At 59.3% G+C, this 57,191-nt stretch carries 52 protein-coding genes and 2 tRNA genes (1 of these 54 cut by a window edge); 25 read left to right on the top strand and 29 right to left on the bottom strand.

Annotation, left to right across the window (positions count from 1 at the left end; genetic code table 11):
- Positions 1–32: 32 nt before the first annotated feature.
- The 8 genes from coaE to V8G57_RS14745 all read right to left on the bottom strand — a co-directional run bounded on the left by coaE (position 33) and on the right by V8G57_RS14745 (position 9,640).
- A complete protein-coding gene (coaE, locus tag V8G57_RS14780; RefSeq protein ID WP_342830023.1) occupies positions 33–686 on the bottom strand; it encodes a dephospho-CoA kinase in 654 nt (217 codons plus the stop codon).
- A gap of 6 nt (positions 687–692) precedes the next feature.
- A complete protein-coding gene (locus V8G57_RS14775; RefSeq protein ID WP_342830022.1) occupies positions 693–1,559 on the bottom strand; it encodes a prepilin peptidase in 867 nt (288 codons plus the stop codon).
- Entirely contained in the window at positions 1,559–2,791 is a 1,233-nt protein-coding gene (locus tag V8G57_RS14770; RefSeq protein WP_342830021.1) for a type II secretion system F family protein, read from the bottom strand. The genes V8G57_RS14775 and V8G57_RS14770 overlap by 1 nt, the downstream gene beginning before the upstream one ends.
- 15 nt (positions 2,792–2,806) lie before the next feature.
- Positions 2,807–4,531, bottom strand: coding sequence for a type IV-A pilus assembly ATPase PilB (pilB, locus tag V8G57_RS14765; protein ID WP_342830020.1), 1,725 nt, complete (start codon positions 4,529–4,531; stop codon positions 2,807–2,809).
- Between the two features lie 123 nt (positions 4,532–4,654).
- Positions 4,655–5,944, bottom strand: coding sequence for an HlyC/CorC family transporter (locus tag V8G57_RS14760; protein ID WP_342830019.1), 1,290 nt, complete (start codon positions 5,942–5,944; stop codon positions 4,655–4,657).
- Between the two features lie 43 nt (positions 5,945–5,987).
- A tRNA-Pro gene (locus tag V8G57_RS14755) sits at positions 5,988–6,064 on the bottom strand.
- Positions 6,065–6,144: 80 nt separating this feature from the next.
- Positions 6,145–7,095 carry an octaprenyl diphosphate synthase gene (gene ispB, locus V8G57_RS14750; protein ID WP_092397181.1) on the bottom strand — a complete coding sequence of 317 codons (951 nt, stop codon included), beginning with the start codon at positions 7,093–7,095 and terminating at the stop codon, positions 6,145–6,147.
- Between the two features lie 202 nt (positions 7,096–7,297).
- Positions 7,298–9,640, bottom strand: a complete 2,343-nt coding sequence (locus tag V8G57_RS14745) for a Tex family protein (protein ID WP_342830018.1) — start codon at positions 9,638–9,640, stop codon at positions 7,298–7,300.
- 376 nt (positions 9,641–10,016) lie between these two features.
- On the opposite strand from V8G57_RS14745, the gene aqpZ reads away from it, so the two are divergent.
- Positions 10,017–10,712 (top strand): aquaporin Z, encoded by a 696-nt coding sequence (aqpZ, locus tag V8G57_RS14740; RefSeq protein ID WP_092397026.1) that lies wholly within the window; start codon positions 10,017–10,019, stop codon positions 10,710–10,712.
- A gap of 68 nt (positions 10,713–10,780) precedes the next feature.
- Here aqpZ and prmC read toward each other — a convergent pair whose 3' ends face one another.
- From prmC to V8G57_RS14685, 11 genes are all read right to left on the bottom strand, one after another.
- Positions 10,781–11,659: a peptide chain release factor N(5)-glutamine methyltransferase gene (gene prmC / locus V8G57_RS14735; protein ID WP_342830017.1), complete on the bottom strand. Its 879-nt coding sequence runs from the start codon at positions 11,657–11,659 to the stop codon at positions 10,781–10,783.
- A 13-nt stretch (positions 11,660–11,672) separates the two neighbouring features.
- Positions 11,673–12,161: a disulfide bond formation protein B gene (locus V8G57_RS14730; protein WP_342830016.1), complete on the bottom strand. Its 489-nt coding sequence runs from the start codon at positions 12,159–12,161 to the stop codon at positions 11,673–11,675.
- A 106-nt stretch (positions 12,162–12,267) separates the two neighbouring features.
- A complete protein-coding gene (gene prfA, locus V8G57_RS14725; protein ID WP_092397021.1) occupies positions 12,268–13,350 on the bottom strand; it encodes a peptide chain release factor 1 in 1,083 nt (360 codons plus the stop codon).
- A 97-nt stretch (positions 13,351–13,447) separates the two neighbouring features.
- On the bottom strand, positions 13,448–14,737 hold the full coding sequence (hemA, locus tag V8G57_RS14720; RefSeq protein ID WP_092397019.1) for a glutamyl-tRNA reductase: 1,290 nt from the start codon (positions 14,735–14,737) through the stop codon (positions 13,448–13,450).
- A gap of 111 nt (positions 14,738–14,848) precedes the next feature.
- A complete protein-coding gene (locus V8G57_RS14715) occupies positions 14,849–17,248 on the bottom strand; it encodes a CHASE2 domain-containing protein (RefSeq protein ID WP_342830015.1) in 2,400 nt (799 codons plus the stop codon).
- Positions 17,249–17,284: 36 nt separating this feature from the next.
- Complete coding sequence (locus V8G57_RS14710) at positions 17,285–18,955, bottom strand: FecR domain-containing protein (RefSeq protein ID WP_342830014.1); 1,671 nt, start codon at positions 18,953–18,955, stop codon at positions 17,285–17,287.
- A 30-nt stretch (positions 18,956–18,985) separates the two neighbouring features.
- Positions 18,986–19,675 (bottom strand): response regulator transcription factor, encoded by a 690-nt coding sequence (locus V8G57_RS14705; protein WP_014007885.1) that lies wholly within the window; start codon positions 19,673–19,675, stop codon positions 18,986–18,988.
- A gap of 380 nt (positions 19,676–20,055) precedes the next feature.
- Positions 20,056–20,307: a cell division topological specificity factor MinE gene (gene minE / locus V8G57_RS14700; protein ID WP_092397013.1), complete on the bottom strand. Its 252-nt coding sequence runs from the start codon at positions 20,305–20,307 to the stop codon at positions 20,056–20,058.
- A gap of 1 nt (position 20,308) precedes the next feature.
- The gene (gene minD, locus V8G57_RS14695) at positions 20,309–21,124 is read right to left on the bottom strand and encodes a septum site-determining protein MinD (protein WP_014007883.1); all 816 of its coding nucleotides are present in this window, start codon (positions 21,122–21,124) and stop codon (positions 20,309–20,311) included.
- A 122-nt stretch (positions 21,125–21,246) separates the two neighbouring features.
- Entirely contained in the window at positions 21,247–21,990 is a 744-nt protein-coding gene (minC, locus tag V8G57_RS14690; RefSeq protein WP_342830012.1) for a septum site-determining protein MinC, read from the bottom strand.
- Positions 21,991–22,274: 284 nt separating this feature from the next.
- Positions 22,275–22,350: transfer RNA gene (locus tag V8G57_RS14685), tRNA-Phe, on the bottom strand.
- Positions 22,351–22,522: 172 nt separating this feature from the next.
- Here V8G57_RS14685 and V8G57_RS14680 point away from each other — a divergent pair.
- The 5 genes from V8G57_RS14680 (at position 22,523) to V8G57_RS14660 (ending at position 27,603) form a co-directional block, all read left to right on the top strand.
- Positions 22,523–23,770 carry an FAD-dependent monooxygenase gene (locus V8G57_RS14680; RefSeq protein WP_342830011.1) on the top strand — a complete coding sequence of 416 codons (1,248 nt, stop codon included), beginning with the start codon at positions 22,523–22,525 and terminating at the stop codon, positions 23,768–23,770.
- A gap of 11 nt (positions 23,771–23,781) precedes the next feature.
- On the top strand, positions 23,782–24,504 hold the full coding sequence (locus V8G57_RS14675) for a DsbC family protein (RefSeq protein ID WP_342830010.1): 723 nt from the start codon (positions 23,782–23,784) through the stop codon (positions 24,502–24,504).
- Positions 24,505–24,551: 47 nt separating this feature from the next.
- Positions 24,552–25,151: a nucleotidyltransferase family protein gene (locus tag V8G57_RS14670; RefSeq protein ID WP_342830009.1), complete on the top strand. Its 600-nt coding sequence runs from the start codon at positions 24,552–24,554 to the stop codon at positions 25,149–25,151.
- A gap of 121 nt (positions 25,152–25,272) precedes the next feature.
- Positions 25,273–25,731 carry a DUF3429 domain-containing protein gene (locus tag V8G57_RS14665; protein WP_092397003.1) on the top strand — a complete coding sequence of 153 codons (459 nt, stop codon included), beginning with the start codon at positions 25,273–25,275 and terminating at the stop codon, positions 25,729–25,731.
- 3 nt (positions 25,732–25,734) lie between these two features.
- Positions 25,735–27,603, top strand: a complete 1,869-nt coding sequence (locus V8G57_RS14660; protein WP_254785048.1) for a M61 family metallopeptidase — start codon at positions 25,735–25,737, stop codon at positions 27,601–27,603.
- A 53-nt stretch (positions 27,604–27,656) separates the two neighbouring features.
- On the opposite strand, the gene V8G57_RS14655 is transcribed toward V8G57_RS14660, so the two are convergent.
- On the bottom strand, positions 27,657–28,271 hold the full coding sequence (locus tag V8G57_RS14655; protein WP_092397001.1) for a UbiX family flavin prenyltransferase: 615 nt from the start codon (positions 28,269–28,271) through the stop codon (positions 27,657–27,659).
- Between the two features lie 8 nt (positions 28,272–28,279).
- The gene (grxD, locus tag V8G57_RS14650) at positions 28,280–28,591 is read right to left on the bottom strand and encodes a Grx4 family monothiol glutaredoxin (protein ID WP_092396999.1); all 312 of its coding nucleotides are present in this window, start codon (positions 28,589–28,591) and stop codon (positions 28,280–28,282) included.
- A 299-nt stretch (positions 28,592–28,890) separates the two neighbouring features.
- On the opposite strand from grxD, the gene rplU reads away from it, so the two are divergent.
- The 4 genes from rplU (at position 28,891) to proB (ending at position 32,106) form a co-directional block, all read left to right on the top strand.
- Complete coding sequence (gene rplU, locus V8G57_RS14645) at positions 28,891–29,202, top strand: 50S ribosomal protein L21 (RefSeq protein ID WP_038493216.1); 312 nt, start codon at positions 28,891–28,893, stop codon at positions 29,200–29,202.
- Between the two features lie 38 nt (positions 29,203–29,240).
- A complete protein-coding gene (gene rpmA, locus V8G57_RS14640) occupies positions 29,241–29,498 on the top strand; it encodes a 50S ribosomal protein L27 (RefSeq protein ID WP_014007873.1) in 258 nt (85 codons plus the stop codon).
- A gap of 270 nt (positions 29,499–29,768) precedes the next feature.
- Entirely contained in the window at positions 29,769–30,878 is a 1,110-nt protein-coding gene (gene obgE, locus V8G57_RS14635) for a GTPase ObgE (protein ID WP_092396997.1), read from the top strand.
- Between the two features lie 109 nt (positions 30,879–30,987).
- Complete coding sequence (proB, locus tag V8G57_RS14630; protein WP_342830006.1) at positions 30,988–32,106, top strand: glutamate 5-kinase; 1,119 nt, start codon at positions 30,988–30,990, stop codon at positions 32,104–32,106.
- Between the two features lie 80 nt (positions 32,107–32,186).
- Here the strand turns inward: proB and V8G57_RS14625 are convergent, their stop codons facing one another.
- Together V8G57_RS14625 and V8G57_RS14620 are read right to left on the bottom strand one after the other, a co-directional pair.
- Positions 32,187–32,786, bottom strand: coding sequence for a CNP1-like family protein (locus V8G57_RS14625; RefSeq protein WP_342830005.1), 600 nt, complete (start codon positions 32,784–32,786; stop codon positions 32,187–32,189).
- An 8-nt stretch (positions 32,787–32,794) separates the two neighbouring features.
- A complete protein-coding gene (locus tag V8G57_RS14620) occupies positions 32,795–33,370 on the bottom strand; it encodes an RNA pyrophosphohydrolase (protein ID WP_061541701.1) in 576 nt (191 codons plus the stop codon).
- A gap of 285 nt (positions 33,371–33,655) precedes the next feature.
- On the opposite strand from V8G57_RS14620, the gene V8G57_RS14615 reads away from it, so the two are divergent.
- The 5 genes from V8G57_RS14615 (at position 33,656) to V8G57_RS14595 (ending at position 40,061) form a co-directional block, all read left to right on the top strand.
- Positions 33,656–35,398, top strand: a complete 1,743-nt coding sequence (locus V8G57_RS14615) for a proline--tRNA ligase (RefSeq protein ID WP_342830004.1) — start codon at positions 33,656–33,658, stop codon at positions 35,396–35,398.
- A 139-nt stretch (positions 35,399–35,537) separates the two neighbouring features.
- Complete coding sequence (locus V8G57_RS14610) at positions 35,538–36,122, top strand: lytic transglycosylase domain-containing protein (protein ID WP_254785047.1); 585 nt, start codon at positions 35,538–35,540, stop codon at positions 36,120–36,122.
- 218 nt (positions 36,123–36,340) lie between these two features.
- Positions 36,341–37,786 carry an alkaline phosphatase gene (locus V8G57_RS14605; RefSeq protein ID WP_342830003.1) on the top strand — a complete coding sequence of 482 codons (1,446 nt, stop codon included), beginning with the start codon at positions 36,341–36,343 and terminating at the stop codon, positions 37,784–37,786.
- A gap of 162 nt (positions 37,787–37,948) precedes the next feature.
- Positions 37,949–39,280, top strand: coding sequence for an alkaline phosphatase (locus tag V8G57_RS14600; protein WP_425458282.1), 1,332 nt, complete (start codon positions 37,949–37,951; stop codon positions 39,278–39,280).
- A gap of 88 nt (positions 39,281–39,368) precedes the next feature.
- Positions 39,369–40,061 (top strand): hypothetical protein, encoded by a 693-nt coding sequence (locus V8G57_RS14595; protein WP_342830002.1) that lies wholly within the window; start codon positions 39,369–39,371, stop codon positions 40,059–40,061.
- 99 nt (positions 40,062–40,160) lie between these two features.
- Here the strand turns inward: V8G57_RS14595 and V8G57_RS14590 are convergent, their stop codons facing one another.
- Both V8G57_RS14590 and ffh read right to left on the bottom strand, forming a co-directional pair.
- A complete protein-coding gene (locus tag V8G57_RS14590) occupies positions 40,161–40,529 on the bottom strand; it encodes an SWIB/MDM2 domain-containing protein (protein WP_092396983.1) in 369 nt (122 codons plus the stop codon).
- A 313-nt stretch (positions 40,530–40,842) separates the two neighbouring features.
- A complete protein-coding gene (gene ffh, locus V8G57_RS14585; protein WP_092396981.1) occupies positions 40,843–42,210 on the bottom strand; it encodes a signal recognition particle protein in 1,368 nt (455 codons plus the stop codon).
- A gap of 273 nt (positions 42,211–42,483) precedes the next feature.
- Here ffh and V8G57_RS14580 point away from each other — a divergent pair, with 273 nt between their 5' ends.
- From V8G57_RS14580 to V8G57_RS14535, 10 genes are all read left to right on the top strand, one after another.
- Positions 42,484–43,293, top strand: a complete 810-nt coding sequence (locus V8G57_RS14580) for a cytochrome C assembly family protein (RefSeq protein ID WP_092396979.1) — start codon at positions 42,484–42,486, stop codon at positions 43,291–43,293.
- Positions 43,290–43,553, top strand: coding sequence for a PP0621 family protein (locus V8G57_RS14575; protein WP_092396977.1), 264 nt, complete (start codon positions 43,290–43,292; stop codon positions 43,551–43,553). The genes V8G57_RS14580 and V8G57_RS14575 overlap by 4 nt, the downstream gene beginning before the upstream one ends.
- 99 nt (positions 43,554–43,652) lie before the next feature.
- Positions 43,653–45,386, top strand: coding sequence for a sensor histidine kinase (locus V8G57_RS14570; RefSeq protein WP_342830001.1), 1,734 nt, complete (start codon positions 43,653–43,655; stop codon positions 45,384–45,386).
- Positions 45,387–45,410: 24 nt separating this feature from the next.
- A complete protein-coding gene (locus V8G57_RS14565; protein ID WP_342829999.1) occupies positions 45,411–46,886 on the top strand; it encodes a sigma-54-dependent transcriptional regulator in 1,476 nt (491 codons plus the stop codon).
- A gap of 11 nt (positions 46,887–46,897) precedes the next feature.
- Entirely contained in the window at positions 46,898–47,539 is a 642-nt protein-coding gene (gene ampD, locus V8G57_RS14560; RefSeq protein WP_092396971.1) for a 1,6-anhydro-N-acetylmuramyl-L-alanine amidase AmpD, read from the top strand.
- 497 nt (positions 47,540–48,036) lie between these two features.
- On the top strand, positions 48,037–50,919 hold the full coding sequence (locus tag V8G57_RS14555; protein ID WP_371326580.1) for a ribonucleoside-diphosphate reductase subunit alpha: 2,883 nt from the start codon (positions 48,037–48,039) through the stop codon (positions 50,917–50,919).
- A 234-nt stretch (positions 50,920–51,153) separates the two neighbouring features.
- Positions 51,154–52,329 (top strand): ribonucleotide-diphosphate reductase subunit beta, encoded by a 1,176-nt coding sequence (locus tag V8G57_RS14550; protein ID WP_144739370.1) that lies wholly within the window; start codon positions 51,154–51,156, stop codon positions 52,327–52,329.
- Positions 52,330–52,817: 488 nt separating this feature from the next.
- Positions 52,818–53,387, top strand: coding sequence for a histone H1-like DNA-binding protein (locus tag V8G57_RS14545; protein ID WP_342829998.1), 570 nt, complete (start codon positions 52,818–52,820; stop codon positions 53,385–53,387).
- A 348-nt stretch (positions 53,388–53,735) separates the two neighbouring features.
- Positions 53,736–54,278 (top strand): YggT family protein, encoded by a 543-nt coding sequence (locus tag V8G57_RS14540; RefSeq protein WP_092397173.1) that lies wholly within the window; start codon positions 53,736–53,738, stop codon positions 54,276–54,278.
- Positions 54,275–54,595, top strand: coding sequence for a DUF167 domain-containing protein (locus tag V8G57_RS14535; RefSeq protein WP_092396965.1), 321 nt, complete (start codon positions 54,275–54,277; stop codon positions 54,593–54,595). Before V8G57_RS14540 ends, V8G57_RS14535 begins: the two co-directional genes overlap by 4 nt.
- A gap of 73 nt (positions 54,596–54,668) precedes the next feature.
- On the opposite strand, the gene bfr is transcribed toward V8G57_RS14535, so the two are convergent.
- From bfr to V8G57_RS14515, 4 genes are all read right to left on the bottom strand, one after another.
- Positions 54,669–55,139, bottom strand: coding sequence for a bacterioferritin (gene bfr / locus V8G57_RS14530; protein WP_014007847.1), 471 nt, complete (start codon positions 55,137–55,139; stop codon positions 54,669–54,671).
- Between the two features lie 295 nt (positions 55,140–55,434).
- Positions 55,435–55,851 carry an ExbD/TolR family protein gene (locus tag V8G57_RS14525; RefSeq protein ID WP_092396963.1) on the bottom strand — a complete coding sequence of 139 codons (417 nt, stop codon included), beginning with the start codon at positions 55,849–55,851 and terminating at the stop codon, positions 55,435–55,437.
- Positions 55,851–56,591, bottom strand: a complete 741-nt coding sequence (locus V8G57_RS14520) for a MotA/TolQ/ExbB proton channel family protein (protein ID WP_092396961.1) — start codon at positions 56,589–56,591, stop codon at positions 55,851–55,853. The genes V8G57_RS14525 and V8G57_RS14520 overlap by 1 nt, the downstream gene beginning before the upstream one ends.
- 67 nt (positions 56,592–56,658) lie before the next feature.
- On the bottom strand, positions 56,659–57,191 hold the 3' portion of the coding sequence (locus V8G57_RS14515; protein ID WP_342829997.1) for an energy transducer TonB. It continues 148 nt past the right edge of the window; only the last 533 of its 681 coding nucleotides appear in the window; its start codon lies off the right edge, out of view; its stop codon occupies positions 56,659–56,661.

The following is a 57,191-nucleotide window of genomic DNA, read 5'->3' as shown; positions in this document are numbered from 1 at the left end:
TTTCCTGCTGATATATATAAAGCTTTATACCATTATAGCGATCGGCTCAATGCCTGATATGACGCGTGTAGGCACGTCACTTGCGGCAATAGCGCCGCAGGCCCGCTGTCATTGACGATCACATCGTCGGCGGCCTGCAGGCGTTGCTGCCTGGAGGCCTGGGTCGCCATGATGGCCTGCACTTGCGACAGGGTCATCGCGTTGCGCCGCATCACGCGTTCCAGCTGGACCTGTTCGTCGCAATCCACGACCAGTATGCGCTGCACCCGTTCTCTCCAGTTGCCTGATTCAACCAGCAGCGGCACTACGAAAATCAGGTACGACCCTTCGGCGTTTTCCGCCGCGCGGGCGGTTTCGGCCCGGATCAAAGGATGCAGGATCGCTTCCAGGCGCCGTTTCGCCAACGGGTCCGAGAAAACATGGGCGCGCATCTTGGCTCTGTCCATGGCGCCGCCGGCATCGATGAAGGCGCTGCCGAATTCGGCGGTAATCGGTGCAATGGCAGCGCCGTCCGCCGCAGTCAGCCGGTGGGCGATGACATCGGTGTCGATGACCGCGGCGCCGCGCGCGGCAAACATGTCGGCGACGGTGCTTTTGCCGCTGCCGATCCCGCCGGTCAGGCCGACGCTGAATCTGGGTTTGGCTTGCGACGGCTGGTCGTGGTTAGCCGCATCGTGCTGGTTCATACGACGTTAGGTAGCAAAACCGAAATAAGTTTCCAGAATTGTCTGTCCATAGAGCAGGGCCAGCAGGCCGGCCGCGGCCAGGTAGGGGCCGAAGGGGATAGGTTTGTCGCGTCCGCGGCGGGCAAAAACGATCAATATGATCCCGACCACGGCGCCCACCAGCGATGAAAACAAGATAATGATAGGCAGCATCTTCCAGCCCAGCCAGGCGCCGAGCGCCGCCAGCAGCTTGAAATCGCCGTAGCCCATGCCTTCCTTGCCGGTCAGCAGCTTGAACGCCCAGTAGATCGCCCACAGGCTCAGGTAACCGGCTGCGGCGCCGACGACGGCGTCGTGCAAGGGCACGAACAGGCCGGACAGGTTCAGCAGCAGGCCGATCCAGAGCAGGGGCAAGGTCAGGTCGTCCGGCAGCAGCTGGGTATCGGCGTCGATAAACGTCATCGCTATCAGCAGATAGACAAAGACCAGGGTCGACAGGCCGACCCAGCCGCTGCCGAAGTGCCAGATGAGCAGGGCCGACAGCGCTCCGGTCAATGCTTCGACCATGGGATAGCGTATCGAGATGGGGGTTTTGCAGGCTGCGCATTTGCCGCGCAAGGCCAGGTAACTCAGTATCGGCACATTCTCCAGCGCGCCGATCTGGTGTTTGCATTGCGTGCAGGCCGAGCGCGGCACCACCAGGTTGTAGCGCTCGGTATGCGGCAGCGGCTTGCCGCTTTCATGGGCGACATAATTGTCCGATTCACGCTGCATCATGATCGGCAGCCTGTGGATCACTACATTCAGGAAACTGCCTATCAACAAACCAAAAACGGCTGCCAGGACGGTAGGGAGCAGGCTCCCCGCCGCCAGGAAAAAAATCCCGTCTTGCATCAGACCACCGAACCCAGTTTGAAAATTGGCAGGTACATGGCGATTACCAGGCCGCCGATCAGCACGCCCAGGATCACCATGATCAGTGGTTCCATCAGGCTGGACAAGGAAGCCACCGCATCGTCCACTTCAGCTTCATAGAAATCGGCGACTTTCCCCAGCATGTTGTCCAGCGAACCCGATTCTTCACCGATCGAGACCATCTGTGTGACCATGTTCGGGAATACATTGGCGTTTTCCATTGCCGCGGTCAAGCTGGTGCCGGTGCTGACTTCGCCCTGGATCTTCTTCGTTGCGTCAAGGTAGACTGCATTGCCGGATGCGCCGCCTACTGAGTCAAGCGACTCGACCAACGGCACGCCGGCGGCAAACATTGTGGCTAAAGTACGAGTCCAGCGCGCGATCGTGGCTTTGCGTATGACCTGGCCAAAAATCGGTGTTTTCAATAACAATTGATCCATGAAGCGCTGCACCTTGAGCGAGCGCCTCCAAGATTGAAAGAACAGATATAAACCGCCAAACAGGACGCCGAAGATGATGTACCAGTTAGAAACCACAAAATCCGATATCGCCATTACCACCAGCGTCGGGCCCGGCAAGTCAGCGCCGAAACTTGCAAAAACCTGTTTGAACGCCGGAACCACCCAAATCATGATTACCATGGTGACGATAAACGCCACTGCCAAAATCGACACCGGATAGAACATGGCGGATTTGATCTTGCTCTTGATGGCTAGGGTCTTTTCCTTATAGATCGCCAGCCGCTCCAGCAGGTCTTCAAGAATGCCCGCCTGTTCGCCAGCGCCGACCAGGTTGCAGAACAACGGGTCGAAATACAGCGGGAATTTGCGGAATGCCTGGCTCAGGCTGGTGCCGGTTTCCACATCGCCGCGGATGTCGTTGACCAGTTTCGATACCGACGGATTGGCATGGCCCTTGGCCACGATGTCGAACGACTGCAGCAAGGGCACGCCGGCCTTCATCATGGTGGCCAGCTGACGGGTAAACAGAGCAATGTCTTTGTCGGAAATCTTCTTCCCGCTGCGGAAGGTCTTCTTTTTGACCTTGGTGACCAGGATTCCCTGGCGCCGCATGGTGACGTTGACCACCGTCTCGCTGCCGGCGCGCAGTTCGCCGCGCACCATCTTGCCCTTTTTATCCCTGCCCTCCCAGAGATACACCCACTCCTTGACCTGACGTGCGCTTGCGGCGCTGCGTGCTGCAGTTGCCATGAACTATTCCCCTAATTAGATATTGGTGCAGCCAAGCACTTCTTCGAGGCTGGTCAACCCTTGTTTAACCTTCATCAATCCTGATAAGCGCAAGGTCTTGACGCCTTCGCGCTTTGCCTGCGCTTCGATTTCCAGCGCCGTGCCGTGCGCCAGGATAATCCGTTCTATTTCTTCGGTAATCGGCATGATCTGGTAGATGCCGACCCGTCCCTTGTAACCGGTGCCGTTGCAGCGTTCACAACCGACCGCCTTGTACGGCATCCAGGTGCCGTCGAGATCGTCTTCGGTGAAACCCGCTTCAAGCAAGGCTTCTTCCTGGACCGTAATCGGCTGCTTGCAGTTGCACAGGCGGCGCGCCAGCCGTTGCGCAGTGATCAGGATCACCGACGAAGCGATATTGAAGGCCGGCACACCCATGTTCATCAGGCGCGTCAGCGTCGACGGCGCATCGTTGGTATGCAGCGTGGAAAACACCATGTGCCCGGTTTGCGCAGCCTTGATCGAGATATCGGCGGTTTCCAGGTCGCGGATTTCACCGACCATGATGATGTCAGGATCCTGCCGCAAGAATGCCTTCAGCGCCACCGGGAAAGTCAGTCCGGCACGGTCGTTGATGTTGACCTGGTTCACCCCGGGCAAATTGATTTCGGCGGGATCTTCAGCGGTGGAAATGTTGATGCCAGGCTGGTTCAGGATGTTCAGGCAGGTATACAGCGATACGGTTTTGCCGGAACCGGTCGGCCCGGTCACCAGCACCATGCCGTAGGGACGCTGGATCGCCTCCATCAGGATTTCTTTCTGGTCCGGGTCGTAGCCCAGCGCATCAATCCCCATCTGGGCCTGGCTCGGGTCCAGGATACGCATCACGATCTTTTCGCCGAACAAGGTCGGCAAGGTGCTGACCCGGAAATCGATCGCGCGGGTCTTCGACACCACCAGCCGCATGCGGCCATCTTGCGGCACCCGTTTTTCCGAGATATCCAGCTTGGAGATGACCTTGATGCGGGACGCCAGTTTTTCCTTGATCGACAGCGGCGGCTGCGCCATGTCGCGCAATACGCCGTCGACACGGAAACGGATACGGTAGAACTTTTCAAACGGTTCGAAATGCAAGTCGGACGCGCCCTGGTTGATGGCGTCAGTCAGTATTTTCTGCAAAAACCGGACTACCGGCGCATCGTCGATATCGGTGGCCGCCGCATCGGCGACAGCTACTGCATCTTCTTCGACGAAATTGATTTCCTGTTCGTCGCCGACCATCTCGCTCAGGCTCTGCTCTGCCGATTTGACCAGTTTCTGGATCTGCTTGATCAGGATCGGATGCTCGACGATGATAGGTTCCACCGTCAGCTCGGTCTGGAACTTGATCTGGTCGAGCGCCTGGATATTGGTCGGGTCGGACAGGGCAACATAGATCTTGTTGCCACGCTTGGCTAGGGCCAGCACCGCATGGCTTTCCATCAGCTTGGCGTCGATGGCCTTTTCCGGCAGCATGCCGAGATTGAGCACGCTCAGGTCCAGCTGCGGGTAACCAAAGGTCTCGGCGCAAAACAGGGCGAGCGAACGCGCATCCAGATGACCGCTTTCCAGCAAGGCTGAGATAAACGGTGTTTGGCTGTCGCTGGCTTTCTTGTGCAGGGCCTCGAGCTGTGGCACGGAAAGACGTCCGGCTTGCAGCAATGCGCGGGCAAGTCCGGAGATCGGACTGGTGGAATTTGCGTTGGGAAATACTGCTGCCATAGGGGGGTCAATACCAAAAGATGTGCCGAACCATTCGAACCGACCAATGATGCCCTACGGGAAACTCACTTGTAAAGGATTTGTGAAGAAATGTGTCGTAAAAGTTGCCTTCGGGCAGTTCTTTCAGTGTTCTTGTAGTTTATTCGGCCGCATCAATTTGGCAACCTTGATCGCCTGGTTTTGCACCTGCACGATTTCTATGATGCATCCGGCAATTTTCAGGCTGACATTGTTGTCAGGGATGTCCTGCAGCCATTCCAGCAGCAGGCCGTTCAAGGTCTTCGGACCGTCGAGCGGGAAATTCAAGCCGAGGCGCTTGTTGATGTCGCGCAGGGTTGTCGCACCCTCCAGCAGGCACTGGCCTTGCGGGTTCCAGGAAAAGCTGTCGGCGCGGGCCGCGCCCGGCTTGGACGTAGTGAACTCACCAATCATTTCTTCTATGATGTCTTCCAGGGTAACCAGGCCCTGCACTTCGCCGTATTCGTCGACGATGATGCCGAGCCGTTCATGGTTTTCCTGGAAATATTGGAGCTGTGTGAAAACGTCGGTGTCTTCCGGCACAAAATAAGGCGTAGTGAGCAGCTGGCGGAAATGCTCCACCGTCAGTTCCGCCTCCTGGTTCAGCAAGGCCATCGCCTTGCGCACATGCAAAATGCCGACGATCTGGTTGATTTCACCTTCGTACACCGGCAGCTTGTTGTGATAGCAAGTGGTCAGCTGGTGTTTTATGTCGTCCACCGAGGCCGACAAATTTAGCGCCTCGACTTGCGCCCGCGGCGTCATGACGTCTTCCACCGAAATTTTTTCCAGGTCGAACAGGTTCAGCAAGATGCTTTTGTGTTTTTGCGGCATGAAATTGCCGCCTTCGAGCACGATGGAGCGCAGTTCTTCCGGTGATACCCGTTGTTCCAGCGCGTGCTTGCCGGTTTTGATATGCAGCACCTTGAGGATCGAAGAGACGAACAGGTTGACGAACCAGATCAGCGGCTTGGCCAATGTCATCAGTGGCTTGAGCACGAAACTGGTCGGCAGGGCAATGCGCTCGGGATAGGTTGCGCCTATCACTTTCGGCGTGATTTCGGCGAATACGATCAGGAGGAAGGCGACCGCGGCGGTCGCGATGGTGATCACTTTCTGGTGATTGCCGAATGTCGTGATGGCAATCGCCGTCACCAAGGCAGTAGCCAAGGCGTTGACCAAGGTGTTGACGATCAGGATCAGCGACAGCAGCTTATCGGTCCGTTCCAGCAGCCAAAGCGTCGTGGCGGCGGACTTGCTGCCGCGCTTGGCCAGGTGGCGCAGGCGATGCTTGTTGGCAGCGACCAGGGCGGTCTCCGCCATTGCAAAAAAAGCCGACAGGAAAATGAGTACGACTAGTGCAAGTATCTGCACCCATATGGGCACGGCATCCAAAGGGTCACCGTAAAGTGAAAAGTTAATAAACCAATGTGTTGTATGGTCGGGGTGAGAGGATTCGAACCTCCGGCCTCTACGTCCCGAACGTAGCGCTCTACCAGGCTAAGCTACACCCCGATCTAGCTGTCCAATGATTTGGACAGGTTTTGGGGCTGAGGTTCGCACTATGGCGAAGCAACAGTCCCCGTGTTGAATTCTCAGTGGTTCCTATCCACCGCGAACGCAGATAATTGTAGCAAAGAATCCTTGAACTGACTATTTGGCAACCCGGAGATCGCCGCTGCTGCCCGCTGCGCCGCTTTTTCTGCTTCGTGCCTGGTGTAGTTCAGGGCGCCCGAGCTGGTGATGGCGGCGAGGATTTCATCGAAATGCTGTTCGTCGCCGTTTTCGATGCAGCTGCGCACCAGCGCGCGCTGCTCGGCGCTGCCGTGCTCCATCAGGTAAATCAGGGGCAGGGTCGGCTTGCCTTCACGCAGGTCGTCGCCGACATTCTTGCCGATATCGCTGGCGTTGCCGGAATAATCCAGCACATCGTCGATCAGCTGGAAGGCGGTGCCGAGCGAGCGGCCGTATTCGCCCGCGGCGTCGATCACATCGTCGCCGGCGCCCGCAATCAGGACGCCCAGCTGGGCCGCCGCTTCAAACAGCTTGGCGGTCTTGGAGCGGATCACCTGCAGGTAGTTTTCTTCGGACACGTCCGGGTTGTGCATGTTCAGCAATTGCAGCACTTCGCCTTCAGCGATAACGTTGGTGGCGTCGGCGACGATCTGCATCACGCGTGCATTGTCGACCGCCACCATCATCTGGAAGGCGCGCGAATACAGGAAGTCGCCCACCAGCACCGAGGCGGCGTTGCCGAACAGGGCATTGGCGGTCTGGCGCCCGCGCCGCAAGGAGGATTCGTCGACCACGTCGTCGTGCAGCAGGGTCGCGGTGTGGATGAATTCGATCACCGCCGCCAGCTCGTGGTGTTTTTCGCCGCTATAGCCGTAAGCCTGGGCCATCAGCAATACCAGCACCGGACGCAGGCGCTTGCCGCCGGCGCTGATGATGTATTCGGCAATCTGGTTCACCAGCGGCACTTCGGAATGCAGTTGCCGGCGAATCACCGCATTGACCGCTTCCATATCGGCCGCGATCGGGGACATCATGAATTGTGAGGATGAGGTGTTGGGAGCGGCTGACAAAATAAAACCTGTTGGAAATCGATTGTGCCGTGATTATACGATGACAGCCACGATTCGGGCCTGTTGCCCCTAAATTGACTCGGGCCCGAACTGGTATTGGCGCCGCCCGACAGTGCCCGCCCGATAAGCGCGATACGGCACTGTCCAGTTTCGGCGGACATTGTTATCCCTTTAACTTTGCAAAGGCGGCGGCCATGGCGCTGCTGGCCGGCGCCGGCGCCGCTTGCCGTTGCTGGGACAGGCGCTTGGCGTCGTTGCGGTCGGCGCGCTGCTCCGGCCTGGCGCCGGCGACCGGGGCGTTGTCGGACAGGCGCATGGTCAGCGCAATGCGCTTGCGCTTTTCGTCGACTTCCAGCACTTTCACCTTGACCACCTGGCCGGCCTTGACCACGCTGTGCGGATCCTTGACGAAAGTATTCGAGAGCGCCGAAATATGCACCAGGCCATCCTGATGCACGCCGATGTCGACAAAGGCGCCAAACGCCGCCACGTTGGTGACCACGCCTTCCAGGATCATGTCGGGACGCAGGTCGCGGATTTCTTCGACGCCGTCCTTGAACGTCGCGGTAGTGAATTCCGGGCGTGGATCGCGTCCCGGTTTTTCCAGTTCCTTGAGGATGTCGGCGATGGTCGGTACGCCGAATTTTTCATCGGCGTATTTGGCTGGATTGAGCGATTTCAGCAGCTTGTCGTCGCCGATCACGCCCTTGACGTCTTTCTTGATGTCGGCCAGGATTTTTTCCACCAGCGGATAGGATTCCGGATGCACCGCAGAGCCGTCCAGCGGATTGTCGCTGTTCATGATGCGCAGGAAGCCCGCGGCCTGTTCGAAGGTTTTGTCACCCAGGCGCGGCACATCGCGTAGACCGGCGCGCGAGGTAAACATGCCCTTCATGTCGCGATAGGTGACGATGCTTTGGGCGACGCTGGCGTTGAGCCCGGAGACACGCGCCAGCAGCGGCGCCGAGGCGGTGTTGACGTCTACGCCGACCGCATTCACGCAATCTTCCACCACCGCATCCAGTGAACGCGCCAGCTGGGTCTGGCCGACGTCATGCTGGTACTGGCCGACGCCGATCGACTTCGGATCGATCTTCACCAGTTCCGCCAGCGGATCTTGCAGGCGGCGCGCAATCGAGACCGCGCCGCGTAAAGAGACATCCATGTCCGGCAATTCGCGTGAGGCGAATTCAGAGGCTGAATACACCGATGCGCCGGCTTCCGACACCACGATCTTGGTCAGCTTGAGCTCCGGCCGCAGCTTGATCAGGTCTTGCGCCAGCTTGTCGGTTTCACGCGATGCGGTGCCGTTGCCGATCGAAATCAGCGACACCTTGTGCTTCTCCGCCAGCTGCGCCAGCGTGTGCAGCGAGCCGTCCCAGTCGTTGCGCGGCTGGTGCGGGTAAATCGCAGTGGTGTCGACCACCTTGCCGGTGGCGTCGATCACGGCCACCTTGACGCCGGTGCGCAGGCCGGGGTCGAGGCCCATGGTGGCGCGCGGCCCGGCCGGCGCCGCCAGCAGCAGCGCTTTCAGGTTGCGGGCGAAGACGTTGATCGCTTCGACTTCCGCCGTTTCGCGCAGCTTCGTCATCAGCTCGGTTTCCAGGTGCATGAAGACCTTGACGCGCCAGCTCCAGCGTACCGTGTCGCTCAGCCATTTGTCGGCGCTGCGGCCTTTGTTGCTGATGCCGAAACGGGCGGCGATGCGTCCTTCGCAAGGATTGTGCGGGGCGTCCCACTTCGGTTTTTCTTCTTCCGTATCGAGGCGCAGTACTACATTCAGGATTTCTTCGCGGCGGCCGCGGAACAGCGCCAGTGCCCGGTGCGACGGAATGGTGCCGATGGTTTCCGAATAATCGAAGTAGTCGGCGAATTTTTCCCCGGCGTCCTGTTTGCCTTCCACTACCTTGGATTCGACCACGCCGTGCTCTGTCAGGTATTCGCGCAGCGCCTGCAGCAGCGCGGCGTCTTCCGAAAAACGTTCCATCAGGATCTGGCGCGCGCCGTCGAGCGCGGCCTTGGCATCGGCGACGCCAGGATTGTCGCCATTGTCGGTGCTGAATGCCGGCTTCAGGTATTTGTCGGCTTCCTGCTCCGGGTTCAATTCGGGATTCGCCAGCAATGCATCCGCCAGCTCGGTCAAGCCGGCTTCCGCGGCGATCTGCGCCTTGGTGCGGCGTTTCAGTTTGTACGGCAGGTACAGGTCTTCAAGCCGGGTCTTGTCTTCCGCCAGGGAGATCGCCTGCAGCAGCGCGGGCGTCATTTTCCCCTGTTCTTCAATCGAGGCCAGGATCGCGCCGCGGCGTACTTCCAGTTCGCGCAGGTAGCGCAGGCGCTCTTCCAGCAAGCGCAGCTGGATGTCGTCGAGACCGCCGGTGGCTTCCTTGCGATAGCGTGCGATAAAGGGCACGGTGGCGCCCTCGTCCAGCAGGGCGACGGCAGCAGCGACCTGGGCCGGCTTGGCGGCAAGTTCAAGGGCGAGACGTTGTTCGATCGAAGGCAGCATGAGGAATCTTAAGAGTGAAAATCAAGCGTTGGATCATACGCAATCCAGATAATTCCGCCAGTCTTGACAGCCGGAAAAGAACCCGGCCTGAAAATCCGCTCAGCCGAAATGCTTGTCATATCACCATATCTTTGTTTCCTGGTGGTATTATTTACGCCGTCAAGGCGCCTGCCTGCGGGCGTGCTTCATAGACCGTTGCCGGGTAAGTCTGGCCAGGTGCCTGGAAATGGTTGCAAATGAAAAAGATTGTTAAATGATAATTTTTTTCTTGTTTGTCGATGAGCCAGCAAATATGCTTGTGGCCGAATGCGATTGGGCAAAGACTTAAAGCCCGTCGTTCATCAATCACACGGTAGTATTTCTTCGGGAGTCAAATATGCATCTTTCTAAACGTCTGGGCGCGGAAGCCCTTGGCACATTCTGGCTGGTCCTGGGCGGTTGCGGCAGCGCCGTGCTGGCAGCAGGATTTCCGGGCCTCGGAATCGGTTTCCATGGCGTCGCCCTGGCTTTCGGCCTGACCGTGCTGACGATGGCGTTCGCCATCGGCCACATTTCCGGCTGCCACCTGAATCCGGCAGTCACGCTCGGACTGGCTACCGCCGGCCGTTTCCCGAAGAGTGAAATCCTGCCTTACTGGGTGGCCCAGGTCGTCGGCGGCATCATCGCTGCCGGCGTGCTGTACCTGATTGCTACCGGCAAGGCGGGCGCGGAGATCGGCAATTTCGCCGCCAACGGCTATGGCGACCATTCGCCCGGCCTGTATTCGATGAATGCGGCCCTGATCTCGGAAGTGGTGATGACCTTCATCTTCCTGATCGTGATCCTGGGCGCGACAGACAAGCGTGCGCCGGCCGGCTTTGCACCGATCGCGATCGGCTTGTGCCTGACCCTGATCCACCTGATCAGCATCCCGGTCACCAATACGTCGGTCAATCCGGCGCGCAGCACCAGCCAGGCGCTGTTTGTCGGCGGCTGGGCGTTGCAGCAGCTGTGGCTGTTCTGGCTGGCGCCGCTGGTCGGCGCAGTGATCGCGGGTATCGTGTATCCGGCAATCTGGGGCGAGAAAGAGTGATGCCCTGATCCTGCACGGATGTAAAAAAAACGCGGCATGCCGCGTTTTTTTGTTTTCCGTTTGCAGTTCTAGCTTAGGGCCCGGCGCTTGCCGCCGCTGACACGTTCTATGCCGGCGATATCCTGCCAGCTTTGCACGGCGTCAAACTGCTGCGCCAGCAACAGTCCGCGTACCGCCGGCGCCTGGTCGTAGCCATGTTCCATCAGCAGCCAGCCGCCATCTTTCAGGTGGCCGGCCGCGCCGTCGACGATGCTGCGCAGCGCGCTCAAGCCGTCCGCATGGTCGGTCAGCGCGTCCTGCGGCTCGAAGCGCAGGTCGCCCTGCGCGAGATGGCCGTCGCCGGCAACGATATATGGCGGATTGGCGACGATGACATCGAACTGCTGGCGATCCAGCGCGCCATACCAGTTGCTTTGCAATAGCTGCATCGGCGCCTGGGCCGGCGCCAGATGGCGCGCGGCGTTGCGGCTGGCCACCGCCAGCGCGGCTGCGCTGACATCCAGCGCAGTGAGCTGCAGGTCGGGACGGCTATGGGCGATGGCGACGGCAATGGCGCCGGAACCGGTGCCCAGGTCCAGCACGCTTAGCGCCTGCCGGGCGCCGGCAGCGGGCAAATGCTGTAACGCCAGGTCGACCAGCAGCTCGGTTTCAGGGCGAGGGATCAGGACGTCCGGGGTGACTTCGAGCTGCAAGCCGTAGAATTCGCGCTGGCCGACAATGTAGGCGATCGGCTCGCCCAGCAGGCGCCGTTGAAACAAGGCAGACAGCTGCTGTGCCTGCTGCGCATCGATAACCCGTTCGTCCTGGGTAATCAGCTGTATCCGCGACAGCTGCAGCGCATGCATCAGCAGGATGCGGTTTTCGAGCGGGTTGAGCGGCGCTTGCTGCAATACCGCGGCGATGCTGTCGCCCGCTTTTATTGCAAACCTGTCGGAAATCCCAGCCATCGCGTCGCGTCGTTCAGTAACGGCTGTTGCGTTTGAACAGCGTGGCGACCAGGATCACTATCAGCACGACAAACCACACTAGCGACCATTGCGGGATCGACAGGCCGAGGATAGGGTCGTAAGGCGTCGAGCAGAGCGCATAAGCGTCCACCTTGAACACCGACGGCAGCAAGGTGGCCGGCGGCAGCGCGTTCATGGGCGCTTCCAGCGCATCCCGGCCGCATGAGACCGAGGGATGGGCGATGATCCACAGATGCCAGATGGCGGTGCCGGCGCCGCCCAGCCCTGCCAGGATGCCGATCCCCGCACCGGCTTTTTGGGCCCCGGCCGGCAGGCTGGCGCAAATCAGGCAAATCAGCGCGATCGCTGCGAATGCGTAACGCTGTATCACGCACAGCGGGCAAGGCTGCATGTCCTGGTAGTGCTGCAAATACAATGCACCGGCCAGGATGGCAAGGGCGATGAAGGCGACTGCAAGCAAAACGGATTTGGATGTTTTCATTTTCGGGTATGAAGTTGAGTCGATGTGAGCTTATTTGCCGTGCGTCTGATGCTGCCTGGGCTGCTTGGTTCCGCGCCTGCCGTTAGCATATGCGATTTTCAGATATTTAGAGCGCGTCGCCCAGCGCCGCCAGCAAGTCGGCCTGGTGTTCCGCGGCCAGCGCATTGGTCAGTTCTTCCAGGTCGCCGTCCATGATGAAATCGAGCTTGTACAAGGTCAGGTTGATGCGGTGGTCGGTCATCCGGCCTTGCGGGAAATTGTAGGTGCGGATACGCTCGCTGCGGTCGCCCGAGCCGATCAGCGATTTGCGGGTGGCCGCTTCTTGCGACTGCTGCGCGCGCAGCTGGCCATCCTTGATCCGCGCCGCCAGCACTTTCAGGGCCGACGCCTTGTTCTTGTGCTGGCTGCGGTCATCCTGGCACTCGACCACGATGCCGGTCGGCATATGCGTGATGCGCACCGCGGAATCGGTCTTGTTGATGTGCTGGCCGCCGGCGCCGGAGGCGCGGTAGGTGTCGATGCGGATATCGGCCGGATTGATGTCGACGTCGCCGACTTCATCCGCTTCCGGCATGATGGCGACGGTGCAGGCCGAGGTATGGATGCGGCCCTGGGTTTCGGTGGCCGGCACCCGCTGCACGCGATGGCCGCCGGATTCGAACTTGAGCCTGGAGTACGCGCCGAAGCCGATCACGCGCACGATGACTTCCTTGTAGCCGCCGATTTCCGATGGCGATTCCGACACCATTTCGACCTGCCAGCGGTTGCGTTCGGCGAAGCGCGTGTACATCCGCAGCAGGTCGCCGGCGAACAGCGCCGACTCGTCGCCGCCGGTGCCGGCCCGGATTTCCAGGAAAATATTGCGTTCGTCGTTAGGATCCTTGGGCAGCAGCATTTTCTGCAGGTCGCCCTGCAGCTGTTCCATGCGCGCTTTCGCAGCCACGATCTCATCCTGGGCGAATTCCTTCATGTCGGGGTCGGATTGCATTTCCTGCGCCGCGGCGATATCGGCGTCGGCTTGCAGATAAGCCTGGTACAGCTCGACCAGCGGCCCCAGCTCCGCATGTTCACGCGTCAGCTTGCGATAGCTGTCCATGCTGGCGGTGGCGTCTTCCTGCATCAGCAGGTCGCCGACCTCGACCAGGCGATTGGCGAGTTGGTCGAGCTTGGCGAGCATTGATGGTTTCATGGCGGGTTTCAGTCAGGGCAAGGCGAATAAAAATGGAAGGGTGCAGCGGTGCGCAGGGCGGCGCGATTGCTCGCGGCCGTGCGGGAGGGCAGGTGCGCTAACGCTTGGTGCGGAACAGTTGCGGCAGGAGGGCTGCCAGGCGCGCGCGTTCGTCGCCCTGGGCATTGTGCAAAGCTTGTTGCGGGCCGTGCATGAACTTGGCGGTCAGGCCTTTGGAGAGCGCTTCCAGGACCACTTCGATATCTTCGCCCTTGGCCAGCATCTTGCGGGCGCGCTCCAGCTCCAGCCGGCGCATGGCTTCGCTCGATTCCTGCAGGTCCTGGATCAGCGGCACCACCGCCCGGTTATCCACCCAGTGCATGAACGACTGCACGCGGGTTTCAATGATGGCTTCGGCCTGCGCCACCGCGGCCTGGCGATTTTCCATGCCGGTTTGCACGATTGAACCGAGGTCGTCGACGGTGTACAGGAAGATATCGTCGAGGCGGCCGATTTCAGTCTCGATATCGCGCGGCACGGCCAAGTCCAGCATGAACATCGGTTTGTGGCGCCGTGCCTTGACCGCGCGTTCGACCATGCCGAGGCCGATGATCGGCAAGCTCGAGGCGGTGCAAGAAACGATGATGTCGAACCTGCCCAGCTGCGTCGGCAGGTCGGCCAGCCGGATCGCCTGGCCGTTAAAGCGGTGGGCCAGCAATTCGGCGCGTTCCAGGGTGCGGTTGGCGACCGTCAAGGATTTCGGATTTTGTGCGGCAAAGTGCGTGGCGCACAATTCGATCATTTCGCCGGCGCCGATGAACAGCACATGCTGGCCGGCGACGGTATCGAAAATCCGTTCCGACATGCGCACCGCGGCGGCAGCCATGGAGACGCTATGGGCGCCGATTTCAGTCGTGCTGCGCACTTCCTTGGCGACCGCGAAGGTCCGCTGGAACAGCTGGTGCAGGTAAGTGCCGAGGCCGCCCGCCGCTTCTGCATGGCGCACGGCATCCTTCATCTGGCCAAGGATCTGCGCTTCGCCCAGCACCATCGAATCGAGTCCTGAAGCTACCCGGAACGCGTGGCGCACGGCGTTATCTTGCGGCAATGTGTACAAATGCGGACGTAAATCAGCGTAGGGCAGCTGATGGTAATGCGCCAGGAAATGTGCGGTGGAATCGATCGAGGCGTCGACGCCGTGCTCGAAATTGGCGGCCGCATAAAGCTCGGTGCGGTTGCAGGTCGACAGGATGGCAGCTTCATCCGACATGCTCACTGCATTGCCGCCGCTGAACCAGGCGCGCGCCGCCATCACCGCCTGACCGATCTGGTCAGCCGGGAAAGCCACCTTTTCGCGCAGGGAAACGGGCGCGGTGGTGTGGTTGAGTCCGACGGTTAGCAGGTGCATGGATGCGGTTGGCAGCAGGGTTGGCAACGAACTGGGGCAATATTGTTAACCCAAGATTATACTCTTTGTAGCCAAGGAGGAAATTCCAGCTTGGCTGACACCGGCCGCAGCTCAGGTGAGGGCTGGCAAAGTTACAATAAAAGTGCTGCCTTCGCCTAACGTGCTTTCCAGCGAGATCTCGCCGAAATGCCGTTCCACCACGGTTTTGACGAACACCAGGCCGAGGCCGGTGCCGTCCGAATGCGGCTGGCCCGGGGCGCTGACGCGTTGGTAGCGCTGGAACAGCCTGGCCTGGTCATGCGGGGCAATGCCAAAACCATGGTCGGCGATGCGGCAGACTACCTGCGGCAGCAATTTCACGTATTTCAGGCGCAAGGTGCAGGTAATCCGGGTATCCGGCAGGCTGTAGCTGATGGCGTTGGAAATCAGGTTGCACAGTGCGCGCGCCATCAGCGATCGATCGATGTTGGTCAGGAATTCCTGGCCTTCGATATCCGTGATCAGCTCGATCTTCTTGTTGTTGGCGAGGCTCCACATTTCATCGACGGCGTCATACAGCACGTCCTGGAAATCCACTTCTTCCAGCCGGTATTCGGATGATTCGGCGCGCGCCAGCTGGACAAAGTTGTCCGCCAGCCCCAATGTCTTGCGCGCCGCCTGTTCCAGCCGCGCGAAAAATTCCTTCTGCGGCAGCGCCGAGGACGGGTTGCCTTGCAGTTCGAGCAGAGCCAGGATCGAGGCTTGCGGCGCCCGCATGTCGTGCGACAGGAAGCGCAGGGTTTCATCCCGGCTGCGTTCGGCGGCGCGGATGATGGTGATGTCGACGATGCTGACGATCCAGCCGGTCAGCACCTGATGCGCGGAGTGGCAGGGGCCGCTCTTGATCAGCAGGTCGCGCCCTTGCTGGTCTTGCACCGTGGTGCCGCTGGTGAGGGTGGCTACATGCTCGAGATCGATCAGGTCCCACCAGCTGAAGACGTGGCCGGCCGCGGTATTGCCGGCCTGCGGCGTGCTCATGTTGGAGAACAGGTAGGGCAGCAGCGCACCGTCGATATTCCGTATGCCGGCGGCGGCGAAATAATCCCGTGCAAACTGGTTCGACACCAGCACATGGCCGTCGATGGTGGTGATCAGGGTAGCGTCCGGCAGGCTGTTCACGCTATCGGAAATGAACTGGCGCAAATCGCGCACCCGTCGCGCCGCGACCCGCATGGCGTTGATGCGTTGCTCGAGCAAATCTTCCACTTGCTGCGGCGCCGGTTCCGTATTTACTTCAGGGAGCAGATGCGGCTCCTGGTCCAGCAGCATGAACTCTTGCCCGAGATAGGAAATCGCCGATTCGAGGCGGATCCAGTTCCATATGGGATGAGCGATGGCGAGCGCGATCAAGGCTGCGGTCGGGGCAATCCAGATTCCCAGCGTCAGCAGCAAATAGCTGGCAGCCATCGTCAGCAGCATCAGGGTGGCGGTGATCAGCAAGGAGATGCGCGGTGTCCACAGCAGGTAGCTGGAGAGCGCGATCAGGACCGGGACGATGCTGAACAGCGCGGTCTGCAGCGGGCGGGCGATGCTGATCGATTTGTGGTCGAGCAGGCCGGCCAGGATGTTGGCGTTGATCTCGATGCCAGGCATGACGCCGGAGGTGCCCGAAACCGGCGTCGGGAAAGTATCCGCCATGCCGAGCGCAGTGGCGCCGATCAATACATATTTGCCGGTGAAAAACTGGTCCGGCACGTCGCCGCGCAATACCGAGGCGTACGGCACGGAACGGAAATGGCCGCTGCCGCCGGCGAACGGGATCTGGACCTGGTAATCGCGCTGCCAGCTGTCCGTCTTGTGCGGGCCGGGCTCAACCGGCGTCTCGCTTAACCGCGCACCTGGCAGGTTGCCATTGGCATCGGTGATCCTTTGGCCGGCGACGCCGGCCAGCGCTACCGCAAAATGCGGCCACCATTGGTCGTCCTGGCCTTCTCGCAGGAAGACGCTGCGCACCACGCCGTCGGGATCGAGCTCGAGATGTATGTGGCCGACGTCGCGCGCGGCGTTGAGGAAATCCGGCGTCGGCGGCAGGGCTTTCAGGCCGGGGCCGGCGCTGGCGACGACGATCGGCAGCACCGTCAGCTTGCTGGCCGCAAGCGCCTTGGTCAGCGCGCGGTCATCGGCGCGCTGGCCGGGAGACTGTCCCTGTTCGGCTTCCGGCATGATCACGTCGAGCCCGATCGCCAGCGGATTGGCGTGCATGATCCGGTTCAGCAGTTTGGCGTGCAGGCTGCGTTCCCAGGGCCAGCGGCCCAGCTTGCTGATGCTGTAGTCGTCGATGGCGACGATGATGATGTCGTCGCGCGCCGGCCGTGAATCGGCTCGCATGAACTGGTCGTACAAGGTCCGGTCAAGGCGGCCGAGGCCGTTCACGTAGCCCATGCTGCCGGCCACGATCAGCATCAGGACGGTGATCGCCATCCATTGGCGAAACGCCACGCGTTTAATGAGCGGGATGACCTGCTTGATCATGAACAGTCGGCTTGAGGATGCATGGTCGTGGCAGGCTTAATATCCGGTCTGGGTCTGGCCGCCGACATTGAGCAAGGGCGAACCGTCGCCGGTGACCCAGCGGCTGCCGATGTACACTTTTTGCGAGGGTGAAAAGGGACCGATGTAACCGTCGGCATCGATCGCCTTGATGCGGATGAAATAAGTGCCGCTGTCCGGACGCGGGACGACGATCTCCGGCGTCGCCGTGGTTTGTGTCAGCAGCAATGCCGAGTAGCCGGCGTCGCGGCCGATTTCAACCACGAAGGTTTGTCCCGGCTCTGCGCTCCAGCGGAATGACAGGTCGCCGTCGACCGCATCGGCTATCTTGGGAACCTGCAGCGCCGGCAGCAGGTTGAAGCGCTGCGGATCGCCGTAAGGCCCTTGGTCGCTGCCCTTGCCTTGCTCGACGATGGTCGCCACGCGCCAGAAGTAAGTGCCCAGCGCCAGTTTGCCGGCATTGAATTGCGGCCCAACCACGGCTGGCTGGTCAAGCACCAGCTGCTTGAATCCGGCATCGCTGGCGACTTGCAGATGGTAGGCCTGCGCGTTGCCGACTTCGGCCCAGCTGAACATCACATCGTCGGCGCGCGATTTGTTCTTGGGTTCAATCGAGATAGGCGGTTCGGGCCGGGCCTTTAATGTAAACGCGGTGATGTGCGGGATCCCTTGCAGGCCGCTCTGGTCGAGCGCGGTGATGCGGACGAAATACTTGCCATCCTCAAGCCCGTTGAGCTTGAGTTCGGTGTTGTCCGATTCGGCCTCGCTGACGATATTGCGCGTATCGGCATCCGTGGCGATTTGCGCGCGATAGCCGCGCGCCCCAACCACCGGGCTGACGCTGAAGCGCACCGTGGGCCGTTCCTGCAGCTGCGGACCGCCATTGAGCTGCGGCGCCGGCAACAGCGCGACCGCCTTGCCGACTCCTTTGGCGTTGGTGACGTTACCTTGTCCTGGATGCAGGGTCAGCGCCGGCGCCTGGTTTTTCTTCGCCACCGCGACACCGCCGCTCAACACTTCGGTCATGACCCTGTCGCCGACCAGGTCGACCCGGAAATCGGTGCCGCGCACGCCGGCCACCGCCAGCGGCGAATGGACTTCGAAACGGCCTTTGTTCTTGTCCAGCGGCGAGACCTTGGATTCGACCCGGCCTTTCAGCAGCGTGATTTCAGTGCGCGGGCTGTTGGTATACCGTGCAGTGCGCAGCTTGCTCAGTTTTACCTGGCTGTTGGACGGCAGGGCGACATGCGATTGATCAGGCAGGGTGAGCGACAGGAAGCTGTTGCTGCCGGTATTGATGATGGCGCCTTCGCTCAATGTGGTGCCGATGTTGATTTCGATCGGCTTGCCATCCGCGGCGACAGCGTCGATATTGCCGGACATGGCTGCTACCTGGGCCGTGCTCGGATCGTCCGGCAGCAGCGCCACGGGAATGATGATGGCGGTGCCGACCGGGATCGTGCGGTCATTGTCGATGTGGTTGAGTTTCGCCAGCTGCACCCAGTTGTTCTTGCTGGAAGTCAGCTGTGCGGCGATCACGCCCAGGGTGTCGCCAAGCTGCGCGCGATAGGTAATCGTCGCTGCACCCACCTGCAGCGCGGCCGGATCCAGCGCCGGCGGGGCAGCAAACAGCGGCGACCCTGCAAGGCAGAGCGCCAGGAAAGCCATTTTGGTGAGTGTGGTGCGCATATCTGTCTATCAGCGCAACCGAAACGCGCCTTATCCTGTGAGTTGTTCTAGTCGATAACCGTAGCTATAAACCGGAGCCAGTCGATAGCCGTTTTCTGGTCGTAATTGTAACTTACTCCGCACCCGCGAGACGTGGGTATCCATGGTACGGGAAGGAATGTCGACGTCGCGCGACCAGACTGCTTCCAGGATATAGGCGCGCGATAGAGGGCGGCCCAGGTTGCGAAAAAACAACAGCGCCAGGTCGAATTCCTTTTGCGTGATCTCGATCGGCTTGCCGGCCAGGGTCAGGCGGCCCGAGCGCGTTTCAAACAGGTAATCGTTAAATACGATCTGTTCGCTCGAATTCTGGATCGGATAGGCGCGCCGCAGCAAGGCTTGCACGCGCGCCACCAGTTCGCTGCGGCGGATCGGCTTGATCATGTAGTCATCGGCGCCGGCGGCCAGGCCTTCGACAATGTCATCCTCGCCGGAACGGCTGGTGATGAACAGCACCGGAATGGTTTTGGGAAGTTTGTCTCTCACCCAGCGCAACACCTCCGGGCCGCTGAGATCAGGAACCTGCCAATCCAGGACCAGCATGTCGTAGCTTTCCCGACGCAGCTGGTTCAGTATTTCTTTGCCGCTCTGGAATGGATGGCAGATATGCCCACTGGATGTGAGCACCTGGCAAACTAGATCGGTTTGACTGGGGTCGTCATCAAGGACAGCAATTCTCATATTTTATATATGTTAGGTGATTTCAGCGCTGGAGGCCGGCATCGGTGTTGTGGCGAATACAAGGAGTATATTAATCTTATTGCTACATTGCTGTAGATAAATATTCTATATATTTCCAGTGTCTTTCAATTGCCACAAAAAATAAATAATTCAGCGGTGCCGGATGCTTTTGGCAAAGCCGATGCCAACAATTTAACCGAAGCGGTATTTGTTTGGCGATATATGCAATCGTCATACAGTGTATGACGGGATTTGTAAAATTCCACCAGCGATGTTGAATAACGAGAATCTGCCCCAGGCCATCGATCCTGGCTGGTCATTGCGCGGATTGCCGCCAGCGCGGCATTGCGCCGAATTCAGCTTTTGCCTGCCGTATCGGCTTATGCGTCTGGCAGCACCACGTTCACGTCCAGCACTTCCAGATTTCCCTGGCGATCCAGGGAAATCTTGATGTCGTCGGCGTTCACCTTGGTGTATTTCGAAATCACTTCGATCAGTTCTTTGTGCAAGGCCGGCAGGAAGTCATGGCCCTGGCGGCCATTCCGTTCGCGCGCAATGATGATTTGCAGGCGTTCCTTGGCCGCAGACGCCGTTTTAGGCTTGCTGGTAAACAAGAACGAGAGCAATGCCATGTTATTTCCCTCCAAAGATGCGGTGCAGGAAACCCGGTTTTTCATAGGAGGTAAACCGCAGGGTGACGTCTTCGCCGAGGAAGCGCGAGACGACGTCTTCGTAGGCAAGGGCGACATCGCTGCCCTTGATGTGGATCGCCGGATTGCCCTGGTTGGAGGCGTGCAGCACCGATTCCGATTCAGGAATGATGCCGATCAGCGGAATCCGCAGAATATCCTGAACGTCGGTATACGACAGCATTTCACCGGCTTCGACGCGCTTGGCCGAATAACGGGTGATCAGCAGATGTTCCTTGACCGGTTCGCCGCCGTTCTGCGCGCGCCGCGATTTTGCCTGGATGATGCCGAGGATGCGGTCGGAGTCGCGCACCGACGATACTTCAGGGTTGGTGACGACGATCGCTTCATCGGCAAACGTCAACGCCATCACGGCGCCGCGTTCGATGCCGGCCGGCGAATCGCAAATGATGTATTCGAAGTCCATCTTGACCAGGTCGTTAAGAACGGTCTCCACGCCTTCTTCGGTCAGCGCATCTTTGTCGCGGGTTTGCGAAGCCGGCAAGATGAACAGGTTTTCGCAATGCTTGTCCTTGATCAGGGCCTGGGTCAAGGTGGCTTCCTTGTTGACCACGTTGATCAGATCGTACACCACGCGCCGTTCACAGCCCATGATCAGATCCAGGTTGCGCAGGCCGACGTCAAAGTCGAGCACAGCCGTTTTGTGGCCGCGCATGGCCAGACCCGATGCAAAACTGGCGCTGGAGGTGGTCTTGCCAACGCCGCCTTTGCCGGACGTAACAACGATGATTTTTGCCACGAAGAGCTCCTTTATGCATTGCGGGACAGAGTGCAAGGGCCACCATAACGTGGCGAATTACATTTTCCGTGCGACTCTGTCCTCAACTGACTAGATAAAAAGTTACAAGATCCTAGATTCGATTAATTACGGCTCGCGGAATTGAGCGATAGTACGTCAATCCGGTCGCCGCTCAGGCGGATTTGTGCCGGCTGGCCTTTTTGTTCCGGCGGCAAGCCATTCTCGAAAGTGCGGTAGACGCCGGCGATGGACACCAGTTCGGCCTCCATGCTGGCGGCAAAGATGCGCGCCGAAGTATCGCCGCTGGCGCCGGCCAGCGCCCGTCCGCGCAGCGGCGCGTAGACATGGATGCTGCCGTCGGCAATGATTTCGGCGCCATTGTTGACGGTGGCGGTGATGACCAGGTCGGCGTCGCGCGCATAAATCCGCTGCCCGGCGCGTATCGGCGTATCGATGATCATGGTGCTGGCGGCTGCCCTGGGAGGCGGCGCGGCAACCGGTGCGGCTGGCGGCGGAGCGGCGGCCGCAGGCTCCTGGCGGGCGGCAACGACATGATCGATGCTCAGGCCGCTGGCGACGATGCCGGCTTCCATTTCCGCCGGGGCATTGCGTACGGCAACTGCGTTCAGGCGATATTTTTTCAGTAGCTCTATCAGTTGCGGCCAGTCTATGGGCGAGCGGTCCGGCCCCAGTGCGGCAACATCGATGACGGCAAATTCGTTGTCAAAGAAATCGGCGCTGCCGCCGGTCATTTCCTGCAAAGCGGCTTCCAGCGCCATCGGATCTGAATCATGCAAGATGGCGGATACGGCCACCACGGTAGCAATTTTTATTTCAATCGGCTTGCGGGATTTGTTTTTGAGCATAAAGCAGTGAGGTGTATGGGCAACCAAGGCGGAAAGTGCTGACGGATTGGCTTATAGAGCGTTTAGGCGGCAATTGGTTCGCTTATTAGTCTGCTTAAAGGTGTATAAAATATTGTCTTGTTTTGCGATCTTACCAAATCTCGGGAGAAGATCACGAAAAAAGCATTGCCCGCCTGTTGTTCTTCCATGCCGCCGTGCCCGGCCTGCGCCGCGGATTCCCACGCTTTGCTGAGCGCCGGAAATGCAAAAAGGGCTTAGCCGAAGCTAAGCCCTTTTTCTGTTTTTGGTGGCCCGGGGCGGAATCGAACCACCGACACAAGGATTTTCAATCCTCTGCTCTACCGACTGAGCTACCAGGCCAAGGGACAGGAGTATAGCAAAACATTTTCGATCCGCAAAGCCCCTTGTTGAATCTTCTTGAAAAAACTTTGCGTTGTTCAATTTGTGGGCGGCAACATCATGCTCGATCAGTGGGAAACCATATTTAACGGGGCCTGCAGGGCTTTGCAAGCGTAGTCGCTATAATGGCGAAATGAAAGATATCGCATCAATCTCGAAAAATACCGGCGCCGCGCCGACGGCGAAATACGATATTTGCATCGTGGGCAATGGCGCTGTCGGCAAGGCAGCGGCGCTGGCCTTGGCGCAAGCGGGCTTGCGCGTTGCATTGCTGGGAATGCCGGCGCCGTCCGCATCAGCCGCGGCGCCCGATGCCTGGGACACGCGCGTGTACGCGCTGAACCATGTGGCGCGCAGCTTGCTGTCGACAGTCAAGGTGTGGGATGCCCTGGATCCGGCGCGAATAAGCGCGGTGGAGGGGATGGCGATCAAAGGCGGCACGGATAGCGCGGCTGGCAACCTGGCGTTTGACGCCTACAATGCGCGCGTCGATGCGCTGGCCTGGATTGTCGAAGACAGCAACCTGAACCAAGCGCTGGACGCGGCGCTGAAATTTTCCCCGAATGTGCATCTGCTCAGCGGCCGCGCCAAGGCGCTGCAAGTGGATGCGGACACAGTGTCCCTGCAGCTGGAATCGGGCGAGGCCATCAGCTCTGCCCTGGTTGTCGGCGCCGACGGCGCGCAATCCTGGGTGCGCAGCCAGTGCCAGATCGGGATCGATTACCGTTCGTACAAACAGCGCGGGGTGGTCGCCAATTTTGCATGCGAGCGGCCGCATCACGGTGTTGCTTATCAATGGTTTACCGAAACAGAAGGGATCGTTGCCTTGCTGCCTTTGCCCGGGCAGCGGATATCCCTGGTCTGGTCGGCGCCGGAGGCCCTGGCGCTTGAACTGTTGGATGAACCTTTGTCAGAACTGGCCGCACGCCTGACCTCGCTGGCCGGCGACAAGCTGGGCCAATTGCTGCCGCTGCAGCCGGAGCTGGTGCAGGCATTTCCATTGTCCTTGCTCAAAACCCATTCGATGGTGGCGCCGCGCGTCGCCCTGGTCGGGGATGCCGGCCACGTGGTGCATCCATTGGCGGGGCATGGCATGAACCTGGGTTTCGGCGATGTCGCCGCTCTGGTCCAGGTGCTGGCCGAGCGCGGCGGCCATCGCGATTGCGGCGATGCCGGCGTGCTGGCGCGTTATGCGCGCGCGCGCAAAGAAGAAATACTCTTGATGCAGGTGATGACCGATGGATTGGAGCGGCTGTTCGGCTTCGATTTCGGGCCGTTGCGTTTGCTGCGCAATACCGGGTTGAACTTGCTGGATAAAGTGCCGGTCTTAAAAAGACAATTGATGGCCCACGCCTTGGGTCGGACAGCTGATAAAGAATAACTGGAACAACGATGAAAAAAACAAGCGTGATGTTGGTGGCTTTGCTGGGACTGTGGGTAGGCGCCGCCGGCGCCGAGACTCCCCAGGAAAGCGCGGTCAAGAAGCTGATAGAGCCGCGCCTGGGAGATAACGTCAAGGTTGATGAAGTAACCAAGACTCCTTATTCCGGCTTGTTTGAAGTGCGTGTCGGCAACGATATCTTTTATACCGACGCCGCTGCCAAGTACGTGTTCGTCGGCCGCATCATGGACGCGCAGACCTCGCGCGACTTTACCAGCGAGCGGGTAAATGAACTGAGCAAGGTCAAGTTCTCGGACTTGCCGCTGGACCTGGCCATGAAAAAGGTCAAGGGCAATGGCAAGCGCGTGATCGCAGTGTTCGAAGATCCCAACTGCGGCTATTGCAAGCGCTTCCACAAGACTACCTTGCAGGAAGTCGACAACGTTACCGTGTATACCTTCTTGTATAACATCCTGGCGGACGATTCCGCGGTGAAGGCCCGCAATGTCTGGTGCAGCACCGACCGCAACAAGGCCTGGACCGACCTGATGGTTGACGGCAAGGCCGCCACCGCCGCGCCGGCAGCCTGCCAGGCGCCGAACGACAAGGTATTGGCGCTCGGCCAGAAGCTGAACGTGACCGGCACGCCGACGATCATCTTCGCCGACGGCTCCCGCACGCCAGGCTGGATCGATGCGAAAACCATGGAAGCCAAATTCAGTACGTTGAAATGAACCAGGCGCCTGCCATCCGGCGGGCGCGACTTTTTTCCTAGCCTGCCATGAGTGGTCGACCATATAGCGGACAAATCATCGGCCTGCTGCTGGCTGCCGGCCGCGGCCGGCGTTTCGATCCCAGCGGTGTGCGCAGCAAATTGCTGCAATCGTTGCCGACCGCTGCGGGTCAGACGGTGCTGGCGACGGCTGCCGGCAATCTGGCGGCGGCGCTGCCGACATGTGTCGTCTTGCGTAGCGACGCGCCGGATCTGGCCGCACAGGTTGCCGGCTATGCCTGGGTGCCATGCGCAAGCGCGGATGACGGCATGGCGGCGTCGCTGGTGTGCGGCCTGGAACAGACCGCGGACGCCGCCGGCTGGGTAATCGCCCTGGCCGACATGCCCTATGTGCAGGCAGCAACCATCCAGGCCCTGGCATCGGCATTGCGCCAAGGCGCCGACATCGCGGTGCCGACCTATCTCGGCCGGCGCGGCAATCCGGTCGGGTTCAGCCGCAAGCATTTGCCGCAGTTGCTGGACTTGCAGGGCGACCAGGGTGCGCGCGGCTTGTTGCAATCGTGCCCTGTCGTCGAAGTGGCGGTGGACGATCCCGGCATCCACCAGGACATCGATACCGTCGCCGATATACGACAATCCCCGGCCTGAAGCCCGCAATCCGCCGCTCTTTTCAACGCCAGGCGACCGAGGCCGGACCTATCATGCGCAATCCCGCTACACTATCGTCTTTTTGCGCCGCCAGCGCTGTCCTCCCTGACGAAGTCACCAGATGAATCCACATTTCCTGAACAAACGTATTATTCATTTACTCGGTTATGCCGGATTGATTCCGTTCGTGCTGCTGACGCTGGCATGCTGGCTGGTCAGCACCGACTGGCTGCGCGATTTCATTCGCGGGCAGCTGGCTTATGGCATCGCCGCCTTGTCTTTTCTCGGCGGGATCCACTGGGGCGCGGTGGTGCTGCGGGCCGACCTGTCGGCCGACCAGACAAAGAAAGCCTTGGTCTGGGGCGTGGCGCCGACCAGCATCGCCTGGTTCTCGACCATGGCCGGCGGTTTCGGCTTCGCTTTGCTGATTGCCGGGTTCATCGCCGCTTACCAGGCCGACAAGCGCTTGTTCCCATGGTACGGCTTGCCGGCCTGGTTTATTGAATTGCGTTTCAGATTGACATGTGTGGCGGTGGCGGCGCTGATGCTGACCGTGATTGCCGGGAATGTCCGAGGATAAATGATGAAGAAAAATACTGCAAAGCCAGGCGCCAAGCCGTCAAGCGCCAAGTCCGCCCGCGGCGGCCTAAGCTACAGCATCGTCGCAGCCGATCCTGCCGCCCACCTGTTCGCCGTTACCCTGAGCATTGCCGAGCCGGCCGCGGTGGGGCAGATCGTCGCCTTGCCGGCCTGGATCCCTGGCAGCTACATGATCCGCGAATTCGCTCGCAATATCGTACAGATCCGCGCCGAGTCGAACGGCCGCAAGATCGCTCTCAAGAAACTCGACAAGCACTCCTGGCAAGCGGCGCCATGCGACGGGCCGCTGACCTTGCACTACCAGGTGTACGCATGGGATCTGTCGGTGCGCACCGCACACCTGGACCAGACCCACGGTTTCTTCAACGGCACCAGCGTATTCCTGCGCGCTGTCGGCCAGGAACATGCGCCGCATATCGTGGATATCCAGCGTCCGCAAGGCGACACCTATGAAGCGTGGCGCATCGCCACCGCACTGCCGACGCTGAAAGCCAAGCGTGGCTCTTTCGGCAGCTATGTCGCCGCCAACTACGACGAGCTGATCGATCATCCGGTTGAAATGGGTACCTTCCAGCTGGCGACTTTCAAAGCGCACGGCGTGCCGCACGAAATTGCGATTACCGGCAATGTGCCGAACCTAGACCTGGCACGCTTGAGCGCCGACCTGAAAAGGATCTGTGAAACCCAGATCAGCTTCTTCGAACCGGCCGGCAGCAAGTTTGCCAAGCGCGCACCGATGCAGCGCTATGTATTCCTGACGCTGGCGGTGGGAGACGGTTATGGCGGCCTTGAGCATCGCGCTTCCACCGCACTGATTTGCGCGCGCGCCGATTTGCCGGTCAAGGGACAGGCGGAAATGAGCGATGGTTACCGCACCTTCCTTGGCCTCTGCAGCCATGAATATTTCCATACCTGGAACGTCAAGCGCATCAAGCCGGCAGCGTTTGCTCCCTACGACCTGCAGGTCGAAAACTACACGCCATTGCTGTGGCTGTTCGAAGGTTTCACCAGCTATTACGACGACCTGATGCTGCTGCGCAGCGGCCTGATTGACCAGCCCGCCTATTTCAAGCTGATTGAAAAAACCATCAACGGCGTGCTGCTCGGCAGCGGCCGGCATAAGCAAAGCGTGGCCGAATCCAGCTTTGATGCCTGGGTCAAATATTATCGCCAGGATGAAAACGCGCCAAACGCGATTGTCAGCTATTACACCAAGGGCTCGCTGGTGGCGCTGGCGCTGGACCTGACGATCCGTAGCGAAACCAAGGGCCGCAAATCGCTGGACGACGTGATGCGCGCCCTGTGGCAAAAATACGGCCGCGATTTTTATGCCGACAATGCATTGAGCGGCCGCGGCGTCAGCGAGAGCGCGGTCGAAGCCTTGTTCGATGAAGTGACCGGCCTCAAGCTGAAGCGTTTCTTCGATCGTTATGTGCGTGCAACCGATGATCTGCCGCTGGCGAAATTGCTGGCGCCGACCGGCGTCGTGCTGGCCGACAGCCGCAAGCCGGGCAAACCGTCGCTGGGCGTGCGGACCGCGCGCAATGGCGGCGACACCAGGCTGGCGAACGTCTACGAAGGCGGCGCCGCGCATCGCGCCGGGTTGTCGGCGGGCGACTTGCTGGTGGCGATTGAAGGCATCCGGGTGAGCAATAACCTTGAGGCGCTGCTGGCGCGCTACCGGGTTGGCGATAGCGTCGTCATCCATGCTTTCCGGCGCGATGAACTGATGACGTTCAAGGTCAGGCTGCTGGCCGACAGCACGCCGCAGGTCGGCTTGAAGGTGGAGGCAAAACCAGCGCTGGTGCCGGCATTGCGCACCGCCTGGCTGGCAGGGCGCAGCGGTCGTTAAGCGTTATATCTGATGGGAAAAAGAAGGCCGGAGCTGTTTGTCCGGCCTTTTTTTTAATCGGCTTTCAAGCCATTCCAGCGCGGTGTCAGCGTGTGCTGCACAGCGAACAGGTCCAGCACGCGTCCCAGCGTATGGTCGACCATTTCCGCAATGCTTTGCGGCCGGTGGTAAAAGCCAGGCAGAGGCGGGAAGATGATGCCGCCCATTTCAGTGACGCTGGTCATGTTGCGCAGATGCGCCAGGTTGAAAGGCGTTTCGCGCACCATCAGGACCAGCCGCCGGCGCTCCTTGAGGACAACATCGGCGGCGCGCGTGATCAGGTTGTCGGACAGGCCGTTGGCGACCGACGCCAGGGTTTTCATCGAACAGGGCGCGATGATCATGCCGTCCGATTGAAATGAGCCGCTGGCGATGGCTGCGCCGATATCGCGCACATTGTGCACCACGTGCGCCAGCGCCTCGACTTGCTTACGCCGCATCTCCAATTCCTGGTGCAGGTTCAGCACGCCGGCATCGGAAATCATCAGATGGGTTTCGACGCCGGGCATCTCGCGCAGCAACTGCAGCAGCCGCACGCCGTAAATCACGCCGGTGGCGCCGGTGATGCCGACAATCAGGCGGCGCGGCGGCTGGCTGGCGTCTGCGGCTGGGCGGCTGGACGAGACCACGTAGGGTCTCAGGCCTTCAGCAAGGTTTGCAGTTCGCCGGACTCGAACATCTCGTTCATGATGTCGGAGCCGCCGATGAATTCGCCGTTGACATAGAGCTGCGGAATGGTCGGCCAGCTGGAATAGTCCTTTATGCCTTGGCGCACGGTCGGGTCTTCCAGCACGTTGACGGTGACGATGTTTTCAGCGCCGCTGGTCTTCAACAGCTGGATGGCGCGGCCGGAAAATCCGCATTGGGGGAATTGCGCGGTTCCTTTCATGAACAGCACCACTGGGTTGCTGGTCACGGTTTCCTTGATCCACGCTTGTACATCGCTCATGGCAATACCTTAAAAAGTTTCAGAATACCGTCATTATATGAAAAAGGCTGTTGTGCTGCTGGCGAGTCTGCGGCGGCGGGTGGCTCCATGGCAATATTTGGCCGGGGTTGCCCGGCGGAAGTGCGGAACTGTGGTGAATTCCGCACTTGTCAAGAGATTTTGACGAAAGCGCCAAGTCCATGTACAATCTCAGGTTCTCCCGATTCCGCCCAGCGATTTCAAGCTTTTCCGTCGCTGAATATGGTGTTTTAGGAAAGAAATTTTTTTAATAGTCTTCAATCATTTCGATGAGGTTTCATATGTACGCGGTCATAAAAACCGGTGGCAAACAATATAAGATTGTTGCCGGCGAAAAACTCAAAATAGAACAGATACCTGCAGACATTGGCACCGAACTCACTATTGATCAAGTGCTCGCAGTTGGCGCTGGTGACACCATTAAGTTTGGTGCACCGTTGGTCGAAGGTGCTACGGTGTCGGTTAAGGTATTGGCGCAAGGTCGCCACGATAAAGTCAAGATCTTCAAAATGCGTCGTCGTAAGCATTATCAGAAGCATCAAGGCCATCGTCAAAATTACACCGAAATTCAAATCGTTTCGATCAACGCTTGATTGCGTCGGTTGACTTAACCAGATACCAGGAGTTTTAAATGGCACATAAAAAAGGCGGCGGCACTACGCGCAACGGCCGTGACTCAGAGTCAAAGCGACTTGGCGTCAAGGTCTACGGTGGCCAGGCGATCAACGCCGGCGGCATCATCATTCGTCAACGCGGCACCAAGACGCATCCAGGCGAAAATGTCGGCATGGGCAAGGATCACACCCTGTTCGCACTGATCGACGGCAAAGTACAATTCGTAACCAAGGGCGCTACCCAGCGTAACTACGTTACTGTCGTAGCAGCTTAAGTTTCTGTAAGCGTCGACACAGGCAAGGCGTCAGCCTTGTTGCGAAAGGCTCTGCCGCTGGTGGAGCCTTTTTAGTTTCTGGTCGTAAAACACTGTTCAGGCAAGCCGGAGCATGCAGCGTGTTTACTCCGCCGGCGATGGCTTATGCCTGAAGCAATGGCATTCTTGCAATGCAGGCTCGGACCTGGGCTGCAACGATGGCCAAAAATCGGTAAAGTTACCTGTGTCTTTCAATAAGAATTTAACCTCCAACCTCATTAGGACCTTCGAATGAAGTTTATAGATGAAGCAAAAATCGAAGTCATTGCCGGCGATGGCGGCAATGGGGTTGCGAGTTTTTGCCGTGAAAAATTCCGCCCGTTCGGCGGCCCTGACGGTGGCGACGGCGGCGTAGGCGGCAGTATCTGGGCCGTGGCCGACCGCAACATCAACACGCTGGTCGATTACCGTTTCTCCAAGATGCACCGGGCTGGCCGCGGCGAAAACGGCCGTGGCTCGGATTGCTACGGCAAGGGCGCCGACGATATCAAGCTGCGCATGCCGGTCGGCACGCTGATCGTCGACGTCAACACCGGCGAAGCGATCGCCGACCTGACCGATCACGGCCAGGAAGTCTTGCTGGCCAAGGGCGGCGAGGGCGGCTGGGGCAATATCCATTTCAAATCCTCGACCAACCGCGCGCCGCGCCAGAAAAGCGACGGCAAGGAAGGCGAACGCCGCGAATTGCGGCTGGAGCTCAAGGTGCTGGCCGATGTCGGCCTGCTGGGGCAGCCGAATGCCGGCAAATCGACTTTCATCACCGCGGTGTCGAATGCCCGTCCGAAGATCGCCGATTACCCGTTTACCACGCTGCATCCGAATCTCGGTGTAGTCCGCGTCAGCCACGAGAAAAGCTTCGTGATCGCCGACATCCCGGGCCTGATCGAAGGCGCGGCGGAAGGCGCGGGGCTGGGCATCCAGTTCCTGAAGCATTTGCAGCGTACCGGCTTGCTGCTGCACATCGTCGACCTGGCGCCGTTCGAAGACACGGTTGATCCGGTCAAGGAAGCCAAGGCGATCGTCAAGGAACTGAAGAAATACGATCAGTCGCTGTTCGACAAGCCGCGCTGGCTGGTGCTCAACAAGATCGACGTGATCCCGGAAGGCGAACGCGTCAAGCGCGTCAAGGACTTCATCAAGCGTTTCGGCTGGAAAGGCCCGGTATTCGAGATTTCCGCGCTGAACCGCGACGGCTGTCCAGAACTGGTGACGGAAATCTACGGCTACCTGGCCGAGAAACGCCAGCAGGAAACCCGCTCGGAAGAAACGCATATGGTGGTGGAAGCGCAATCCATCCTGTCCATCGATCCGGACGATCCTCGCTTCAAGATACTCGACTAAGCAAGTATCCGGCACCGGTGGCTGAGGGGAAATCGATCCCTCTCGCCATCGGTCTATTTTTTTCCCGCCACCTTGTGCCTTCAACCGCCGAGGCACGATAGATAAAAATATGAATTCCGTCATTCAAAAAGCCAAGCGCATCATTATCAAAGTCGGATCTTCCCTGGTAACCAATGACGGCAAGGGGCTGGATGCCGGCGCCATCGCCAAATGGGCGGCCCAGATCGCCGAGTTGCGGGCGATGGGCAAGGAAGTCGTGCTGGTCAGCTCCGGCGCTGTTGCCGAAGGCATGCAGCGCCTCGGTTTCGACAAGCGGCCGACCAGCATCGATGAATTGCAGGCGTGCGCCGCCGTCGGCCAGATGGGCCTGGCGCAGATCTATGAAACCAGCTTCCGCGCCCACAATATCCGCACCGCCCAGGTATTGCTGACGCACGCCGACCTGGCCGACCGCGAACGCTACCTGAACGCCCGCTCGACCTTGTTTACCCTGCTGCGCTTCGGCGTGGTGGCGATCATCAACGAGAACGACACCGTGGTCACCGATGAAATCAAGTTCGGCGACAACGACACCCTGGGCGCACTGGTCGCCAACCTGATCGAAGGCGACGCCCTGATCATCCTGACCGACCAGAAGGGCCTGTACACAGCCGATCCGCGCAAGGACCCGAATGCCGAATTCGTGCATGAAGCCAAAGCCGGCGATCCGGCGCTGGAAGTGATGGCGGGCGACGCCGGCAGCAGCATCGGCCGCGGCGGCATGATTACCAAGATCCTGGCCGCCAAGCGCGCCGCCACCTCGGGCGCCCACACAGTGATTGCCTGGGGCCGCGAAGACGCGGTGCTGACCAGGCTCGCCGGCGGCGAAGCCATCGGCACGCAATTGAATGCGCAGACCGCTCAACTCACCGCACGCAAGCAGTGGATGGCGGATCACTTGAAAACCGCCGGCAAGGTCGTGCTGGACGCCGGCGCGGTGCAGAAATTGCGCAACGAGGGCAAATCGCTGCTGCCGATCGGCGTAACCGCGGTGTCCGGCGAGTTCGGCCGCGGCGACGTCATTACCTGTACCGATATCGACGGCCACGCCATCGCGCGCGGCATCAGCAATTACACCAGCTCGGAAGCGCGCCGCATCATGCGCCATCCGTCAGCGGAGATCCAGTCTATCCTGGGTTTTGTCGAAGAATCGGAATTGATCCATCGGGACAACATGGTTCTGCTCTAAGCGGCAAGACCGGCACCCCGGATAAAAAAACGGCTCCGCAAATTGCAGGAGCCGTTTTTACATGCGGGCGGGCGGTCCGGTCAGCTACCTTGTTTGATCGGGCGATTGCTGCGCAGCCTGCTGCGTATATCCTCAACCTTGCCGGCGATCATGCCATCCTGGCAAAGAAAGTCTTTGGCCAGGGCCGCATGCTGGCGGTTTCCCGACAATTCGCTGATCTGCTTCCAGCCGCTCAGGCGCGCGCGCGACCAGTTGCCGTCTTTCTGGCCAAATGCATATGACTTGTTCTCATAGGTCTGGCAGCGAATCCCTTCGTAGCTGATGTTTTCAGCACCGCCCTGGCTCTTGCTGACTAACGTGTAGCGGACCACGCCGTCGCTGCCGGCCGATATCGAATTGACATCGATGAAGAAATTCATGGTGGCGGTCGGACTGACATAGAACGACACCAGGTTGGCCGCTTGCGGCTGCGGCGGGATTTCGGTCTTGATTTCTTGCCAGGATTTGCCGTCGTCGTAATCATCATCGGACATGCCTGAATTGCTGGAATTCGCACCGGTGCTGGGACTGAACAGATCGCCAGCGGCTTGCGCATGGGTTGCCGCACCCAGCAACAGCAGGCCGGCGGCAAGTAGCTGCGATATCTTGTTTGTAACGGAAGGACGAAAGGCAAAAGCCATAAAGATGCTCACTTCTTTTCGGGTTCGGCACAGGCCGGAGGGGATTGAGTCGATGCGCGCGGCCCATGGCCGGTACGCAGGTGACGGGCGTGATGCGGGGCATTTTGCAGCGGGCGCGTCAGGAAACGTGATAATTCTTGCAAGGCGCGCTGGTAGACATCCCTTTTGAATTCGATCACGACATCCAGCGGCACCCAGTAATCATGCCAGCGCCAGGCGTCGAATTCCGGGTGTTCGGTGAGGCGCAGGTTGACGTCGCAGTCGCGTCCCACCATGCGGAGCAGGAACCAGATCTGCTTCTGGCCGCGATAATGTCCACGCACGTCGCGCTTGATGAAATGATCAGGCACTTCGTAGCGCAGCCAGTCGCGGGTACGGCCGATGATCTTGACGTGTTCCGCCTTCAGCCCGATTTCTTCCTCGAGCTCGCGAAACATTGCCTGCTCCGGGGTTTCACCGTATTTGATACCGCCTTGTGGAAATTGCCACGAATGTTCACGCACGCGCTTGCCCCACCAGACTTCGTTCTGGGTGTTGAGCAAGATAATGCCGACGTTCGGGCGAAAGCCTTCACGGTCAAGCATGTTGTTACCTCAAAACTTTCTGCGGCGAGACGGCGCTACTGCGCATTTTGCTAGATATTCTGCTAGATTTCTTGCTTGCCGTCGTCATTGAGGAGCAGGTTCATGGAGCCGCCATGGCTAGGCGCAAGGCTCTGTCCTCGCCCGACTAGGCGCGCAATCTGTCCTTGCCGGTAACAACAATGGCCAGAACATCAATCAATTGTGCAAAGAGTAGGCGCATCAGCCAGCTAATCCTTTAAAATTGAGTTGATTATAACCCTCTCTTTTTAAAAAGAATTCATCGTTATGCGCGCCTCCCGTTTTTTTATCTCCACGCTCAAAGAAGCCCCATCCGACGCTGAAATCGTCAGCCACAAACTGATGATGCGCGCCGGCATGATCAAACGCATCAGTTCCGGCATATACACTTATATGCCGATGGGGCTGCGCGTGATCCGCAAGGTCGAGGGCATCGTGCGCGAGGAGATGAACCGTTCGGGGGCGGTGGAGCTGCTGATGCCTGTGGTGCAGCCGGCCGAACTGTGGCAGGAAACCGGGCGCTGGCAAAAATACGGCGCCGAACTGATGCGCGTCAAGGATCGCCACGGCCGGGACTTCGTCATCCAGCCGACCTCGGAAGAAGTGATTACTGACATCGCTCGTACCGAACTGCGCTCGTACCGCAAGCTGCCGGTGAACTTCTACCATATCCAGACCAAGTTCCGCGATGAACGCCGGCCGCGCTTCGGCCTGATGCGCGGGCGCGAATTCACGATGAAAGACGCGTATTCCTTTGACCGCGACCTGGATGGCCTGAAACAGTCCTACCAGATCATGTACGACGCCTACACGCGCATTTTCCAGCGCTTTGGCCTGCAGTTCCGCGCGGTGGCGGCCGACAACGGCGCCATCGGCGGCACCGGTTCGCATGAATTCCACGTCATCGCCGCTACCGGCGAGGATGCCATCGTGTATTGCCCGAATTCGGATTACGCCGCCAATATGGAAGCGGCCGAGTCCTTGCCCCTGTATCCGACCCGGGGCGCGGCGACCCAGGCGCTGACCAAGACGGCAACGCCGGGCAAGGCCAAATGCGAAGCGGTGGCGGAGCTGCTGCAACTGCCTTTGACGCAAACCATCAAGTCGATCGTGCTGACGGTTGAGAAGGAAGCAACAGACAAAGTGCCGGCAAGCAAGGTGGTCTGGCTGCTGATGCTGCGTGGCGACCATGAATTGAACGAAATCAAGGCCAACAAGATTCCTGGCCTGGCTGGTTATCGTTTTGCTACCGAACAGGAAATTGTCGAGTACTTCGGCACGCCGCCAGGCTACCTGGGCCCGGTCAATACAAAGAAACCGGTCACCGTAGTGGCGGACGTCACCGTGGCTAACATGCATGATTTTGTCAGCGGCGCCAACGAAGTCGATTTTCACTATACCGGCGTCAATTGGGGCCGCGACCTGCCTGAGCCGCTGGTGTTCGATATCCGTAACGTGGTCGAAGGCGATCCGTCGCCTGACGGCAAGGGCGCCCTGGCGATCCTACGCGGGATTGAAGTCGGCCACGTGTTCCAGCTGGGCACCGCCTATTCGGAAGCGATGAAAGCGACTTTCCTGGACGAGAACGGCAAGCCGCAATTGCTGCAGATGGGATGTTATGGGATTGGCATCACACGCATCCTGGGCGCCGCCATCGAACAGAATTTCGACGACAAAGGCATCGTCTGGCCGACCTCCATCGCACCGTTCGAAGTGGTCCTGTGCCCTATGGGTTATGACCGCAGCGAGGCAGTCAAGGCCGAGACCGACAAGCTGTACGACACCTTGCTGGCGGCCGGCGTCGACGTCATCCTGGACGACCGCGGCGAGCGCCCGGGTGCGATGTTCGCCGACTGGGAATTGATCGGGGTGCCGCATCGCGTGGTGATCGGCGACCGTGGCCTCAAGGACGGCCAGCTCGAATACCAGGGACGGCGCGATACCGAGGCGACCACGGTGCCGCTGGCAGACGTGGCGGCGTTCATCAAGGCCCGTCTAGTTTCCCAATAACAACAAAATCACGGCGCATTGGTTTTATGCGCCGTTTTCTTTGTATACTCACCGAAAAATAAAAGTATGTTTTGGGGAGTATCGATTGCGCTGGTCTCGTTGGCTTGGCTTGTTGCCCATATTGTTGCTGTTAGGCAGCATGGCGCACGCCGGAAATCAAAAAGAAGAAGAATTGGCGGACTCGGTACGTCTGGCGTTGTCACGCGCTATCAATGACGCTCGTCCGCCAAAACCCCAGTTTTCTGAAATCGACCAGCGCATCCAGTACTTGTACTGGCTGGGCGAGATGTCGGAGCGCCTCAAGAAGAAGCTGCCGGATGCGCAGGTGCGCATCGAATTCCTGGAAACCGCCTGGTATGAAGCCAAGCGCGCCGGGCTTGATCCTGGCATGGTGCTGGGCTTGATCCAGGTCGAGTCGGCATTCCGCAAGTATGCATTGTCCAGCGTCAGCGCCCACGGCTACATGCAGGTGATGCCGTTCTGGACCCGCGTGATCGGCGACGCCGACCGCAGCAAGCTGTTCAACATGCAGACCAACCTGCGTTACGGCTGTTCCATCCTGCGCATGTACATCGACATGGAACAAGGCAACCTTTATCTCGCCCTCGGCCGCTATAACGGCAGCCGCGGCCGTCCCGAGTATCCCAACGCCGTGCTGTCCGCGTGGAAACGCTGGGAATACAAGGACGACCTGCCTATTCATACGGTATCCGCACGCAAGTAGCCATTTCCCTTGTCGCCGGCACTGCCGGCGCGCGCAGTAAATATCCGGTTTTCCAATCCCTCTGATTTACCCTGCGTTGCACGGGTAAATCGCCCATGGCCGTCCCGTTTTCTGAAGATCTGCGCTTTCCGTCATCAGCATGTAATAACTTTTGGTTACAGTTGTTACACATTATTACAAATGATTGCATGTTTCTGATTGACAACACGGAGCGATGAATGAAATTACGTATTCTGATTGCCGCCGCCATGGGAGCGATGGCGCTGGCGGGGTGTAGCGGTTCTAGCAATCCATTGGTCGAGGCGCCGGTCGAGCGGCCTGAAGTCAAGGTTCCCGGCAAGAACGTCATCTTCTTTTTGGGCGATGGCATGGGGATCACCACCATGACCGCTGCACGCATCTACAAAGTTGGCGAAGAGGGCGACCTGACCATCGATACCCTGCCGGAAACCGGCTTCGTCACCACCTATTCCAACGATGCACAGGTAACCGACAGCGCGCCGTCAATGGCCGCCTACATGACCGGCATCAAGGCGAATAACGAAGTGATCTCGATGTCGGCCAATACCAGCGCCCGCGACGCCGGCGGCAAAAGTTATGTCAACGGTGCCGACAGCACCTGCCCGAGCGGCAACGGCACCCCGGCCGACACCTTGCTGGAAATCATGAAGGCCAAGGGTTACAGCACGGGCGTCGTGACGACCACCCGGATCACGCATGCGACGCCGGCCGCGACCTATTCGCATATTTGCCATCGCGACGGTGAAAACAATATCGCCGCCCAGCTCACGCCTAAGGGCGCCGGCTTCAACAGCAAGCTGAGCGACGGCGTCGACGTCATTTTCGGCGGCGGCCGCCGTCATTTCCTGCCGAAGGCCGACGCCGACAGCAAGCGCAGCGACAGCCGCGACCTGGTGGCGGAATTCAAGGCAGCCGGCTATACCTATGCCAGCAACTTTGCCGAATTCGACAAGATCGGCGCCGCGACGCCGAAAGTGGTCGGCCTGTTCCACAAGGACCACATGACTTACGACCTGGACCGCGATGCCGCCAAGGAACCGAGCCTGGCGCAGATGACAAGCAAATCGATAGACCTGCTGAGCAGCAAGAAGACCGGTTTTTTCCTGATGGTGGAGGGCGGCCGCATCGACCATGCATTGCACGCCACCAATGCCCGTCGCGCGCTGCAGGAAACCGTCGCTTTCGATGACGCGATCAAGGCCGCGCTGGACAAGATGCAGCAAGTCGATCCTGGTTTGAAAAACACCCTGGTGGTGGTCACTGCCGACCATGACCATTCGATCCTGCTGAACGGCTACGCCAAGCGCACCGGCAAGACCACCAGCAGCGAACCGGGCGTACTCGGTCTGGTGAAAAATGTCGCTACCGGCCAGCCCGAGCGCGACATCAACAACAACCCTTATACCGTGATCGGTTTCGGCAACGGCCCCAACCACCTGGCCGCGCGCGGCGCGTTGTCCGATATGCAGGTGGCCGACAAGGACTACATGCAAGAGTCGGTGGTCCCGACCGAAGCCGGCGGCGAAACCCACGGCGGCACCAATGTCTTCATCGGTGCGCAGGGCCTGGGCGCCGAGAATATCCGCGGCGTGCTCGACAACACCGAGGTGTTCGGCCTGGTGAAAAAGGCCGTCGGCCTGTGATGTTTCCAGCGAAATGAATTTGCCGAATATATACAAAGGTCAGAGATGAAAATGATGAAATCAGCCAATAAGCCAGCCAGCAAGCAATTCCAGCGCCGAATCCATCAATGCGCCGCACTGTGCGTGTTGTCGCCGCTGTCTTTGCTCTTCAGCGCAAACGTCATGGCGGCCGACGCCGCTGCCGCGAAAAACGTTATCTTCTTCCTGGGCGACGGCATGGGTCCCGTCACCGTGACAGCCGCGCGCATCTACGGCCACGGCGAAGCAGGCCGCCTGACCATGGAGACCCTGACCCGCACCGCGCGCGTCAAGACCTTCTCGCTGGATGCCCAGACCACCGACAGCGCGCCATCGATGGCGGCGTACATGACCGGCGTCAAGATGAAGAACGATGTGATCTCGATGTCTTCAGATACCAATGCTTTCGACGCCAGCGGCAAACCGTACCAGACCAAGGCCGATTCCACCTGCGTGGCCGGCAACGGCCAGCCGGTGCAGACCTTGCTGGAACTGGCCAAAGGAGCAGGCAAGGCGGTCGGCGCGGTCAGCACCACCCGCATCAGCCATGCGACTCCAGCCACGACTTATGCCCATGTCTGCAACCGCGACGCATACAACACCATCACCGAGCAGGCGACGCCGGGCGCGGCGCGTTACAACATGGCGCTCAAGGATGGCGTCGATGTCTTGCTGGGCGGCGGCTTGCGCCACTTCCTGCCGAAAAGCACGCCGGGCAGCCAGCGTAACGACGAACTCGACGCGCTGGGCATGTTCAAGGCGGCCGGTTATACCTACGTCGCTTCGGGCAGCGAACTGAAGAGCGTCAATCCGGCCGGCGTCAGCAAACTGCTGGGTTTGTTCAGCGCCAGCGACATGGATTACGAGTTGGACCGCGTCAAGAAAAACCTGAACCAGCCTAGCCTGGCCGAGATGACCGAAAAAGCCATCGGCGTGCTCAAGAAAAATCCGAAAGGTTATTTCCTGATGGTGGAAGGCGGCCGCATCGACCATGCATTGCACGGCACCAACGCCAAGCGTGCGCTGGAAGATACCCTGGCGTTTGACGCTGCGATCAAGAAGGCGCTGGAACTGGTCGATCTGAAAGATACCTTGATCGTGGTGACTGCCGACCATGACCACGCGATCGGTTTCAACGGCTATCCCAAGCGCGGCAATCCGATCCTGGGCAAGGTCGCCAACTACTACGATGGCAAGCTGGCCCTGGCTGCCGACGGCAAGCCTTACACCACGCTGGTGTTCGGCAACGGCAGCGCACCGCGCCGCCCGGAAGACGGCGACCTGACCAATGTCGACACGGAAGCCGACGACTACCTGCAGCAGGTCGGCGTACGCTTTGCCGGTTCGCCCGGTTCTGAAACGCATGGCGGCGGCGACGTGATGCTGTTTTCCGCCGGCGCCGGCAGCGGCAGTTTCAAGGGCACGTTTGAAAACATCAAGGTGTTCGGCAAAGTGAAGAACGCGCTTGGCCTGTAATGTTTTTTCTTGAGTGATGTTCAAGCCGCCATCCGGATTGGCAGATCCGGCGATGGCGGCATTTTTTTTTGGTGGAAAAATGGCTTTCTTGAAAAATTTGACGAGCGGCCTGAAGGCTTCGATAAGCGCGCTGGCGTTGTTGTCGGCCGCGCCAGCGGCGCTGGCTGCAGTCAGCGCACCTGACCAGAACCTGCAGGTGCAGCATTATTCGATGGTATTGGGGCGCGATGGCGTCAAGCGCGAAACGACGTTCACCGAACGCCTGTACCGGCGCAGCGACCAGGTATGGACCGAGCGCCTGATCGCCGCCGAAACCACGGACGCCGCCGATGGGCACGACCACAGCGGACATAACCATCCGGACGCCGGCAGCTCGCCGATGTGGGTGCGGCGCCAGGCTGACGGCTCGCTGGATGCACGCCTGGTCGAGCGGCACCAGCGCCGCACCGTCAAGGTCGATTCCCAGTATTACGGCAATATCGGTTTCAACGGCAATTGGGGCAGCGCTTTCTATCTGAGCGATCCGCAGAGCCTGAAAAACATGCGGGCCGTCGGCGCCGTCAAGGACGGGGTCCAGCTGTACGAGAGCAAGCGCGGCGACTTGACGGTACAGGTCGGCTGGGATGTCAAAGGCCAGTATCCGCGCCGGGTGGAGTCCTTCGATGCGCATGGCCTGGTACGCCGCCAGACCCTGGTCAGCGTCATCGCCGCGCCGCCGGTGCTGCCTTGGAAGACCTTGGCCGGCTACGCGGAAATCGATTACTCGGATCTGCTCGATTGACGCTGGATGCTGCAGATACAAAAACGCCCGCGTGCTGCGGGCGTTTTTGTTTGGCACTCAGGGCGGCGGGTTGAACCAGATCCGGCTAGGCCCTAAGCATTATTTCAAGTGATCGGAAATGAGTTTGGTCATTTCAAACATCGACACTTCTTTTTTGCCGCCAAAGACAGCTTTCAGTTTTTCATCAGCAATGATATTGCGTTTGTTTTCTGGATTCTGCAGTTTGTGCTTCTTGATGTATTCCCAAACCTTCTTGGTAACTTCCGTGCGTGGCAGCGGGGTAGCGCCGACGACAGCAGCCAGGACGGCTGACGGCGTCAATGCTTTCATGAATGCTGCGTTAGGCTTGCGCGCTACTTTCGGAGCGTCGGCTTTTTTGACTGCAGGCTTGGCTGCCGCTTTGACCGGAGCTGCTTTGGTCGCTGCTGGCTTCTTTGCTGCAACTGCTGGTTTTTTGGCTGTGGCCATCTTTGAGCCTCCTTCAGGGATAGTGAAAAAATGCGTCAAGCACGCATCGCTAATAGTGTTGCGCTTTTCCTGGCGATGCAAGCGTTTTTTGCGGGTTTGTGCGGGATTTGATACGGAAGCGGAACCCCCTGCCTGGCTCGGGAAACGCCCGCTTGGCGGGCTTTTGCGGCGGGTTGCAGGAATTCGGGCAAGGTAACAAATGCCCGCTGCTGCCGGCGGGCGGCTTCCCGCAATCGGCATAAATAGGCGAAAAGCCTTGCAAGTCAATGACTTGCAAGGCTTTTCAGGGGATTGCGGCAGTCCTGGCGCGTGCTTAGCGCATGCCCGGCATCATGCCTTTCATGCCGCGCATCATTTTCATCATGCCGCCGCCTTTGAGTTTCTTCATCATCGACTGCATTTGGTCAAATTGCGACAGCATGCGGTTGACTTCCTGCACCTGGACCCCGGCGCCGGTGGCGATGCGGCGCTTGCGCGAAGCCTTGATCAGTTCCGGTTTGGCCCGCTCCTGGGCGGTCATCGAATTGATGATGCCCTCCATCCGGCGTACCTGTTTTTCTGCCTGGTCCATGTTGGCGCCGCCGGCCGCCTGCTGGAATTGCGCCGGCAATTTGTCCATCAGGTTGGACAGGCCGCCCATTTTTTTCATCTGGCCGAGCTGTGCCTTGAAGTCGTTCAGGTCGAATTTTCCGCCGCCCTTGATCTTGTGCGCAAGATCCTTGGCAGCGGCGACATCGACGCCTTTCTGGGCTTCTTCGACCAGGGCCAGGATGTCGCCCATGCCGAGGATGCGGTTGGCCATGCGGGTCGGGTCGAAGGCTTCCAGGCCGTCCAGTTTTTCGGCGGTGCCGGCGAACTTGATCGGCTTGCCGGTGATATGCCTGACCGACAGCGCGGCGCCGCCGCGTGCATCGCCGTCCAGTTTGGTCAGCACGATGCCGGTCAGCGGCAACGCGTCATTGAACGCCTTGGCGGTATTGATTGCATCCTGGCCGAGCATGGCGTCGACCACGAACAGGGTTTCGATCGGCTTGACGGCGGCATGGATCGCGCTGATTTCCTTCATCATCGCTTCGTCGATGCCGAGCCGGCCGGCGGTGTCGATGATCAGGACGTCGTGATAGTGGCGCTTGGCGTAGTCGAGCGCGGCCAAGGCGATATCGACCGGCTTGTCGGTGGTGGCGGTCGGGAAGAAGTCAGCGCCGACCTGGGCGGTGACGGTCTGCAGCTGGCCGATCGCGGCCGGGCGGTAGACGTCGGCCGAAACGGTCAGTACCTTTTTCTTCTTTTGCTCGCGCAGGTATTTGGCCAGCTTGCCGACGGTGGTGGTTTTACCCGCACCCTGCAGGCCCGCCATCAGGATGATCGCCGGCGGCTGGGTGGCGAAATTCAGCTGCGAGGCCTCGGGACCGAGGTCGGCCCCCATCAGCGACGCCAGCTCGCGCTGCACCACGCCGACCAGGGCCTGGCCCGGCGTCAGCGATGCAATCACTTCTTCGCCTAGCGCTTTTTGCTTGACGTTGGCGATGAACTCGCGCACCGCCGGCAAGGCGACGTCGGCTTCCAGCAAGGCCAGGCGGACTTCGCGCAGCATGTCTGCGGTGTTGGTTTCGGTGAGGCGCGCTTCGCCGCGCATGGTTTTGACGACTTTGGCGAGGCGTTGGGTAAGATTGTCGAGCATGGTGGGTAACAGCGTTTCCAGAAGAAGTGCGTGGTTAATGTGGACCATTTTCGCGTCATCGATACCCCGATGCGCATTAAAATGGCCACGATAATGCATGTAAACAGCCATTTTACCTGATGCGGGCCGAGGCCGACCCTGGAATAAAAGCCGCGGTCCGGGGATAGCTGGGGATGATGTACAAGATGCAAGAAACGGCGGCGGGCATATCTGGCTGGCCAGCCACGCTGTTTGAGCACGCCGCGCAGACGCCACATGTTGTAAACTTACACGATGCAAACATATCTTTTCGTTCTGGTGGCGCTGCTATATATAGGCTGCACCTTCTTGCCGTCGAGCCGCCGCCAGACCATCTCCATTGTTGTCGCCGTCGCCTGGGTGCTGCATGGCGGCGTGCTGTGGTCCGACGTGGTCGGGCCGGAGGAGCTGCGGGTCGGGTTTTCGATGATGCTGTCGGCGACCTTGTGGGTATCGGTCGCCGCCTACTGGCTGGAAAACCGCAACTACACCTTGGACGGCCTGCGGGTCCTGGTGCTGCCGATGGCGGCGCTGGCGGCGGTCCTGCCGGCCATGTTCCCGGGGAACATGGTGGCGCTGAACGGCAAGTCGCCGGTATTCCTCTGGCATATCGTGATTTCCATCCTGGCCTACAGCACCCTGACTATCGCCGCATTCCACGCAGTGCTGATGGTATTGCAGGAATCGCGCCTGCATACCCGTCCGGGCGGGGCGAAAGCCGGCTGGTTCGGGCATGCGCTGGATCGCTTGCCAGCCTTGCTGACCATGGAAAAGCTGCTGTTTCGCCTGATTGCTTTCGGATTTTTCTTGCTGACGCTGACGGTGCTGTCGGGGGTGGTGTTTTCCGAGGAGCTGTTCAACAAGGCTTTCAAATGGGATCACAAGACCATTTTCACCATGTTGTCATGGGCCTTGTTCGGCCTGTTGCTGGCAGGCCGCAAGTGGCAAGGCTGGCGCGGCCGCACCGCGCTCAGCTTTACCTTGACCGGATTTGCCGTTTTACTGCTGGCGTATGTAGGGAGCCGTTTCGTGCTTGAAGTTGTGTTGCATCGGGTATTGGTATGAAATTGATTATTTTAATTGTCGTGGTATTGGCTGTCATCGTCTGGCTGCAGCGCCTGAAAAAGAATCTCGGCCGGGATCGTTCCACCCCAGGCGGATCGACCTTTGACCATGGTCCCTCGGCCGCCGGCGCTTCGCCACAGGCCGAAGCCATGGTGGCTTGCGCCCATTGCGGCATGCATTTCCCAGCATCGGAAGCGCTGGCCGATGCTTCCGGCGCGGTTTTTTGCAGTGCGGAACACCGTCGCCTGCATGCTTCCTGAATTTAATCCACTTTGAGCCGTTATGCTTATTTCAATCGAGGGCGGCGCTTGATAGCGTCCGGCCTGCGATTGCCCGATCCATTGTGAGACAGGACCCGCATGACTAGCTCCACCGTCGCCCCGTTGAGCGGTAAGCCGGACACTTTTTGGCGCACGCTCCAGACGTTCAACGTGACCCGGATCGTGGTTGCAATGGTGATGCTGGCCTATCTCAGCACCCAGAGTAAGAACGAGACCTGGTTCTCGCAGCTGTTTACCAATCCGCAGACCTGCAGCGTCTACCTGCTGTGCGCCGCCGTCTTCACGCTCGTCACGGCGTATTACCACCGCCATTACATGGCGCAGATAGTACTGCCGATCACGGTCGACATGATCGCAGTGTCGATCTTGTATATAGGCGCCGGCGGCGCCAAGGGCGGCCTGGCCATCCTGTACCTTTTTCCGCTGGCCGGCTCGGCAATCCTGGCGCCGCTGCTGGTGGCGCTGTTGTTTGTGTCGATTGCGACCATGGTGCTGCTGGCTGAAAGCGGTTACCAGATATTGCAATCGGCGCCGGATGCTTCCAGCCTGCAAGCCGGTTTGTATGGCGGCGCTTTCTTTTTTGCCGTGCTGGTGATCAACCGGCTTGCCGACAAGCTGATCAAGCAAGAGGAGCTGGCGACCCAGCGCGGCAGGGACCTGCGGGTGCAAATGGATATCAATCGCATCGCAATCAAGGATATGGGCGACGGCTTGCTGGTGGTCGATCCGCTTGGCACCCTGATCATGGCGAATCCGGCGGCGGAGCGCATGCTGGGTTTGGCCTTGTCGGATGAAGAACAGCAGCACAAACTGAGTGATTATGCGGTGCTGGCGCCGATCACCGATGCCTTGTTTGCCTGGGAATCGCGGGTAAGCGACCTGCCGCATGCGGTTTCGCCGGCGGTAGGCGAGGCGGTATTCGTCACCATCAAGCATACCGATGACCTTGGCCAGGACGCCGCGGCCATCGACTGGAGCGGACGGCGCGAACTGGCGGCGCATTTGAAAGTGCGCTTTGCGGCAGTCAGGATGCGCGAACTGAGCGAGTACCGGGCAGTCATCTTTTTGCAGGATGTCAGCGAAATCGAGAACCAGGCCCAGCAATTGAAACTGGCTGCCATGGGCCGCCTGACTGCCAGCATCGCCCATGAGGTACGCAATCCGCTGGCCTCGATTTCCTATGCCGCCACCTTGCTGGCGGAAGAGGCGACCGACGAGGCCGAGGCGCGCCTGCTGACGATCATCGAAGACAACGTAGCGCGCCTGAACCGCATGATTGAGGATATCCTGAAGCTGTCGCGCAAGGCGCAGCGGCAGCTGGAGCCGATCTTGCTTGCGCCCTTGCTGCAGGAGATCGTCAGCGATTTCAGGCAGACCCATGCGGTGGCGCCGGCCGCGATTGACTTGCAGATTGATGCCGCGGATCGGCAAAGCGTGTGGTTCGACCCCTTGCACCTGCGCGAAGTCGTGACAAACCTGCTGTCGAATGCGGTGCGTTACGCCAGCGGCCGTCCGGGCGGGATGCGCTTGCAGGTCATGTCTAGCGTCGCCGGGCGCCTGGAACTGCATGTGCAGGATGATGGCGAACCGATTTCGCCGGCGGTGCGGGCGCACCTGTTCGAGCCGTTTTACACCACCTCCAGCAAGGGCACGGGGCTGGGCTTGTTTTTAGCGCGCGAGTTGTGTTTGAATAATGGCGCGTTGCTCGATTATGAATACCGGCATGATGTCCAAGGACAGAATTCCAGCCATGTGAGTGGCCGTTTTGTTATTGCGTTTGCTGCCCATGACCCTGTGTCTCCTGCTGATTAGAATTGACTGAAAAAGACGAATGCCATGAGCTCACCCCGTATTCTGGTTGTTGACGACGAAGCGCACCTGCGCGAACTGCTGGAAATCGCCTTGGTCAAGATGGGGCTGGATGTCGACAGCGCCGACAGCCTGTCCGCGGCGCGCAGCCACCTGGCGCAAAATGACTACGCGCTGATCCTGACCGACATGCGCCTGCCGGACGGACTCGGGATCGAACTGGTGCGCGAAGTCACCGCCGGCGAAAAGGTGATACCGATTGCCGTGATTACCGCCTATGGCAGCGCCGACAACGCCGTCATGGCGCTGAAGGCAGGCGCTTTCGATTATCTGTCGAAGCCGGTGGCGCTGGACCAGCTGCGCTTGATGGTGCAATCGGCGCTGCGCGTCGGCAAGCCGGTCGAAACCCCGCGGCCGGTGGCTGACTCGAAACTCCGCGCCGGTGCGGGCTCAGCGTTGCGCCTGATCGGCCAATCCGCCGCCATGCAGGAATTGCGCACCCAGATCGTGCGTCTGGCGCGCAGCATGGCGCCGGTGGCGATCACAGGCGAGTCCGGCAGCGGCAAGGAACTGGCGGCGCGCGATATCCATGCGCTCAGTCCGCGCGCCGACAAGCCCTTTGTCGCCGTCAATTGCGGCGCAATTCCGGAAGCCTTGATGGAAGCGGAGTTCTTCGGCTACCGCAAAGGCGCGTTTACCGGCGCTGCCGATGACCGGGACGGATTTTTCCAGGCCGCCAACGGCGGCACCTTGCTGCTGGATGAGGTTGCCGACCTGCCGCTGGCGATGCAGGTCAAGCTGTTGCGTGCGATCCAGGAGCGCCGCGTGCGCAAGGTCGGCGCGACGGTGGAGGAGGCGGTAGATGTGCGGCTGGTCAGCGCCACCCACCAGAATCTGGCCGAGTGTGTCGAATCAGGTAGATTTCGCCAGGATTTGTACTATCGTTTGAATGTCATCGAATTAAAGTTGCCGCCGCTGCGGGAACGGCTGGATGACATCGGCCTGCTGGTCGCGGCGATCCTGGGACGGCTGTCGGCGTTTACGCCGCAGGCGGAACAAGTGACGCTGGCGCCGGCGGCGCTGTCGGCTCTTTGCGCTTATGCGTTTCCGGGCAATGTGCGCGAACTGGAAAATATCCTGGAGCGGGCGCTGGCGTTCGCCAATGACGGCGTAATTGAAGTGGCGGACCTGGGTTTGAAAGGGGCTGGCCAAGGGCGGCCAGTGGAAGCGCCGGACCTTGCCGACCATTACAGCGAGGCCGCGCTGGCGGCCGGTGCGCCGGCGAGCCTGGAGCCGGTTGTTGCCGGCATGCCGGCACAATTTAACGGCGCCGAACTGCCATCGTCGCTGCCGGACTATCTTGACGATATCGAGCGCGACGTCATCCGGCAGGCGCTGACGCGTACGCATTTCAACCGCACCAAGGCCGCCGATCTGCTGGGCATCAGTTTCCGCCAGCTGCGCTACCGGATGCAACGATTGTCGATCCACGAGCAAGATTAGGGAAAGTAACAATGACGGAGCAGCAGAAACCGCTTCCCCCGTATTTTGCAATCGGCGCAGACGGCTGGTGCCGTCCCGATGAAGTCGTGCGCCAGTCTTCCCCCAATTGCGACGCCAGGCCGGAGGGCTGCGTCGCCGATTTGCTGGTGATCCACAACATCAGCCTGCCGCCGGGGCAGTTTGGCGGCCCCTATATTGCCGACCTGTTCGGCAATCGCCTGGATTACGATGCGCATCCTTATTTCGAACAGCTGCGGCCACTCAGGGTTTCTTCCCATTTCCTGATACTGCGCGACGGCGGGGTTGTGCAGTTTGTCTCCGCCAATGACAGGGCCTGGCATGCGGGTGCGTCATGTTTCGAGGGCCGTGAGCGCTGCAATGATTTTTCAATCGGAATTGAACTGGAAGGCACCGATTTCGAACAATTTTCCGCGTTGCAATATCATGCGCTGGCGACATTGACCCATGCCTTGCAGTTGCGTTACCCTCTCGCCGCGGTGGCCGGGCATGAACATATTGCACCCGGCAGAAAGACCGATCCCGGTCCGTTTTTTGACTGGACCCAATACCAGCAAGCCTTAGCCGGGCATGCACCAAAAACGCCAGGCGAACCTGCGCTGCGTTTTCCCGCCATAGACAAAAAAGTCAATTGAATAGTCTCTTTTCGAGTATAAAAAAGATCCTACTTTTGGATTGCATCGGCGAGTTCTAGGTACTACAATTAGTAAAAATCAAATCCAGAAACCTATATGTAGTGTTTTTCCGTACTTCGTCCTTGGTTTGCTTTGCATGGTCTGTCCACCTATGTGGTGTTTTGTTTTTGTACTCACGTCAGTATAAATGCAGGTGTCGGACAGGCTGCTCAGCAGCCTCTGGGTTTGTTGCCGGTCTTCGTCAACCATTCTTTTAACGTTGGTTTTCTCTTTTTTTTTATCTTAATTTGGGCATCGGTCACGAACGCCTGCCGACAGGCAGCCGTGGGTCAACAGCTGATCCGGCAATGACTGATGCAGCAATAGCAGTATCTGAACCATCAACGGTTCCAAGGTTCTAATTAATAACAGCAGGCGTAATTGTTTCGCCTGTTTTCACAGTCTCGGGAGGCTCAGTGCAATCTACTCAAGAAATTTCCGTTAAATCATCAGCCGAAATCGCTGGTGTCCAGCCAACAACCGGCAGCGGCTCTCCCGTCAAGGTATCCAGCAGTTTCGGTGACTACCGGATCATCCGCCGCAATGGCGCCGTAGTCGGTTTTGAACCGTCCAAGATCTCGATCGCAGTCACCAAGGCATTCCTCGCTGTCAACGGCGGCCAGGGTGCGGCATCGGCGCGGGTGCGCGAACTGGTTGAGCAGCTGACTTCCAACGTCGTCGCCGCCCTGGTGCGCCGCCAGCCGAATGGCGGTACTTTCCATATTGAAGACATCCAGGACCAGGTTGAACTGTCCCTGATGCGCTCCGGCGAGCATGACGTGGCGCGTGCCTACGTGCTGTATCGCGCCAAGCGCATGGAAGAGCGTTCGCAGCAGCAGACCGGCGCCAAGCCAAGCGTAGCCGGCACGGAATTGTTCGTGACCGAAGACGGCCAGCGCCGCGCGCTGGACATGGAGCAGGTGCGCAGCCTGATTACCGCGGCTTGCATCGGCCTGGAAAAACACGTCGACGCCGAAGCGATCCTGGCCGAGACCGTCAAGAACCTGTACGACGGCGTGCCGGTTGAAGAATTGCACAAGTCGGCGATTCTGGCCGCGCGCGCGCTGATGGAAAAAGACCCTGCCTACAGCACGGTTACTGCGCGTCTGCTGATGCACACGATCCGCAAGGAAGTGTTCGGCAAGGAAGTGGCGCAAGCCGATGCTCCAGCCGAATACCTTGAATATTTCCCGAAATTTATTAAAAAGGGTATTGAAGCCGACTTGCTGGATGCCAAGCTGGCGCAATTCGACCTGAAAGAATTGGGCGAAGCACTGAAGCCGGAGCGCGACCTGCAATTCGGTTACCTCGGCCTGCAAACCCTGTACGACCGTTACTTCCTTCACGTCCGCGATATCCGCATCGAAATGCCGCAAGCGTTCTACATGCGGGTGGCGATGGGCCTGGCGCTGAATGAAGTCAACCGCGAAGCACGCGCTATCGAGTTCTACAACCTGCTGTCCAGCTTCGACTTCATGAGCTCGACGCCGACCCTGTTCAACTCCGGCACGCAACGCTCGCAGCTGTCGTCCTGCTACCTGACGACGGTGGCCGACGATCTCGACGGCATCTACGAAGCGATCAAGGAAAACGCACTGCTGGCCAAATATGCCGGCGGCCTGGGCAATGACTGGACACCGGTGCGTTCGCTGGGCGCCCATATCAAGGGCACCAACGGCAAGTCGCAAGGCGTGGTGCCGTTCCTGAAAGTGGTCAACGACACCGCGGTGGCGGTCAACCAGGGCGGCAAACGCAAGGGCGCGGTCTGCGCCTACCTGGAAACCTGGCACATGGACATCGAGGAATTCCTCGACCTGCGCAAGAACACCGGCGACGATCGCCGCCGTACCCACGACATGAACACCGCCAACTGGATTCCCGACCTGTTCATGAAGCGCGTGATGGAAAAGGGCGAGTGGACCCTGTTCTCGCCAAGCGACGCACCGGACCTGCACGACAAGGTCGGCCGCGCCTTCGAGGAAGCATATACCGGCTACGAAGCCAAGGCTGCCCGCGGCGACCTGCGCCTGTTCAAGAAGATCCAGGCGCTCGACCTGTGGCGCAAGATGCTGTCGATGCTGTTTGAAACCGGCCATCCATGGATTACTTTCAAGGATCCATGCAACATCCGTTCGCCGCAGCAGCACGTCGGCATGGTCCACAGCTCGAACCTGTGCACCGAGATCACGCTCAACACCAACGAATCCGAGATCGCGGTATGCAACCTGGGCTCGGTCAACCTGCCGGCGCACATGAAAGACGGCCAGCTGGACCACGCCAAGTTGCAGAAAACCATCAATACGGCGATGCGCATGCTGGATAATGTGATCGATATTAACTATTATGCAGTGAAGAAGGCGCGCGATTCGAACTTGCGGCACCGTCCGGTTGGCCTCGGCATCATGGGTTTCCAGGATTGCCTGCACATGATGCGCGTGCCTTACGCTTCGCAAGCAGCGGTTGAATTTGCCGACAAGTCGATGGAAGCAGTCTGCTACCACGCCTACTGGGCGTCGACCGAACTGGCGGAAGAGCGTGGCCGTTACAGCAGCTATCGCGGTTCCCTGTGGGATCGCGGCATCCTGCCGCAGGATTCCCTGAAACTGCTGGCGGAAGAGCGCGGCGGCTATCTGGAAGCGGATATGTCCGAGTCGCTGGACTGGACCGAACTGCGCGGCCGCATCAAGGAATTCGGCATGCGCAACTCGAATTGCGTGGCGATTGCGCCGACTGCGACCATTTCGAACATTATTGGCGTATCGGCCTGTATCGAGCCGACCTACCAGAACCTGTACGTGAAATCGAACCTGTCGGGCGAATTCACTGAAATCAATGAATACCTGGTGCGCGACTTGAAAGCGCGCGGCTTGTGGGACGAGGTGATGATCTCCGACCTCAAGTACTTCGACGGCAGCCTGGCCAAGATCGACCGCATTCCGCAAGATCTGCGCGATATCTACGCCACCGCATTCGAAGTCGAACCGTCCTGGCTGGTGGAAGCGGCATCGCGTCGCCAGAAATGGATAGACCAGGCGCAATCGCTGAATATCTATATGGCGGGCGCATCCGGCAAGAAGCTGGATGAGACCTACAAGCTGGCATGGCTGCGCGGCCTGAAGACCACTTACTACCTGCGCACCATAGGCGCGACGCATACCGAGAAGTCGACATCGAAAACCGGCGCCCTGAATGCCGTGTCGGTAGACGGCGGCGCCAGCGGCGGCGCAGCGGCGACTTACGGCACTGCTGCTGTTGCAGCCGCGCCACAAGAACTGGATGGCCCGGCATGCACCATGCGCCCAGGCGATCCAGGATTTGAAGAGTGCGAAGCCTGTCAGTAAGCCAGTTATTTGAGGGCAGGGTTCAAGCGGTGCTGCAGTGTAGCGAATCAGGTTTCCGTGCAGCACCCGCCGTGGCCTCTGTCCTCAACTGGCTAGAGATAAAACGTAGCAATTGCAAAGACAAGTAGGGTGGGCAGGAAATCTGCCCACGCGTTACCGAAACAAGCGTAGCGATCAATTAGAGGTCGCGCGCGGGCACAGCCGCCCACCCTACGAAAGATAAAGGAATAAAGAATGCTCTCCTGGGATGAAGAAAAAAGTTCGGCCCCTCGTACTCCGTCTATGCCGGCGCAACCGGCATTTGCTCCTTCGGCGCGTCCGCAGATGTCCGATACCGCTCTCAACCCGGCGTTGATGGGACAGGCCGCCGCCGCGCCTGCAGTCGATGTCAGCCACCGCGTCAACGCCGCGGACAAACGCATCATCAACGGCCATACCGACGTCAACCAGCTGGTGCCGTTCAAGTACAAATGGGCTTGGGACAAGTACCTGGCCGGCTGCGCCAACCACTGGATGCCGCAGGAAATCAACATGCAGCGCGATATCGAGCTGTGGAAGAACCCGAACGGCCTGACCGAAGACGAACGGCGCCTGGTCAAGCGCAACCTGGGATTCTTCGTCACCGCCGACTCGCTTGCCGCCAACAATATCGTGCTCGGCACCTACCGCCACATCACTGCGCCGGAATGCCGCCAGTACCTGCTGCGCCAGGCTTTCGAGGAAGCGATCCATACCCACGCCTATCAATACATCGTGGAATCGCTCGGCCTGGACGAGGCGGAAATCTTCAACGCCTATCACGAAGTCAAATCGATCCGCGACAAAGACGAATTCCTGATCCCCTTCATCAATACGCTGACCGATCCCGAGTTCAAGACCGGCACTACTGAAAACGATCAGAAATTGCTGCGCTCGCTGATCGTCTTCGCCTGCATCATGGAAGGTCTTTTCTTCTACGTCGGCTTCACGCAGATCCTTGCGCTAGGCCGCCAGAACAAGATGATGGGCGCAGCCGAGCAGTACCAGTACATCCTGCGCGACGAGTCGATGCACTGCAATTTCGGGATCGATTTGATCAACACGATCAAGATGGAAAACCCGCATTTGTGGACACCGGAATTCCGCGATGAGATCAAAGCGTTGTTTTTAAGCGCAGTAGAGTTGGAATATCGCTACGCAGAGGATACAATGCCGCGTGGAGTGCTCGGTTTGAATGCGCCAATGTTCAAAGGCTACTTGCGGTTCATCGCAAATCGCCGCGCGCAACAGATCGGACTGGATCCAATGTTCCCTCAGGAAGAAAATCCCTTCCCCTGGATGAGCGAGATGATCGACCTGAAAAAAGAACGCAACTTTTTTGAGACTCGTGTAATCGAATATCAAACAGGCGGTGCACTGAACTGGGAATAAAGGCTTCAGATCTCGGACAAGAATAACGAGGTGAATGGCTTACCTGCAGCGCTTAGTACTATAAAAAAGTCTGCAAACTAAAAGGTGATTTCCAAATTTAATGAACAGCCAAAGACAGAAACGTACTTATCTGTTGTCGCCGCTTATCCCGATTCAGTCGGGTTTGGCGGCGTTTTCTTTGGAAAAACCAACCATTTTGTAACAGAATTCCGACGCTGGCATAGCCGCTAGCGTTTTTTTGGCCAAGGATCGCAGCCTGCGGGTGATGCGAATTCTTCCTCCCAGCCCGGAAGCTGGGAAAAGACCCTGGCCAATAATGGCTGAAGTGCTGCATCAATGAGGGGATGGAGCAGTTCAGCTGGTGCCGAATTCATTAGCGCAAGCAGAGTTGATTGCGCCGATGAATAATCCGCCGTTCCCATCGCGATGGGTTCGTCGGGTTTCCAACTTGGAGCTTGATTTTTTCCATCACGTGAAGGAGAAACAAAATGGCAACAGCAGCAAAGAAACCCGCAGCGAAGAAACCCGCTGCGAAGAAAGCAGCCCCGGCCAAGAAGCCAGCAGCTAAAGCAAAACCAGCAGCAGCGAAGAAACCAGTTGCTAAGAAAGCTGTAGCAGCGAAAAAGCCGGCAGCTAAGGCAGCAGCAAAACCAGCAGCCAAGAAACCGGTTGCCAAGAAAGCTGTCGCGGCCAAAAAGCCAGTAGCTAAGAAAGCAGCAGCAAAACCAGCAGCCAAGAAACCGGTTGCCAAGAAAGCTGTCGCGGCCAAAAAGCCGGTAGCCAAGAAAGCAGTAGCAGCCAAGAAGCCGGTTGCTAAGGCAGCAGCGAAACCAGCGGCAAAAAAGCCGGCAGTTAAGAAAGTCGCGGCTAAGCCAGCAGCAAAAAAGCCGGCAGCTAAAGCAGCAGCGAAACCTGCTGCCGCCAAGCCAGCTGTTAAAAAGGCCGCAGCGAAACCTGCAGCCAAGAAGCCAGCAGCAAAGCCGGCAGCAGCACCAGCAGCAACAACAGTGCTGAACCCGGCAGCAGCTTGGCCGTTCCCAACTGGCACACGCCCGTAATTAGCGTTTGCCGGCTTGCCTGATCAAGTTCAGGCATATCGCCCGCTGTATGGCCTAGCGCCCTGCAGCGGGTTTTTATTTGTGGCGGCGGATATCGCAGAGGGGCGGGTAGCGCTGTGCGTCTGGCAGCCGGCATGTGCTCGTGCAAGCGGGTCGTCAGCCTGTCGGAAATTGCTGCTACGATAGCCAGCCGGCAGGTCCGTTCTTTTCTTACATCTTGAACTGTGGCGTTCGCTCGCATTCCCGACTTACATCTTGCGCCCGAATTCGGGTAAGTTATCAGTATATGGACTGGCGCCGATGCCGGTCCGCCTGAATCGCTGCTTCATCTGGAAAGGGAAACACGTCGTGTTGCAGAACATTTTCACCTTGATTATCGAAACTATCGCCAGCGTCCTGGGCGGTGTCCTGTTGCTTCGGTTCTGGATCCAGGCGGTGCGGGTGCGGCCGCCGCAACAGCTGGCGCAATTCATTTTCACCTTGTCCGACTGGGCCGTGCGGCCGATGCGGCGCTTGTTGCCGGGGGTAGGTGGCTATGACTGGGCCAGCCTGATAGGCGCGGTTGTGGTCGCCGTCATCTGCATCCTGCTGGAACTGGGCGTCAGGTCGGCGCTGAGTGCTTCGCTGATCTTCAGCTTGTCGGCGCTGCTGTTTTTCCAGTGGGTATTCTATGGGCTGATCGCGTTGCTGATCATCGAGGCGATCTTTAGCTGGGTGAATCCGAATGCGCCCCTGGCGCCCTTCGTGCGGGCGCTGAATGAGCCGCTGCTGCGCCCTTTGCGCAGGATTATCCCGCTGATCGGCAATATCGATCTGTCGCCGCTGGCGGCGCTGATATTGCTGCGGGTAGTGCACCAGCTGGTCATTTACCTGATCATGTCGGTGGCATGAACCAAAAGGCGGGCGCCGCATGGTGCTCCGATGTTGCCGGCGGGGTCAGGCTGGCGCTGCAGGTGACGCCTAACGCCAAGAAAAGCCAGATCATCGGTCCGCTGGAGAATGTCCTCAAGCTGCGCTTGCAGGCGCAGCCTATCGAGGGCAAGGCGAATGACGCGCTGGTGCGCTACCTGGCGGAGTTGCTGGATGTGCCGCGCAGCAAGATCGTCATTACCCACGGTCATACCAACAAGCGCAAAATCGTCGAAGCGCATGCTCCGTCACTGACCGCCGAAGCCGTCATGCGCCGTTTGCTGGCATCGGCGCAGTAAACGCCGAGGAAGGAAAAACGGCTTCCGATGGTGAGTCGGAAGCCGTGAGCCGTGTGCCCGGATGGATGCCGGGTCAGGCGTCCATCTGGCTTTGCAGGTAGTTTTGCAGGCCGACCTTGTCGATCAGGTCGAGCTGGGTTTCCAGCCAGTCGATATGTTCTTCGGTGTCTTCAAGGATTTCCTTGAACAGTTCGCGCGACACATAATCGCCCGCTTTTTCGCAGGCAGCGATGCCATCCTTGACGGTCTTTTGCGCGCCTTGCTCCAGCTTCAGGTCGCATTGCAGCATCTCCGGCGTCGATTCGCCAATCATCAGCTTGTGCAGCGCTTGCAGATTCGGCAAGCCGTTCAGCATCAGGATGCGGTCAATCAGTTTGTCGGCATGCTTCATTTCGCCGATGGATTCTTCGTATTCCTTCTTGCCGAGTTTTTCCAGGCCCCAGTGCTTGTACATGCGGGCATGCAGGAAATACTGGTTGATCGCTGTCAGTTCGTTGGTCAGCTGCGCGTTGAGCAGCGTGATGATTTGTTTTTCGCCTTGCATGGGGACCTCGCTGTGATGGGATGCGGAGCGCTCAGGGATAAAGTCGGGGATTTCTGGACTGTATTCCGGCTTCTCACGTGATCGGCGCGTCGCTTAAACGATATGCGACCGAAATCGCTGCCATGATAGCGCATGCGATAAGCTTTTTCATCATCGGGTAGCGCGAATCATTTTCATTGTGATTTGTGCATCAACGCGATGGTGCGGGAAAGAAAAAAAGCCTGCGCATGGCGACATGCGCAGGCTCCTGCGGAGGCGGCGTTTGATAGCCGCGAACGCTTATCCAGCGATCTGTTTACTTGGCGTCCGGATCGGTGACAAAGCCGATTTTGCCGAGGCCGCCGGACTGGGCCGCCGCCATCACCTGGGCCACTTTTTCATATTGCACCGTGCGCGCCGCGCGCAAATGCAGCTCCGGCTGCGGCTGCTTTTGCGCTGCAACCGCAATCCGCGCATTCAGTTCGTTGCGGTCGACCACTTCATCATTCCAGAACAGCTTGCCGTCGGCGTCGATCGACAGGCTGATGTTTTCCGGCTTGGCCTGGTCAGGCTGGTTGGCGGCGCGCGGCAAATCGATCTTCACCGCGTGGTTCATCACCGGGATGGTCATGATAAAGATGATCAGCAGCACCAGCATCACATCGACCAGCGGCGTGGTGTTGATCTCCGGATTGAAATCGTCGTCCGAATCGGACAAGGAGCCCATGCCCATCATGCACCTTTCACGGCGACCAGCTTGGCGCCATTGTTCGAGCCGTTGGCATGGTCTGTTTCATTGTTGCTGGAACGGGAGCCGGTAACGAACAGGGCGTGCAGGTCAAAGCCGAATTTGTTCAGCTTGGCGATGATGGTCTTGTTGCCGCGCACCAGGGCGTTATAACCGAAGGTAGCCGGGATCGCCACGGCCAGGCCGAGGGCGGTCATGATCAGCGCCTCGCCGACCGGACCGGCGACCTTGTCGATGCTGGCCTGGCCGGAAGTGCCGATCGACACCAGCGCATGATAAATGCCCCACACAGTGCCAAACAGGCCGACAAAAGGCGCGGTAGAGCCGACCGAGGCCAGCACGGCCATGCCAGCCTGCAATTTGCCTGAAACTTCATCGATGGCCTGGCGCAGCGAGAGGGTGACCCAGTCGCTGACCGAGAGCTGATCGTGCAGATGCCCCTTGTGGGCCGCGTGGTGGCGCATCGAGGAGACACCGGCCTGGGCTACTTCGGCAAACGGATTCTCCGTGCCCAGCGTGGCGATGCCTTCCGGCAGGCTGGTGGTATCCCAGAACTGGTGGCCGGCGGCGTGCGCCGCGCGCTGGAAGCGCAGGATTTGCAGGGCCTTGGTCAGGATGACGTACCAGGACGCAATCGACATCGCCACCAGCAGCACGGCGACGCTTTTGATGACGAAATCGCCCTGGCTCCAGAGCGCTTCCAATCCGTAAGGACTTACTTCCATGATGAACTCCCCTTGTATCTGTGAATTGAGTGCGGCAGCCTCGGCAAAGCGCCAAGAGCGCCATTGATTAATTGGATAGCTGGAAATTGATCGGCACGATGGCAAACACCGGCAGCGGCTTGCCGTCTTCCATATAGGGTTTGAACAAAGCCCGCATCACCGCTTGTTTGGCGGCGTCGTCGAGACGGCTGGAGCCGGAGGATTTTTGCACCTCGACGCGCTCGGCGCGGCCTTTTTCATTGATCAGGACGCGGATGACCGATTTGCCTTCCTCGCCCATGCGCTTGGAGACGGCAGGATATTTCACATCGGGCGGCTGGAGGTATTCGACGCCGGAGGTGATGGTGCGCGGCTGCGGCGGGGCGGCGGGCGGCGCCGGTGGCGCAGCGGCGGCCGGTTCTTCATGCTGGGGCGGCTGCGGCGCCGGCGTCGGCACTGAAATGGCGGTTTCCGACGGCGTGGTGTTGACGACTGGCGTTGGACGCGGCGGAGTAATGTTCTTCTTTACGACAGCGACGGTTTTTGGTGCGGCCGGCGTAGGTGCGGGCGGCGTCGGTTCAGGCGCTTTTTCGGGCGTGATGAAGCTGGCGAAGATTTCTT

Source organism: Collimonas rhizosphaerae, assembly GCF_038896935.1.
Taxonomy (GTDB): domain Bacteria; phylum Pseudomonadota; class Gammaproteobacteria; order Burkholderiales; family Burkholderiaceae_D; genus Collimonas; species Collimonas rhizosphaerae.
Note: the sequence above shows the minus strand (reverse complement) of the source record. Positions and strands in the feature narration are given on the sequence as shown.

Bases quoted from the DNA above. Each gene is read 5' to 3' on its own strand.
- coaE (WP_342830023.1), bottom strand. From the start codon at position 686: ATGAACCAGCACGATGCGGCTAACCACGACCAGCCGTCGCAAGCCAAA.
- V8G57_RS14775 (WP_342830022.1), bottom strand. From the start codon at position 1,559: ATGCAAGACGGGATTTTTTTCCTGGCGGCGGGGAGCCTGCTCCCTACC.
- V8G57_RS14770 (WP_342830021.1), bottom strand. From the start codon at position 2,791: ATGGCAACTGCAGCACGCAGCGCCGCAAGCGCACGTCAGGTCAAGGAG.
- pilB (WP_342830020.1), bottom strand. From the start codon at position 4,531: ATGGCAGCAGTATTTCCCAACGCAAATTCCACCAGTCCGATCTCCGGA.
- ispB (WP_092397181.1), bottom strand. From the start codon at position 7,095: ATGTCCCCGATCGCGGCCGATATGGAAGCGGTCAATGCGGTGATTCGC.
- V8G57_RS14745 (WP_342830018.1), bottom strand. From the start codon at position 9,640: ATGCTGCCTTCGATCGAACAACGTCTCGCCCTTGAACTTGCCGCCAAG.
- aqpZ (WP_092397026.1), top strand. From the start codon at position 10,017: ATGCATCTTTCTAAACGTCTGGGCGCGGAAGCCCTTGGCACATTCTGG.
- prmC (WP_342830017.1), bottom strand. From the start codon at position 11,659: ATGGCTGGGATTTCCGACAGGTTTGCAATAAAAGCGGGCGACAGCATC.
- V8G57_RS14730 (WP_342830016.1), bottom strand. From the start codon at position 12,161: ATGAAAACATCCAAATCCGTTTTGCTTGCAGTCGCCTTCATCGCCCTT.
- prfA (WP_092397021.1), bottom strand. From the start codon at position 13,350: ATGAAACCATCAATGCTCGCCAAGCTCGACCAACTCGCCAATCGCCTG.
- hemA (WP_092397019.1), bottom strand. From the start codon at position 14,737: ATGCACCTGCTAACCGTCGGACTCAACCACACCACCGCGCCCGTTTCC.
- V8G57_RS14715 (WP_342830015.1), bottom strand. From the start codon at position 17,248: ATGATCAAGCAGGTCATCCCGCTCATTAAACGCGTGGCGTTTCGCCAA.
- V8G57_RS14710 (WP_342830014.1), bottom strand. From the start codon at position 18,955: ATGCGCACCACACTCACCAAAATGGCTTTCCTGGCGCTCTGCCTTGCA.
- V8G57_RS14705 (WP_014007885.1), bottom strand. From the start codon at position 19,675: ATGAGAATTGCTGTCCTTGATGACGACCCCAGTCAAACCGATCTAGTT.
- minE (WP_092397013.1), bottom strand. From the start codon at position 20,307: ATGGCATTGCTCTCGTTCTTGTTTACCAGCAAGCCTAAAACGGCGTCT.
- minC (WP_342830012.1), bottom strand. From the start codon at position 21,990: ATGCTCAAAAACAAATCCCGCAAGCCGATTGAAATAAAAATTGCTACC.
- V8G57_RS14680 (WP_342830011.1), top strand. From the start codon at position 22,523: ATGAAAGATATCGCATCAATCTCGAAAAATACCGGCGCCGCGCCGACG.
- V8G57_RS14675 (WP_342830010.1), top strand. From the start codon at position 23,782: ATGAAAAAAACAAGCGTGATGTTGGTGGCTTTGCTGGGACTGTGGGTA.
- V8G57_RS14670 (WP_342830009.1), top strand. From the start codon at position 24,552: ATGAGTGGTCGACCATATAGCGGACAAATCATCGGCCTGCTGCTGGCT.
- V8G57_RS14665 (WP_092397003.1), top strand. From the start codon at position 25,273: ATGAATCCACATTTCCTGAACAAACGTATTATTCATTTACTCGGTTAT.
- V8G57_RS14660 (WP_254785048.1), top strand. From the start codon at position 25,735: ATGAAGAAAAATACTGCAAAGCCAGGCGCCAAGCCGTCAAGCGCCAAG.
- grxD (WP_092396999.1), bottom strand. From the start codon at position 28,591: ATGAGCGATGTACAAGCGTGGATCAAGGAAACCGTGACCAGCAACCCA.
- rplU (WP_038493216.1), top strand. From the start codon at position 28,891: ATGTACGCGGTCATAAAAACCGGTGGCAAACAATATAAGATTGTTGCC.
- rpmA (WP_014007873.1), top strand. From the start codon at position 29,241: ATGGCACATAAAAAAGGCGGCGGCACTACGCGCAACGGCCGTGACTCA.
- obgE (WP_092396997.1), top strand. From the start codon at position 29,769: ATGAAGTTTATAGATGAAGCAAAAATCGAAGTCATTGCCGGCGATGGC.
- proB (WP_342830006.1), top strand. From the start codon at position 30,988: ATGAATTCCGTCATTCAAAAAGCCAAGCGCATCATTATCAAAGTCGGA.
- V8G57_RS14625 (WP_342830005.1), bottom strand. From the start codon at position 32,786: ATGGCTTTTGCCTTTCGTCCTTCCGTTACAAACAAGATATCGCAGCTA.
- V8G57_RS14620 (WP_061541701.1), bottom strand. From the start codon at position 33,370: ATGCTTGACCGTGAAGGCTTTCGCCCGAACGTCGGCATTATCTTGCTC.
- V8G57_RS14615 (WP_342830004.1), top strand. From the start codon at position 33,656: ATGCGCGCCTCCCGTTTTTTTATCTCCACGCTCAAAGAAGCCCCATCC.
- V8G57_RS14610 (WP_254785047.1), top strand. From the start codon at position 35,538: ATGGCGCACGCCGGAAATCAAAAAGAAGAAGAATTGGCGGACTCGGTA.
- V8G57_RS14605 (WP_342830003.1), top strand. From the start codon at position 36,341: ATGAAATTACGTATTCTGATTGCCGCCGCCATGGGAGCGATGGCGCTG.
- V8G57_RS14600 (WP_425458282.1), top strand. From the start codon at position 37,949: ATGGCGGCCGACGCCGCTGCCGCGAAAAACGTTATCTTCTTCCTGGGC.
- V8G57_RS14590 (WP_092396983.1), bottom strand. From the start codon at position 40,529: ATGGCCACAGCCAAAAAACCAGCAGTTGCAGCAAAGAAGCCAGCAGCG.
- ffh (WP_092396981.1), bottom strand. From the start codon at position 42,210: ATGCTCGACAATCTTACCCAACGCCTCGCCAAAGTCGTCAAAACCATG.
- V8G57_RS14580 (WP_092396979.1), top strand. From the start codon at position 42,484: ATGCAAACATATCTTTTCGTTCTGGTGGCGCTGCTATATATAGGCTGC.
- V8G57_RS14575 (WP_092396977.1), top strand. From the start codon at position 43,290: ATGAAATTGATTATTTTAATTGTCGTGGTATTGGCTGTCATCGTCTGG.
- V8G57_RS14570 (WP_342830001.1), top strand. From the start codon at position 43,653: ATGACTAGCTCCACCGTCGCCCCGTTGAGCGGTAAGCCGGACACTTTT.
- V8G57_RS14565 (WP_342829999.1), top strand. From the start codon at position 45,411: ATGAGCTCACCCCGTATTCTGGTTGTTGACGACGAAGCGCACCTGCGC.
- ampD (WP_092396971.1), top strand. From the start codon at position 46,898: ATGACGGAGCAGCAGAAACCGCTTCCCCCGTATTTTGCAATCGGCGCA.
- V8G57_RS14550 (WP_144739370.1), top strand. From the start codon at position 51,154: ATGCTCTCCTGGGATGAAGAAAAAAGTTCGGCCCCTCGTACTCCGTCT.
- V8G57_RS14545 (WP_342829998.1), top strand. From the start codon at position 52,818: ATGGCAACAGCAGCAAAGAAACCCGCAGCGAAGAAACCCGCTGCGAAG.
- V8G57_RS14535 (WP_092396965.1), top strand. From the start codon at position 54,275: ATGAACCAAAAGGCGGGCGCCGCATGGTGCTCCGATGTTGCCGGCGGG.
- bfr (WP_014007847.1), bottom strand. From the start codon at position 55,139: ATGCAAGGCGAAAAACAAATCATCACGCTGCTCAACGCGCAGCTGACC.
- V8G57_RS14525 (WP_092396963.1), bottom strand. From the start codon at position 55,851: ATGGGCATGGGCTCCTTGTCCGATTCGGACGACGATTTCAATCCGGAG.
- V8G57_RS14520 (WP_092396961.1), bottom strand. From the start codon at position 56,591: ATGGAAGTAAGTCCTTACGGATTGGAAGCGCTCTGGAGCCAGGGCGAT.